Annotated in this window: 46 protein-coding genes, 9 pseudogenes and 1 other annotated feature (1 of these 56 running past the window's edge); of the genes and pseudogenes, 29 read left to right on the forward strand and 26 right to left on the reverse strand. The window is 58.6% G+C overall.

Translation table 11 applies throughout. The features are described 5' to 3' along the window. Window positions 1–253, reverse strand: a pseudogene (locus OKW41_RS00005) (glycosaminoglycan attachment site); the annotation flags it as partial. Between the two features lie 606 nt (window positions 254–859). Beyond that, window positions 860–1,684: a lipid A biosynthesis lauroyl acyltransferase gene (locus OKW41_RS00010; protein ID WP_429571115.1), complete on the reverse strand. Its 825-nt coding sequence runs from the start codon at window positions 1,682–1,684 to the stop codon at window positions 860–862. A 48-nt stretch (window positions 1,685–1,732) separates the two neighbouring features. Between OKW41_RS00010 and OKW41_RS00015 the strand changes: the two are divergent. The 5 genes and pseudogenes from OKW41_RS00015 to OKW41_RS00035 all read left to right on the forward strand — a co-directional run bounded on the left by OKW41_RS00015 (window position 1,733) and on the right by OKW41_RS00035 (window position 5,019). Beyond that, a pseudogene (locus OKW41_RS00015) lies at window positions 1,733–2,464 on the forward strand (IS6 family transposase). Between the two features lie 58 nt (window positions 2,465–2,522). Continuing rightward, window positions 2,523–2,918 (forward strand): annotated as a pseudogene (locus tag OKW41_RS00020) (transposase); the annotation flags it as partial. Window positions 2,919–2,984: 66 nt separating this feature from the next. Next, window positions 2,985–4,448: a 4-hydroxyphenylacetate 3-hydroxylase family protein gene (locus OKW41_RS00025; RefSeq protein WP_429571416.1), complete on the forward strand. Its 1,464-nt coding sequence runs from the start codon at window positions 2,985–2,987 to the stop codon at window positions 4,446–4,448. Between the two features lie 65 nt (window positions 4,449–4,513). Further along, window positions 4,514–4,708: a flavin reductase gene (locus tag OKW41_RS00030; RefSeq protein WP_429571116.1), complete on the forward strand. Its 195-nt coding sequence runs from the start codon at window positions 4,514–4,516 to the stop codon at window positions 4,706–4,708. Then, entirely contained in the window at window positions 4,705–5,019 is a 315-nt protein-coding gene (locus OKW41_RS00035) for a flavin reductase family protein (RefSeq protein ID WP_429571417.1), read from the forward strand. Before OKW41_RS00030 ends, OKW41_RS00035 begins: the two co-directional genes overlap by 4 nt. Here OKW41_RS00035 and OKW41_RS00040 read toward each other — a convergent pair whose 3' ends face one another. Next, the gene (locus tag OKW41_RS00040; protein ID WP_429571117.1) at window positions 5,020–5,616 is read right to left on the reverse strand and encodes a helix-turn-helix domain-containing protein; all 597 of its coding nucleotides are present in this window, start codon (window positions 5,614–5,616) and stop codon (window positions 5,020–5,022) included. It abuts the gene before it with no gap. 203 nt (window positions 5,617–5,819) lie between these two features. On the opposite strand from OKW41_RS00040, the gene OKW41_RS00045 reads away from it, so the two are divergent. The 8 genes from OKW41_RS00045 to OKW41_RS00080 all read left to right on the forward strand — a co-directional run bounded on the left by OKW41_RS00045 (window position 5,820) and on the right by OKW41_RS00080 (window position 14,942). Next, the gene (locus OKW41_RS00045) at window positions 5,820–7,877 is read left to right on the forward strand and encodes a hydantoinase/oxoprolinase family protein (RefSeq protein ID WP_429571118.1); all 2,058 of its coding nucleotides are present in this window, start codon (window positions 5,820–5,822) and stop codon (window positions 7,875–7,877) included. Window positions 7,878–7,891: 14 nt separating this feature from the next. Next, a complete protein-coding gene (locus tag OKW41_RS00050) occupies window positions 7,892–9,667 on the forward strand; it encodes a hydantoinase B/oxoprolinase family protein (protein WP_429571119.1) in 1,776 nt (591 codons plus the stop codon). Window positions 9,668–9,843: 176 nt separating this feature from the next. Beyond that, the gene (locus OKW41_RS00055) at window positions 9,844–10,833 is read left to right on the forward strand and encodes an acetamidase/formamidase family protein (RefSeq protein WP_429571120.1); all 990 of its coding nucleotides are present in this window, start codon (window positions 9,844–9,846) and stop codon (window positions 10,831–10,833) included. Between the two features lie 65 nt (window positions 10,834–10,898). Continuing rightward, window positions 10,899–11,765, forward strand: a complete 867-nt coding sequence (locus tag OKW41_RS00060) for an ABC transporter substrate-binding protein (protein ID WP_429571121.1) — start codon at window positions 10,899–10,901, stop codon at window positions 11,763–11,765. 39 nt (window positions 11,766–11,804) lie between these two features. Continuing rightward, window positions 11,805–12,233 carry an ABC transporter permease subunit gene (locus OKW41_RS00065; protein ID WP_429571122.1) on the forward strand — a complete coding sequence of 143 codons (429 nt, stop codon included), beginning with the start codon at window positions 11,805–11,807 and terminating at the stop codon, window positions 12,231–12,233. Further along, window positions 12,230–12,973, forward strand: coding sequence for an SDR family NAD(P)-dependent oxidoreductase (locus OKW41_RS00070; protein WP_429571123.1), 744 nt, complete (start codon window positions 12,230–12,232; stop codon window positions 12,971–12,973). Before OKW41_RS00065 ends, OKW41_RS00070 begins: the two co-directional genes overlap by 4 nt. A 35-nt stretch (window positions 12,974–13,008) precedes the next feature. After that, window positions 13,009–13,923 (forward strand): polysaccharide deacetylase family protein, encoded by a 915-nt coding sequence (locus OKW41_RS00075; protein WP_429571124.1) that lies wholly within the window; start codon window positions 13,009–13,011, stop codon window positions 13,921–13,923. Between the two features lie 2 nt (window positions 13,924–13,925). Further along, the gene (locus OKW41_RS00080) at window positions 13,926–14,942 is read left to right on the forward strand and encodes an NAD-dependent epimerase/dehydratase family protein (protein ID WP_429571125.1); all 1,017 of its coding nucleotides are present in this window, start codon (window positions 13,926–13,928) and stop codon (window positions 14,940–14,942) included. On the opposite strand, the pseudogene OKW41_RS00085 reads toward OKW41_RS00080, so the two are convergent. The 7 genes and pseudogenes from OKW41_RS00085 to OKW41_RS00115 form a co-directional block, all read right to left on the reverse strand. After that, window positions 14,838–15,137: pseudogene (locus OKW41_RS00085) on the reverse strand (IS110 family transposase); the annotation flags it as partial. The gene OKW41_RS00080 and the pseudogene OKW41_RS00085 overlap by 105 nt on opposite strands. Window positions 15,138–15,458: 321 nt before the next feature. Further along, window positions 15,459–16,475 carry an alpha/beta fold hydrolase gene (locus tag OKW41_RS00090; protein WP_429571126.1) on the reverse strand — a complete coding sequence of 339 codons (1,017 nt, stop codon included), beginning with the start codon at window positions 16,473–16,475 and terminating at the stop codon, window positions 15,459–15,461. A gap of 13 nt (window positions 16,476–16,488) precedes the next feature. Then, window positions 16,489–18,192: an amino acid ABC transporter permease/ATP-binding protein gene (locus OKW41_RS00095; protein WP_429571127.1), complete on the reverse strand. Its 1,704-nt coding sequence runs from the start codon at window positions 18,190–18,192 to the stop codon at window positions 16,489–16,491. Between the two features lie 59 nt (window positions 18,193–18,251). Then, window positions 18,252–19,103 (reverse strand): ABC transporter substrate-binding protein, encoded by an 852-nt coding sequence (locus OKW41_RS00100; RefSeq protein WP_429571128.1) that lies wholly within the window; start codon window positions 19,101–19,103, stop codon window positions 18,252–18,254. A 76-nt stretch (window positions 19,104–19,179) separates the two neighbouring features. Further along, window positions 19,180–20,082, reverse strand: a complete 903-nt coding sequence (locus OKW41_RS00105) for a polysaccharide deacetylase family protein (RefSeq protein ID WP_429571129.1) — start codon at window positions 20,080–20,082, stop codon at window positions 19,180–19,182. Between the two features lie 139 nt (window positions 20,083–20,221). Continuing rightward, on the reverse strand, window positions 20,222–22,594 hold the full coding sequence (locus tag OKW41_RS00110; protein ID WP_429571130.1) for an acetamidase/formamidase family protein: 2,373 nt from the start codon (window positions 22,592–22,594) through the stop codon (window positions 20,222–20,224). Between the two features lie 138 nt (window positions 22,595–22,732). Then, on the reverse strand, window positions 22,733–23,764 hold the full coding sequence (locus OKW41_RS00115) for an acetamidase/formamidase family protein (RefSeq protein ID WP_429571131.1): 1,032 nt from the start codon (window positions 23,762–23,764) through the stop codon (window positions 22,733–22,735). Between the two features lie 274 nt (window positions 23,765–24,038). On the opposite strand from OKW41_RS00115, the gene OKW41_RS00120 reads away from it, so the two are divergent. The 6 genes from OKW41_RS00120 (at window position 24,039) to OKW41_RS00145 (ending at window position 28,987) form a co-directional block, all read left to right on the forward strand. Then, the gene (locus tag OKW41_RS00120) at window positions 24,039–24,296 is read left to right on the forward strand and encodes a hypothetical protein (protein WP_429571132.1); all 258 of its coding nucleotides are present in this window, start codon (window positions 24,039–24,041) and stop codon (window positions 24,294–24,296) included. 1,379 nt (window positions 24,297–25,675) lie between these two features. Then, window positions 25,676–25,921, forward strand: a complete 246-nt coding sequence (locus OKW41_RS00125) for a helix-turn-helix domain-containing protein (protein ID WP_429571133.1) — start codon at window positions 25,676–25,678, stop codon at window positions 25,919–25,921. Window positions 25,922–26,147: 226 nt separating this feature from the next. Continuing rightward, window positions 26,148–27,176, forward strand: coding sequence for a tyrosine-type recombinase/integrase (locus tag OKW41_RS00130; RefSeq protein ID WP_429571134.1), 1,029 nt, complete (start codon window positions 26,148–26,150; stop codon window positions 27,174–27,176). A gap of 333 nt (window positions 27,177–27,509) precedes the next feature. After that, on the forward strand, window positions 27,510–27,779 hold the full coding sequence (locus tag OKW41_RS00135) for a type II toxin-antitoxin system Phd/YefM family antitoxin (RefSeq protein WP_090812518.1): 270 nt from the start codon (window positions 27,510–27,512) through the stop codon (window positions 27,777–27,779). Further along, on the forward strand, window positions 27,776–28,165 hold the full coding sequence (locus tag OKW41_RS00140; protein WP_429571135.1) for a type II toxin-antitoxin system VapC family toxin: 390 nt from the start codon (window positions 27,776–27,778) through the stop codon (window positions 28,163–28,165). The genes OKW41_RS00135 and OKW41_RS00140 overlap by 4 nt, the downstream gene beginning before the upstream one ends. A 351-nt stretch (window positions 28,166–28,516) precedes the next feature. After that, window positions 28,517–28,987 (forward strand): hypothetical protein, encoded by a 471-nt coding sequence (locus OKW41_RS00145; RefSeq protein ID WP_187638694.1) that lies wholly within the window; start codon window positions 28,517–28,519, stop codon window positions 28,985–28,987. 26 nt (window positions 28,988–29,013) lie between these two features. On the opposite strand, the pseudogene OKW41_RS00150 reads toward OKW41_RS00145, so the two are convergent. Both OKW41_RS00150 and OKW41_RS00155 read right to left on the reverse strand, forming a co-directional pair. Then, a pseudogene (locus tag OKW41_RS00150) lies at window positions 29,014–29,561 on the reverse strand (electron transfer flavoprotein subunit beta/FixA family protein); the annotation flags it as partial. A gap of 161 nt (window positions 29,562–29,722) precedes the next feature. After that, a pseudogene (locus OKW41_RS00155) lies at window positions 29,723–30,312 on the reverse strand (IS3 family transposase); the annotation flags it as partial. Then, window positions 30,014–30,130, reverse strand: a sequence feature (AL1L pseudoknot). It overlaps the preceding pseudogene by 117 nt. A gap of 264 nt (window positions 30,313–30,576) precedes the next feature. Here OKW41_RS00155 and istA (OKW41_RS00160) point away from each other — a divergent pair. Together istA (OKW41_RS00160) and istB are read left to right on the forward strand one after the other, a co-directional pair. Then, window positions 30,577–32,100: an IS21 family transposase gene (istA, locus tag OKW41_RS00160; RefSeq protein WP_312893031.1), complete on the forward strand. Its 1,524-nt coding sequence runs from the start codon at window positions 30,577–30,579 to the stop codon at window positions 32,098–32,100. 5 nt (window positions 32,101–32,105) lie between these two features. Further along, entirely contained in the window at window positions 32,106–32,894 is a 789-nt protein-coding gene (gene istB, locus OKW41_RS00165) for an IS21-like element helper ATPase IstB (RefSeq protein WP_429571136.1), read from the forward strand. A gap of 67 nt (window positions 32,895–32,961) precedes the next feature. Here istB and OKW41_RS00170 read toward each other — a convergent pair whose 3' ends face one another. Further along, the gene (locus tag OKW41_RS00170) at window positions 32,962–33,093 is read right to left on the reverse strand and encodes a hypothetical protein (RefSeq protein ID WP_429571433.1); all 132 of its coding nucleotides are present in this window, start codon (window positions 33,091–33,093) and stop codon (window positions 32,962–32,964) included. Window positions 33,094–33,112: 19 nt separating this feature from the next. Here OKW41_RS00170 and istA (OKW41_RS00175) point away from each other — a divergent pair, with 19 nt between their 5' ends. The 3 genes and pseudogenes from istA (OKW41_RS00175) to OKW41_RS00185 all read left to right on the forward strand — a co-directional run bounded on the left by istA (OKW41_RS00175) (window position 33,113) and on the right by OKW41_RS00185 (window position 36,190). Further along, on the forward strand, window positions 33,113–34,273 hold the full coding sequence (gene istA / locus OKW41_RS00175) for an IS21 family transposase (protein WP_429571418.1): 1,161 nt from the start codon (window positions 33,113–33,115) through the stop codon (window positions 34,271–34,273). 15 nt (window positions 34,274–34,288) lie between these two features. Beyond that, a pseudogene (locus tag OKW41_RS00180) lies at window positions 34,289–34,997 on the forward strand (ATP-binding protein). A gap of 227 nt (window positions 34,998–35,224) precedes the next feature. Continuing rightward, window positions 35,225–36,190: an IS110 family transposase gene (locus tag OKW41_RS00185; RefSeq protein ID WP_429571137.1), complete on the forward strand. Its 966-nt coding sequence runs from the start codon at window positions 35,225–35,227 to the stop codon at window positions 36,188–36,190. A gap of 468 nt (window positions 36,191–36,658) precedes the next feature. On the opposite strand, the gene OKW41_RS00190 is transcribed toward OKW41_RS00185, so the two are convergent. Genes OKW41_RS00190 through OKW41_RS00200 form a run of 3 tightly spaced genes read right to left on the reverse strand, consistent with a single transcriptional unit; the run spans window position 36,659 to window position 39,559 of the window. Continuing rightward, the gene (locus OKW41_RS00190; RefSeq protein ID WP_429571138.1) at window positions 36,659–38,080 is read right to left on the reverse strand and encodes an FAD-dependent oxidoreductase; all 1,422 of its coding nucleotides are present in this window, start codon (window positions 38,078–38,080) and stop codon (window positions 36,659–36,661) included. Then, window positions 38,080–38,436: a (2Fe-2S)-binding protein gene (locus OKW41_RS00195; protein WP_429571139.1), complete on the reverse strand. Its 357-nt coding sequence runs from the start codon at window positions 38,434–38,436 to the stop codon at window positions 38,080–38,082. The genes OKW41_RS00190 and OKW41_RS00195 overlap by 1 nt, the downstream gene beginning before the upstream one ends. Beyond that, window positions 38,417–39,559 (reverse strand): NAD(P)/FAD-dependent oxidoreductase, encoded by a 1,143-nt coding sequence (locus OKW41_RS00200; protein ID WP_429571140.1) that lies wholly within the window; start codon window positions 39,557–39,559, stop codon window positions 38,417–38,419. Before OKW41_RS00200 ends, OKW41_RS00195 begins: the two co-directional genes overlap by 20 nt. 1,213 nt (window positions 39,560–40,772) lie before the next feature. On the opposite strand from OKW41_RS00200, the gene OKW41_RS00205 reads away from it, so the two are divergent. Beyond that, window positions 40,773–40,964: a hypothetical protein gene (locus OKW41_RS00205; RefSeq protein ID WP_187639681.1), complete on the forward strand. Its 192-nt coding sequence runs from the start codon at window positions 40,773–40,775 to the stop codon at window positions 40,962–40,964. Further along, window positions 40,957–43,026 carry a recombinase family protein gene (locus OKW41_RS00210; protein ID WP_187639680.1) on the forward strand — a complete coding sequence of 690 codons (2,070 nt, stop codon included), beginning with the start codon at window positions 40,957–40,959 and terminating at the stop codon, window positions 43,024–43,026. Before OKW41_RS00205 ends, OKW41_RS00210 begins: the two co-directional genes overlap by 8 nt. A gap of 321 nt (window positions 43,027–43,347) precedes the next feature. Here OKW41_RS00210 and OKW41_RS00215 read toward each other — a convergent pair whose 3' ends face one another. From OKW41_RS00215 to OKW41_RS00255, 9 genes and pseudogenes are all read right to left on the reverse strand, one after another. After that, entirely contained in the window at window positions 43,348–44,280 is a 933-nt protein-coding gene (locus OKW41_RS00215; protein WP_429571141.1) for a LysR substrate-binding domain-containing protein, read from the reverse strand. Window positions 44,281–44,451: 171 nt separating this feature from the next. Next, window positions 44,452–44,784 (reverse strand): annotated as a pseudogene (locus tag OKW41_RS00220) (transposase); the annotation flags it as partial. Window positions 44,785–45,049: 265 nt separating this feature from the next. Then, entirely contained in the window at window positions 45,050–46,420 is a 1,371-nt protein-coding gene (locus tag OKW41_RS00225) for an MmgE/PrpD family protein (RefSeq protein ID WP_429571142.1), read from the reverse strand. A 307-nt stretch (window positions 46,421–46,727) separates the two neighbouring features. Continuing rightward, the gene (locus OKW41_RS00230) at window positions 46,728–47,453 is read right to left on the reverse strand and encodes an ABC transporter permease (protein ID WP_429571143.1); all 726 of its coding nucleotides are present in this window, start codon (window positions 47,451–47,453) and stop codon (window positions 46,728–46,730) included. After that, a complete protein-coding gene (locus OKW41_RS00235) occupies window positions 47,453–48,169 on the reverse strand; it encodes an ABC transporter permease (RefSeq protein WP_429571144.1) in 717 nt (238 codons plus the stop codon). Before OKW41_RS00235 ends, OKW41_RS00230 begins: the two co-directional genes overlap by 1 nt. A gap of 49 nt (window positions 48,170–48,218) precedes the next feature. Continuing rightward, complete coding sequence (locus OKW41_RS00240) at window positions 48,219–49,070, reverse strand: transporter substrate-binding domain-containing protein (protein WP_429571145.1); 852 nt, start codon at window positions 49,068–49,070, stop codon at window positions 48,219–48,221. Window positions 49,071–49,144: 74 nt separating this feature from the next. After that, entirely contained in the window at window positions 49,145–49,921 is a 777-nt protein-coding gene (locus OKW41_RS00245) for an ABC transporter ATP-binding protein (RefSeq protein ID WP_429571419.1), read from the reverse strand. Between the two features lie 743 nt (window positions 49,922–50,664). Further along, window positions 50,665–50,791: pseudogene (locus OKW41_RS00250) on the reverse strand (transposase domain-containing protein); the annotation flags it as partial. Between the two features lie 193 nt (window positions 50,792–50,984). Next, complete coding sequence (locus tag OKW41_RS00255) at window positions 50,985–52,433, reverse strand: MmgE/PrpD family protein (RefSeq protein ID WP_429571146.1); 1,449 nt, start codon at window positions 52,431–52,433, stop codon at window positions 50,985–50,987. Between the two features lie 1,163 nt (window positions 52,434–53,596). Here OKW41_RS00255 and OKW41_RS00260 point away from each other — a divergent pair. From OKW41_RS00260 to OKW41_RS00270, 3 genes are all read left to right on the forward strand, one after another. Further along, the gene (locus tag OKW41_RS00260; protein WP_429571147.1) at window positions 53,597–54,670 is read left to right on the forward strand and encodes an NAD/NADP octopine/nopaline dehydrogenase family protein; all 1,074 of its coding nucleotides are present in this window, start codon (window positions 53,597–53,599) and stop codon (window positions 54,668–54,670) included. Window positions 54,671–54,784: 114 nt separating this feature from the next. After that, on the forward strand, window positions 54,785–55,564 hold the full coding sequence (locus OKW41_RS00265) for a transporter substrate-binding domain-containing protein (RefSeq protein WP_429571148.1): 780 nt from the start codon (window positions 54,785–54,787) through the stop codon (window positions 55,562–55,564). Window positions 55,565–55,660: 96 nt separating this feature from the next. Then, entirely contained in the window at window positions 55,661–56,812 is a 1,152-nt protein-coding gene (locus OKW41_RS00270; protein ID WP_429571149.1) for a porin, read from the forward strand. A 390-nt stretch (window positions 56,813–57,202) separates the two neighbouring features. Here OKW41_RS00270 and OKW41_RS00275 read toward each other — a convergent pair whose 3' ends face one another. Further along, a protein-coding gene (locus OKW41_RS00275) for an NAD/NADP octopine/nopaline dehydrogenase family protein (protein WP_429571150.1) crosses the window boundary here: on the reverse strand, window positions 57,203–57,671 show its 3' portion. Its footprint extends 644 nt past the window's final position; only the last 469 of its 1,113 coding nucleotides appear in the window; its start codon lies off the right edge, out of view; the stop codon is at window positions 57,203–57,205.

Consider the following 57,671-nt stretch of genomic DNA (forward strand, 5'->3'; position numbering starts at 1 on the left):
GCTTGCCAAGAGCTGCATTCGCCGTCGTTGCTTCGACGATGAAATCTCCGAACTGGCTTTTCACGTGAAAGTCGGGCGACGCGTGAGCCCAGTCCAGTTCGAAACCGTAGGCGTTGAACAACGCGAACAGGTAGATCTCCCAGAACGAGGAGTTAAACGTCGTCTGGAACTCCTTCACGAACTTGCCGTCGCGGTCGGGGAACCCTTCGAGCCAGCGCTCAAGCTCCGCTCGCTCGACATGCATCGAAGGCAAGATGATGCTCCTGAAGTTCGCATGCAGCTGGTCGTCCGCAACAAGCGGCGAAAAAATATCCATGTTTGTCCCGATAATTACCATTCACTTGCTCACGTGGCCGCGCCCATGGTCTGAGGGCCGTCGCCGGAGCGTTTCCATTTTTTTTCTCTGCATGTAAGCACGCCGACCTTGCGAATCTGGACTCCGGTCGGCCAAGCAGTTTGCAACCGACGGTCCTATGAACAGACCCGGTTGGCTCTTGAGCCGTTTGCATTGAGTTGGGCGAGCGAGATCGAAAGGGAAAACGCATGGTTCGTAACCACAGCTGAGGAGCGATTGTCGGCATCCAGGCAGCCCTGTCCAATGTCTCAAATGTGCCGACTCTACTCTATTCACAGCTGCCGCCCTAAGCAGCCGTTGAAGATTTCCAGGGCAGGTCTTCGGACCCTTCATCGAACTGGTGCTATCGGCCATCAACGGTCGGTCGCACAAACTTTCACAAGGACATTCGAGCGGCGGCTTCGCCCCAGACAACGGACCGTCGCGCCTCCGCGGCGGTTGTCACCTCGTCGGCAAATAAGGTTGTTCACCGGTAGCGGAAGGACACGCCGGCCACGCAGTATTTTAGTAGACGGCTGGAACGCCGGGTGGGCGGTGTTTGAAGCGTCGATGCACCCAGTAATACTGTTCCGGAAATCGCAAAATCTGAGCCTCAAGAAACGCGTTCATTCTCCGCGCATCGTTGGTGTCGCTTCCGGATGGGAAATCGTTGAGCGGCTCGAAGATGGTCAACTTATACCCTCTGAAATCCGGCAGCACCTCCGTCACGAACGGCACCACTCGCGCATGGCCCAGTCTTGCAAGTCGCGAGACGGATGTCAGCGTGCAGGCGGGAACGCCGAAGAATGGGACAAAAACAGAGTTGTTGATACCGTGATCCATGTCCGCCGCGAGCATGACTGGTTTGCCAGAACGAAGTATTCCCAAGATCTTTCTGGCACTCGTCGAACGTTCGATCATATCCGCGCCAAACCTGCCGCGCTGTCGCCTTGCAAGGTCGCAGAGGCGCGTGTTCGACATGCGTGTGTACAGTGCTGCGACAGGCAGCTGCATCGAGTACAGCATGCATCCGATCTCGATGCCCACGAAGTGGAACCCCAGAAAGATGGTAGGTGGCGCATCCTTGTCTTCGAGATCAATCCTGCTTTCGATCTGGACAATATTCTTTATCGTCTTTGCGCTACCGAACCATTGAATGCCTCGTTCGAGATAGCTGCGGATAACCTGCCGGAAATGTTCTTTGGCAAGATCGTGGTGCTCGCGTTCGGTCTTTTCTGGAAAGCAAAGGCGCAGATTGACAAGTACAACATGTTTGCGGCGACCTGGAAGCGCATACGCCGCTGCACCGAGCGCGCTGCCAAGCCTCGCGACCAAAGGGTACGGAAGCACTGAGAAGGCGCTGTCAGGTTAGAGGACCTGCCGCGGTAAAATGAAGCAATGAAAAAGACGAAATCGCTTTATCACGGTCATCGGTTCCCCGCTGTCGTCATCAGCTGTGCTGTTCGCTGGTATTTCCGGTTCAGCCTGAGCCTGCGCGACATCGAGGAGTTGTTGCTCGAGCGTGGTGTCGTAGTCACATACGAAACGATCCGTTGCTGGTGCGACAAATTCGGCGCTGGATTTTCTCGGCGCGCCAGGGCGGTGCGGCGCAAGCCGGGCACTACGTGGCACCTCGACGAAATGTTCGTGACGCTGCAGGGGGAGCCGTATCTGTTGTAGCGTGCGGTCGACGAACATGGCGCCGAACTGGATGTGCTGGTGCAAAAGCGGCGCGACAAGGCTGCGGCAAAGCGCTTTTTCCTGCGGGTGCTGCATTCGAACCCGGTGCCGCGCAGGATTGTTACGGACCAGTTGCGCAGTTACCCGGCAGCAAAGGCTGATATTCCCGAACTCGCTCAGGTGAAGCACGTATTCGTCAAAGCGGCTGCACGCGTGAACAATCGCGCCGAGAACAGCCATCAGCCGACCCGCAGGCGCGAACGGCACATGTGCAGCTTTCGCGATGCACGTCGCACCCAGGCATTTCTCTCATGCTTTGGCCCGATCCGGCAGCACTTCGCCTTGCCCAGACATCAGATGAAGGCAGCATGTCATCGCGCCATACTCAAGAAACGCCTCGCCGTCTGGCATGGTTGGACCGTGGATGCTGAAATCGAGCATGCTATCTGATCAGGATACCTACGTTTAGCCAAAAACATAGCCTGTGCTCGTCAAGTTGACAAAGCCGGTTCATCGCATGCGCCAACGGCTCATCCAGGAGCGGACAGCGAAATCGAATCAGATCCGGAGCATGTTTGCTGAAGAGGGTGTGATCTTCCCGGTCGGGCTTCCGCAATTGAGAAAAGGAGTGGTTGAGCTCGTCAACAATCCCGATTCCTTCATTACCGCTTTGCTCAGACGGCTTGGCTCGATGTACCTCGAGCAACTAAAGGCACTGCAGCAATGGCTCGACGAACTTGCTGCTGAGATAGCGGAGATCTTCAAGAGCAATGAAGCTTGCCAACGGCTCGCTACCGTTCCAGGAATCGGACCGGTCATCGCGACTGCGCTCGTGGGTAGTGTGGGCGATCCATCGCAGTTCAGGAACAGCCGGCAATTTGCACCCTGGTTGGGGCTGACGCCTCGTCTGGCGCTGAACGCGCGTTTCATATATATTTCGTTGCACGCAAGTCACTTTCATGGAGTGCATATGGATTCACGGACAGGGGAGGATTACGTCGAAGCGTTGCGGGATGGCCGGAACGTCTATATCAATGGCGCGCGCGTCGACGACGTGACCACGCATCCCGCCTTTCGCCATACCGTCGCGTCGTTCGCGAAGCTGTACGACTTTCAGGCGCTACCCGAGAACCAGGCGTTGATGACGATCGCAAGCCCCGGCAACGGCAGACGCGTCAGCCGTGCGTGGGACTTGCCGACCGACTACGCGAGTCTGGTCATGCGCCGGCAGGCGCTCGAAGCGTCCCTACGGCTTCATCACGGATTTCTCGGGCGCTCGCCGGATCATCTGGCCACCACGTTGAGCGGCATGCTGATCGGCATCGAGGTGTTTCGGCGCCACGATGAAAAGCGCGCTCGCGCGCTTTCCGATTACTTCGCGTTCGCCCGGGACAACGATCTGTTCGTGAGCTATGCGATCCAGAACCCGCAGGCGGACAAGACCCGCAGCGCGTCCGCTCAGGCGGCGGATCTCGTTGCTCGCGTGATCCGCCAGGACGACGCAGGCATCGTCGTCAGCGGCGCAAAAATGCTCGGCACGAGTTCGATCATGGCCGACGAATTGCTGATCGCGAATATCCAGCCGCTCAAGCACGGCGAAGAGCGCTATGCGTTCAGTTGCGCCGTGCCGTCGGCGACGCGCGGCCTGCATTTCCTGTCGCGGCGCTCATACGAACAGGCGGCGATATCGCGCTTCGATCACCCACTGTCGTCGTGTCTCGACGAAAACGATGCGATCGTCTATTTCGACGAAGTGCACGTGCCGTGGAGCCGTGTCTTCCTGCTCGCCGACATCGAAGCCGCGCGGCAACAGTGGAGCGATACGCCCGCCCACGTCTACCAGAACTATCAGGCGCAGGTACGTCTTGCCGTCAAGCTGCAGTTTCTGGTCGGCATCGCGCACCGCATCGCCGAAACGACGGGCAGCATCGATATTCCGGCCATCAAGGGACAAATCGGCCGGCTTGCCGCGCAGGCAACGCTGGTCGATGGTCTAGTAAAAGGCATGGAGGCCGCCGCAGTGCGTATCGGTGACTATGTCGTCCCGAGCGCCCCAATGCTCTACGCAGCCCAGACGCTGACGCAGGAGCTCTACCCCGCCTTCGTGCAGACGATCCGCGAAATCGCCGGCGGAGGCCTGATCATGCTGCCGTCTTCCGCTGCCGATTTCGAAAATCCGGACATCGCCGCGATGATCGAAGCCACACAGGTATCGTCCGCGACCGACAGCCTCGGCCGCGTGCGCCTCTTCAAGCTCGCCTGGGATGCGCTCGGCTCGGAGTTCGCGTCGCGGCATCTGCAATACGAAATGTTCTATGCCGGTTCTTCGCACGTGAATCACGGCAACATGTACCGGCATTACGACTGGCCGGCCGCATTCGATCAGGTCGACACCGCGTTGAACGACATGGGCGCGCCCTCGATGAGTGCGTAGAGGAACCTTCGCGCGGCCGCGGACCGATCCGTGCAATGCCATGCAAACACCACCGGTTTATTTCTATGGCCCATACAGAAGCCGCTTGCGAGCGCGCAACCGCCGACGCCCGCGCCAATTTCCGCAAGGCGGTCGCACAGTTCGCAACCGGCATTGCGATCGTCACCGTCGAAGCGGAGCAATCGGACGAAGTGCATGGCATGACCATCAACAGCTTTACTTCGTTCAGCCTCGATCCGCCCACGGTGCTCGTTCGCTGAAGCGCGGGCGCACGCATGAACTTGTCAGCAGCAACGGGCGCTTCGGCGTGAGCATTTTGCGCGACGAGCACGCGGACTTTTCCGCTTTGTTCAGCGGACGCGCCGGGTCCGCACGCAAACCGGAATTCGTGGTGCCGTCGCAAGCGCCGGTGCTGCGCGCGGCGCTCGCATGGTTCGAATGCGAGCGCCTCGATCAGCACGACATTCACGACCATACGCTGTTCGTGGCGACAGTCACCGCGTGCGAAAGTCTGGACGGCGCGCCGCTCATTTTCTTCGCAAGCCGCTATCACGACCTGCGCGCGACGTAGTCAGAAGGTCGGCGGCGTATTGATCCATAGTACCCGGCAATTCACATCGCCCGACGCGCGGTAACTGTGCTCCCGGTCGGACATGAAAAAGAAGCTGTAGCCGGTCGGCACGAGATGACGCCCGCCCTCGATCACCAGTTCGAGCTCGCCCGAGAGCACGTAGCCGACTTCCTCGCCGGCATGCTGGAACGGCCCGCACATTGGGCCGCCCGCGGGCATCTCGAGCAGCAGGCCCTCGAGTTGGCGATGTTCGCTGAACGGCGTGAGGATTTCTGCCGTGCTGCCGTCGCCCCCGTCCGTCACGTGTGCCTGGCGCGGCCGGTCGTCAGGCCCATAGATGGTGCAGACCTCTTCGTCTTTCGGATCCATCAGCGCCGCGACGTTCACATTTAGCGCTTTTGCGATCCGGTGCAGCGTCGTCAGCGAAGGCATGACGACCGAATTTTCGATTCGCGAAAGCAGGCTTTCCGAGCAACCGGCCGCGGCGGCCACATCCTTCAAACGCAGCCGGTTGACGCGACGCAGATAGCGCACACGCGGGCCGACGTCGGGCGCATCTTCATCTCCCCTGCCGACTTCTGAATCCAGATTTTCCATCAAGTTTTCACACCTATAAATTTGTAGTGCGATCCTCAATATCGCCGGCGCACGGCGATGCTGCGGCGCCTTTGCCCGTTATACCGCAGAACCAGCAAGAGTTGTGCACAACGCAAGCCGCAAGTTTATTTTGAAACGTGTTGCTCCCTATGAAAGTGTGTTGCACACTGATCATTAACAGCCGAGGGAGTTGCACAGTGCGAATGTCAATTGATGTCGGGGGCACCTTTACCGATCTCGTGGTGAGCGAACCCGGCGGGACGGCGGCCATGTACAAGTCGCCTACCACCTATCCCCATCCGATCGGCGGAATTCTCGGCGCGCTGGAACTGGCAGCGAAAGCCCGCGGCATCGAAATCCGCGATCTGCTTGGCCAGACGGAAATGCTCTTTCATTCGACGACGCGCGCGATCAACGCGGTCGTCACCGGCAACGTCGCGCGCACGGCGCTTCTCGTGACCGAAGGTCATCCCGACATCCTTCTGATTCGCGAAGGCGGCCGCACTGACCCGTTCAACTACCGCGTACCGTATCCGGCGCCCTACATCCCGCGTTCGCTCACTTTCGAGGTGCCGGAGCGCGTGTGGGCGGACGGCCGGATTCATGCACCGCTCGACGAATCGGCATTGCTTCGCCTCATCGGCGAACTGAAGGAGCGAAAGGTCGAGGCAGTGGCCGTCTCGCTGCTCTGGTCGATCGTCAATCCGGCACACGAGGAGCGTATCGCGCAGCTTCTCGATGAACACCTTCCCGGCGTGCCTTATACATTGTCGCACCGGCTCAATCCGACCGTTCGCGAGTATCGGCGCACCTCGTCGTGTGCAATCGACGCATCGCTCAAGCCGATCATGAGCGACTATCTGCGCACGCTGAAATCCGAGTTGCAGGAACGCGGACTCGCGGGGCAAATCTTTGCGGTGACGTCGCAAGGCGGCCTAGTCGACGTTGCCGATCTGGCCGAGCGCCCGATTCTCGCACTCAACTCCGGCCCTGCCATGGCGCCGGTCGCGGGCCGGCATTTCGCCGAACTTGAAAACGTGCGCACCGCGATCGTCACCGATGCGGGCGGCACGACCTACGACGTTTCGCTCGTGCGCGACGGAACCCTGCCATGGACGCGCGAAAGCTGGCTCGGCCCGATCTACCAGGGACACCTGACGGGCTTCCCATCGGTCGACGTGAAAAGCGTCGGTGCGGGCGGCGGCAGCATCGCACGTGTCGATGCGGCGGGCCTCCTGCATGTCGGTCCGGAAAGCGCCGGCTCTACGCCGGGACCGGTCTGCTACGGCCGCGGCGGCAAACTGCCGACGGTCACCGATGCAGCGGTCGTACTCGGCTACATCGATCCGACGTTTTTCCTTGGCGGACAAATGGGCCTTGGCCGCGAAGCCGCACGCGACGCGATCGCCACGGAGATTGCCGGCCCGCTCAGCATCAGCGTCGAAGAGGCCGCCCTGTCGATTCTCGATCTCGCCACCGAAAGCATGGTGAACGCGATCGAGGACATCACCGTAAAGCAAGGCATCGATCCTGAGGAGACGGCCATGATCGGTGGCGGCGGCGCGGCTGGCATCAATGCCGTGCTGATCGCGCGCCGGCTGCGCTGCGGAACCGTCGTGTTTCCCGACGTCGGCGCAGCGCTCAGCGCAGCAGGCGCGATGATGTCGGAGCTGACGACCGAATTTTCGCGCACTGCGTTTATGAAAACTGCGTCGTTCGATCGGGAATGCGCGAATGCGCTGATCGCCGAACTGGTTGCGCAAGCCGAAGCGTTTTTCGCGAAGGCGGGGCCGCATGCGCGCAACAAGTGCATCGACTTGTCGGTCGAGGCACGCTATCCGAGCCAGGTGTGGGAAATCGACGTGCCGCTGCGCGGCGCCCGGTTCGACAGCGACGCCGATCTGGCTGCGCTGATCGCCGACTTTCATGCGCGCCACACCGAGCTGTTCTCTTTCCGCGACGACGGGGACGCCGTCGAGATCATGAGCTGGCGGGCACTTGCGCGTTGCCGCGTAGCGGAACCGTCGTCGATTCGCATTGCTGAAGAGCCGGTATCGCAGAACCACCGCTCTCGGCCGATGTATTTCCGCGAGACCGGGCTGATCGATGCGCCGACCTATCGGCTGGAAAGCATGGCGATCGACGCTGACGTCGCCGGCCCCGCCGTCGTCGACAGCAACTTCACGACCATCGTGGTCAATCCCGGTGCGCGCGCCGTGCGCCGGGCCGGCGGCCATCTGGTCATCCACAGCGCAACGTAGAAGAGGAAATGGACATGCAGGTTCGGAACCAGCCAGGTGCGCCCGTTGCAAACGGCGTCAAACTCGCGATCATGCAAAAGCGCTTCGAGGGCGTCACGCGCAAGATGGCGAACACGCTCCTGCGTACCGCGCGCTCGGGCGTCATCAATACGGCGCGCGACTTTTCATGCGCGATTGTGACCGCCGGATGCGACCTGCTTACCGCCGCCGATAGCTATCCGATTCACGTGATCGGCGGCGCCGATCTGATGGCTCGCGCGATGCTCGATATCCATCCGGACCTTCGCAGGGGTGATGCCTTCCTGCATAACTCGCCCTATCACGGAAATTCGCACGCCGCCGACCATACGATCCTCGTGCCGGTGTTCGACGACCGCGACGTCCATCGCTTCACGGTCGTCGCAAAAGCTCATCAGGCCGATTGCGGCAACTCGCTGCCGACGACCTACATGGGCGACGCACGCGACGTTTATGAGGAGGGTGCGCTGATCTTCCCGGCCGTCAAGGTGCAGTCCGATTACGAGGACAATCGCGACATCATTAACATGTGCATGATGCGCATCCGCGTGCCGGACCAGTGGCGCGGCGACTATCTGGCGATGATCGGCGCCGCGCGCATCGGCGAGCGCGAAATCGTGCGCATGGGCGAAGAGCTCGGCTGGGACGCAGTCACCGCGCATGCGGAACAGTGGTTCGACATGACAGAGCGCCGCATGGTCGAAGTCATTTCCTCGATCCGCTCCGGCAGCGCGCGCGGCACATGTACGCACGACCCGCTGCGCGGCTCTCCGGCCGAGGGTATTCCGGCGAATGCCGACGTCACCGTCGACGCAAAAAACGGCCGCATCGTGGTCGATCTGACCGACAACATCGACTGCCTGCCGGTGGGCGTCAACCTCAGCGAGGCTTGCGCCCGATCGGCTGCACTGGTCGGCGTGCTCAACAGCCTGCCTTCTCCGATCACGCCGAACGCGGGCAGTCTGCGGCGCATCGAGGTGAAGCTGCGCGAGAACTGCTGCGTCGGCATTCCGACGCACCCGTACTCGACCTCGGTCGCCACGACCAATCTCGGCGATCGCGTCTCCAATGCGGTGCAACTCGCAATGGCGAGCATCGATCCGGGCGTCGGCATGGCCGAAGGCGGCGCCGCGCTGCCGCCTTCCGCCGGCGTGATCTCGGGCCACGACCCGCGCAGCGGACATGCGTTCGTCAACGAGGTGATCCTCGCCGCCGGCGGAGGACCGGGCACGCCGTCCGAGGACGGCTGGCTCTCGCTGTTTTGCATGGGCAATGCGGGCATGCCGTTCTACGACAGCATCGAGATCGACGAAATGCTGCATCCGATGATGATCGAGATTCGCAAGATCATCGCCGACAGCGAGGGCGCGGGCATGTACCGTGGCGCGCCGGGAATCATGACCGCGTTTCGCCCGATCGACTGCCATTTCGAACTCGGCTTCTGCTCGGACGGCACAGTCAATCCGTCGCTCGGCACGCGAGGCGGCGGCAATGCGCGGCCCGCGCGGCAATACCTCGAAGCGGACAACGGCGAAATGCACGAGCTCAGTACCTCCGAACACGTTCATGTGCGCAGCGACCAGCGCGTCGTGTCGATGACCAACGGCGGCGGCGGTTACGGCGATCCCGCGGCGCGCGAAGCTGAGCGCGTCGCGCGCGACGTCGTCGAGGGCTGGATCGGCCGGGACCGCGCGCACGACGTCTATCGCGTCGCGCTGACGAGTACCGGCGCAGTCGACCTCGCCGCGACTTCCGCGCTCAGGGCGCAGTAGCGGCGGCGCGCCACGATACGCAACGCGACAGCGCCGCGACCAAATCCACTACCTCGCGGTCGGTACGCGCTTCGCGCCTACCGGTAGGCCAGGATCCGCAGTCCATTTGATGTTCAACCACACGTCGGGTGTCCCAAGTATTACGCGGCATCCTTAATGGTCTCGAAGGAGCGTGCATGAGCGAATCACACATATTAACGTCGTCGCCGGATACGGTGCACTGGGGTTTCTTCGATTCGGCGCTGGCGCCGGTACTGACGATTCGATCCGGCGACGAAGTCCGGATCGAAACAGTCAATGGGCAGCCTCGCGACCTGGTCGGATTGCCGTTTGAGATGCTGCCGGAGCATCAGGCGATTCATCGTGATTGCAAGCCGAAGCTCGGGCCGCATATTGTGACCGGTCCGGTCGCCGTAGACGGTGCACAGCCCGGCGATCTGCTGGAAGTGCGGGTAGTCGACATCGAACTTCGGCAGGACTGGGGCTGGAACGCTATCCGCCCGTTGCGCGGCACTCTGCCGGACGACTTTCCGATCACGCAGCTGCTTCACGTGCCGATTGACCGGTCGCGCAACGTGGCGACGCTGCCGTTCGGGCCGCGAATTCCGCTTCGGCCGTTCTTCGGGATCATGGCCGTCGCCCCGCCGCCCGCATATGGCGCGATCAGCTCCATCGAACCGCGCGAGCACGGCGGGAATATCGACAATAAGGAATTGGGTGTAGGCGCGATCGTCTACTTTCCGGTCCATGTGCCCGGCGCCCTGTTTTCTGTCGGCGACGGGCACGCAGTACAGGGAGACGGCGAGGTTGATCTAAGCGCGCTCGAAACGTCTTTGACCGGCGTTTTCCGTCTGACGGTCCATCCCGGAATCGAGGCCTCCCTCCCGTTCGCGATCACCCAGCGGCACGTCATTACGATGGGTTTCGACGAGAACCTCGACGAAGCCGCGCGCAAGGCATTGCGGGAAATGATTCAGCTAATCGGAAGAGCCACTGGATGGCCGCATGCGTCTGCCTATGCATTCTGCAGCATGGCGTGCGACCTGCGAATTACGCAGATGGTTGACGGCGAAAAGGGTGTTCATGCGATGGTCGAGCATTCGCTGCTCACGCCTCATCTGTCGAAACCGTATTTGGCGTTGAAGCCTCAGTCGCCAGATGCGTAGCTGACATCGTGTGCTACGCCACACAGGTTTTTCACTCCAATCGCATCTGATAAAGGGAACTAGCGATGAACGTCCGCTCTGTTTTGTTGTGCCTCCTTTCCTTGTGCTGGCTGGCAGTGGCGTCCCCCGCATTTGCCCAAACGGGTTCCGCTGCATGCGAACCGACCAAACTCGCACAGAAATATCCGTCGCTGGTCGACAAGGTCATCAAGATCGGCGCAGACCCGCAAACGCCACCGTATGTGGTCCGCGACAATGCCGATCTTAACGTGGTGCGGGGCATTTCTGCCGACATGGCGGCCGCTGCCATGAAGTGTGCGGGGATCAAGTACGAATGGTTCCTCGGTGCCTGGTCGGGCATGCTCCCAGCGCTGAACGGCGGTCAGATCGATCTTTTCTGGGACGACCTGTACTACACGCCCGAGCGGGCGAAGGCCGTGAACTACGTGGTCTATATGCGGGCCGCAAGCGGCGCGCTGATCAGCGCCAAAAGCGCGGGCGCGTTCAAGGACTTCGATTCGTTGTGCGGCCATCCAGTGGCCGTCGGCGTCGGGATGGTTGAGGTAGCGCTCGTCGACAAGCAGAGTCAAAAATGCGTGGATGAGAAGAAGCCCGGCATCACGAAGATCTTCTTTCCCGATCTCGCCTCCGGTACCCGCCTCATACAAAACAACCGCGCCGACGCGATGATGTACGACCTCGGTCTGGTCGGCTCCCTGGTAAAGGAATCGCCGCAAACCTATGCGCGAGGGTTCTCGATACTGTCGGGGCAAACGCTTGGTGTGGCGGTATCAAAGCATAATCCGGATCTGCAGAAGGCGGTTGCCGAAGCGCTGCGGATATTGCAGGCGAACGGCGAGCAAAAGGCGATCTTTGCGCGCTACGGCGTCGATCCCATGATGCAGATCCCCGTGGAAATCAGGGAGGAGTAAAGGCGCAATCCGACAACTTGCTTAACAGGAATTCCGGCCATGCAATCACTGACTGAACTGTGGTCATACACCATCTCCCCGTTTTTGTGGAACGGTGCTTGGCTTGCGGTTGAAATCACTGCATTGGGGATGACATTCGGTGTCCTGCTGGGCCTCGGGCTTGCGTTGGCCAAAACGTCGCGCCTGCGTGCGGTGTCAAATGGGGCTCACGCATATGTATGGTTCATGCGCGGTACGCCCCTTATGCTGCAGCTGGTTTTCATCTTCGATGCGCTACCGCTTGTCGGATGGAAACTCGATTCGTTCAGCACAGCGGTAACCGCGTTTGCGCTGAACGAGGCGGCATTTAGTTCCGAGATCATCCGCGGCGGCATCATTTCGGTTGCCACGTCGCAATGGAGCGCCGCCGCGTCGCTCGGTTCGTTCAGTGCCGGCAACCCTAACATTGTGCGGGGAGGTAACAATTGAATAATCGGGAACTCGAGCGGCAAGTGGTGCTGATCACCGGCGCCGGCTCCGGGATCGGCCGCTCGCATGCGCTTCATTTGCCGACGCTGGGCGCGTCGGTGATTGTCCACGACGTCGACGCCGCGAAGGTCCGGACGACTGTCGACGCGGTACGCAACGCAGGCGGCCGTGCGTTCGGCATCGTATGCGACGTCCGCGACTCGGCACGGTTTCGCCGTGAAATAGAAATGGCAGCGGCCGAGGCCGGACCGGTTGACGTCCTTGTGAACAACGTCGGGATTGCTTCAGACGGCCCGATCGAATCGCTGACGGTCGAGGAACTGGACACCGTTTTCCAGGTGAACGTCTACAGCTTTGTCGTTGCATTGCAAGCGGTATTGCCGGCAATGAAGCAGCGACGTGCAGGCCGGATCGTCAACACGTCGTCGAACTGGGCGTTGACGGGACAGGAGAACGCATGCGTCTATGCCGCGACAAAAGCGGCGCTTCTCGGGCTTACGAAGTCCTGGGCACGCGAGCTGGCGCCATGGAACATCACCGTCAACTGTATCGCGCCAGGCGGCATCCATACCGACTTGCTGCAAACCAGCGCCGAGCGGCTCGCCCGTATACCGCTCGGCCGACATGGCGATCCGCTTGACGTATCGCATATGGTTGCCTTTCTCGCTTCGCATCGATCGAATTATATGACCGGCTGTGTACTCAACCTGACCGGCGGCGAGCTGATTCCTGGCTGCTGATCGGCAATCGGGCCAACACCTTCAAAGGGGCAAGCATGAGCAGAACGAGGAATTTCATTGGCTATGGCGAAACGCCGCCCGATCCCTCATGGCCAGACGGCGCACGCATTGCGATTAACCTGAACCTCAACTTCGAGGGCGGCGGCGAGCGTTCGCTCGACAACGGCGACGATACGTCAGAGGGCATGCTGAACGATATCGGAATGCCGGCATATGCGGGATTGCGTAGCCCGCTGGCCGAATCCGTATTCGAATACGGATCGCGCACAGGCGTGTGGCGAATCCTGCGCGTCCTGCAATCTTTCGGCGTGAAGGCGAGCATCCTGGGTGTCGTCGCCGCACTGGAACGCAATCCGGAAGCGGCCCGCGCATTCGTACGGGACGGACACGAGCTGGTTTGCCATGGACACCGATGGCTGGACTATCAGGTGATGCCCGTGGACGAGGAGCGCAAGCACGTTGAGGCGGCCGTCCAGTGGTTTGCGTCGCAGTTCGGCATGACATCGCTGGGATGGATGACCGGGCGGCCGAGCGTCCATACGCGCGAGCTAATCGCCGCGACGGGACGCATCCTGTATGACCGCGACGAACTCAACGACGAACTGCCGTACTGGACGGCAGCCGCCGGGAAACCGCATTTGATCATCCCGTATTCGTTCGAAACGAACGATAACCGCTTTAACGAAAATTCCGGCTTCAGCGTCGCGCGGCATTTCGCCGAATACATGACGGACTGTTTCGACACGCTGTATGCGGAGGCCGTTCATCGGCCGACGATGATGTCGATCGGTCTGCATGATCGCCTGATTGGTCGTCCGGCGCGTATCAGGGGGCTGGTCGATTTCATGCGCCACGCGTGCGCGCACCGCGGCGTCTGGTTCTGCACCGGCGCACAGATCGCGCATCACTGGCGCAAAAACTTCGCGCCGACCAATATTTCGGGTTTGTAGCGATGAGCGACGACAACGGCTCCCGGGCCAATTTATCCCATGCACCACACTATCAAACCGTGCTTGTCACGGGTGCGAACGGCTTTGTCGGCCGGCTCGTCTGCGAGCAACTCCGCTCTGCGCATGGGCGCGTCGTTGCGCTGGATCGCGCGTTCGCGGTGTCCGACTCGAGCGGTCCTCCGGACGCCGATCGCCGGGTGGATGCCGACCTGACCGATCGCGCGATGATCGAGGCGCTGTTCGAAGGCGAGAAGATTACGGCAGTTGTTCATTGCGGTGGCATTTCGGGGCCGATGCTCGCACGTGACGATCCGGCACTGGTTCATCGCGTGAATGTAGTTGGGACGTTGAATCTGCTTGACTGCGCGTCTCGCCATCATGTGCAGCGCTTCGTTCACGCGTCGTCGATCGCCGTCTATGGCGACCATCCAGCCATCGCGGCAATCGATGAATCCGCGGCATTGCTGGCGCTCGATCCATATGGCACAAGCAAGATCGCGTCGGAATTGATTGCCCGCTCATATCGTGCCTGTTCGACGCTCGACGTCGTCGCAATGCGCTTCGGGTCGATCTATGGTCCGGGTAGGCGTACGGAGTGTGTCGTGGGTGCGTTATACGCGTCGACGCTTTCCGGGCAGCCGGCGGTAGTCAGCGCCGCGTCGACCAATCCGCGACAGCTGATCTATGTCGACGATTGCGTCGACGCGATCATCGCTGTGCTCGCCAAGCCACGGCTGCCGCGGTTTGCCTACAACATTGCGACGGGGCGGATCGTTTCGGAAGCGGCCGTCGCTGCACTCGCCACGGCGATCGACGCACGGGTGAAATATCGGATCGATACCGCCGAGCAGTTCAGCGACGGGCGGATCGGTCCACTATGTATCGACGCCGCGCAACGAGACTTCAGCTTTGTCGCGAAGGTCGACATCGTCGAAGGACTGAACCGGTATTGGCACCACCGCAGCGACGAACGGCGCGACGTATTGGGGGCTGATGAGCCGGACTTCTGTTCCCAGTGACTGGAAACGCCGGGCCCAGTGGTGAGCCGAGCTGCAGGCTTCCATGACGACCAGCCCCGGCTTGAGCGTACGCACGGATTCGAACAGCGAGCCGCGCGAGACCTTCGCTCGATGTACCACGCGTCCGTGGCGATCAGCCCCATGGAGCTGGAAGACCTGTTTGGCGAGATCGATGCCGAGAATATCGATTTCCATGATGAACCTCCACACGTCAGGTTGACGTCCGTCAGTGTCTCCCGAAGGGAGGCGTCGGGTCCATCTCATTACAACCTTCGGAAAGAGCTTCGGCGCGTTCGGTTTCTTGCTCCTCTTGGTCATGCTTGTCGGGTCGGTCATGGGACTTCCCTTTCGGTATCGTCTCATGACCTCCGGACACTATATATCTGAAGACTCTCTAGCATGCCGAAGCCGCCCATTTTGGGACACGCAGTGCTTTAATCCGCGCTTCCTTAACTTTCGCCAGACCATGCAAAAGCAATCTGGTGCAAGCAGAACCGGGCGAAAAAAACCGGACCACTACATAGCCAAAATTTCCCTCACCGCACTATCGATGAACTTAACATCGACAGGATTGGCCGCAGGACCGCCCGCAAAATGGCCCCAGACCGACTCGATAGGCCGCAACTGCGCATTAGGCATCTTCGACACCTCGTACTCACCATCTTCCGGCGGGAAATAGAGATCCGTGCGCCCGGGCATCACGATAGCCTTTGCAGTGATGCTGCCCAATGCTCGATCGAAGTCTCCGTTGTAAAGCGAGTTCGCGGAAATATCGCCGTACTGCCAGCTCCACATCATCGACAAGATATTATTCGCATCCTTCTTCAGGAAATCGCCCTCCCAGAACTGGGTAATGAAGTCTTCGAGCGATCCATAGCCCATCGCTTCCATGTCGAGTCGTTGACGCAAAAACGCCTGCGAAAATCCCCACCCGGCAAAGACACGCGCAGCAGCGCGCATTCCACGCGTCGGCGGTGCATCGTAGAATCCATCCTTGAATTCAGGGTCCAGCAGCAGCGGCGCCTTAAGCCCCTCGATAAATACAAAGTTGTGCCGCGAGCACCGCGCCGCCCCGCAAAACGGCAGAATGCGCTCGACCATCTCCGGATACATCGCCGCCCAATGGAAGGCCTGCATCGCGCCCATCGACCAGCCAGTGACGAGCCTGAGCGACTCGATGCCAAACTTCTCGGTCACAAGGCGATGCTGCATGGCGACGTTGTCGTAAAGCGTCACATGCGGAAAGCGGCCGCGGTCATAAGGCGACGGATTGTTGTTCGGCGAACTCGATACGCCGTTGCCAAACATATTCGGCACGATGATGAAGTACTCCCGCGGATCGAGCCCCATGTGCTCGCCGATCAACCATTCATTGTCGACATGGCTGCCGCTATAAAACGTCGGATACACAATCGCGTTGTCGCGCGCCGAATTCAACCGGCCGTACGTCTTGTAGCTGAGAAGCATGTTGGGCAGCGTCGCGCCGGACTGCAGCGCGACGCGGCCGAGATCGAAAGTTTCGAAGTCCGTCATTTGAGCCTCATATTTAATTTACGACGACGTTAAGGAATTTTCGGGTGCGCTCGTGGGTCGGATTATCGATGAGCTGCTGCGGCGTCCCTTGCTCGATCACTTCGCCGCCGTCCATGAAGACGACCCGGTCGGCGACATCGCGGGCAAAGCGGATTTCGTGCGTGACCACGATCATCGTCATGCCGGCATCGGCCAGCCCGCGCATCACGCCAAGCACTTCACCGACGAGTTCGGGGTCGAGCGCCGAAGTGGGTTCGTCGAAGAGCATCAGCTTGGGCTTGATCGCGAGCGCCCGTGCAATCGCCACGCGCTGCTGCTGTCCGCCCGACAACCGGTGCGGCAAAAAATCCGCATGCGCTGCCAGGCCCACGCTTTTCAGCAGTTCGCGGCCGAGCGCTTCAGCTTCGGCGCGCGGCACATCATAGACCTGCCGTTGCGCTTCAACGATGTTCTCCAGTGCACTCAAATGGCTGAACAGATTGAAATGCTGGAACACCATGCCCACCCGTGCTTCGGCGCGAGCGCGTGCGAGGTTATGCAGAGGCCGCACCGTGCCGCCGCCCCCCGGCACTTCGCGATAGCCCACGTACTGCGAATCGACCTTGATCGTTCCCCAGTCGAGCGGTTCGAGATGGTTGATGAGCTTGAGCAGCGTGCTTTTTCCAGAACCGCTCGGGCCCAAGATCACGACCACTTCGCCATGCGCGATCGACAGGTCGACGCCGCGTAAAATCTCGCGCTTACCATACGATTTCCAGACGTTCCTGCACGCGACAAACGGTTCACCGCTATGTCGCGGCGTGCGACTCTCGGCAGGCAGTAGCGTACCGATCCATGCATGATCGTTCGTGTCCGGCTCCTGGACGGCGACCGGTAAATCAACCGGCGCATCGACCGGTTTCATATCAGGCATCGATGCGCGCAGTCCGAACCACGAGAACGTGATCTTCCGGTCCCGCTCGTGATCGAAAAGGCGTTCGAGCCACACCTGTACCACCGAGATCCCGCTCGTCAGGAACAGATAGATCACTGCCGCCGCGCCGAACACGGTAAAGAACTTGAAATTTTGCCCGACGACCTGTTGCGAGCGAAATGTCAGCTCATTGACGAAGATCACCGACGCGATCGACGTCAGCTTCAACATGCCGATGGTGTCGTTGGCGAGACCCGGGATGACCGCGCGCATCGATTGCGGCAGAATGATGCGGCGTAACGTCAGCAATGGTCCCATGCCGAGCGCGGCGGCCGCGGTAGATTGCGAACGGTTCACCGACAAGATCCCGGCACGAAACAGTTCAGCGCTGAACGCCGCTTCGTTCAACGCAAAGCCGATAACCGCGGTCGTGATCTCATCGAAACGCAAACCGATCAGCGGCAGCGCGTCGAAGATGAACACGAGCTGCAGCAGTTGTGGCGTGCCGCGCACGAACCAGATATAACCCCACGCCGCTGAATTTAAGGCCTTGAACCGCGACAGCCGCATCAATGCGAGGCCGAGACCAAGCACCAGCCCGGTCGACATCGCAATCATCGTGATCTTCACCGCGATCCATGCGCCGCCGAGCAGGAACGGCGAGCTGACATAACCGACCAGCTCCTTGAAACCGTCGAGTACCTGAACGCCCGCGAGACCGGCGGCCATCGCCGGGTGCCATGCGAGCATGCCAAGCATGCCGAGGGTGGCGACAACTCTGTGTTTGACACGCAATGCATTCATTTTCGAACCTGATCCATGACGCTAGCGGCACACCGCGCTGTGTGCCGCGCAGGCAGCCTTTATTGAGTAAGCAGTGTGGTCGGCGTTTCCAGCGACGGATCGACGTCGTACTGCTGGAAGGTCTTCTTCTGCGTCTGATTAGCCTGCATGATCTTGAGTCCGTCGGATACGGCGGCGATCATATCGGCATTGCCTTTCTTCACGCCCACGCCGATCTTCATGCCGCTCGTCAGCATGAAGCCGCGCATATAGAGCTGCGGGTTCTGTTTCGCGAGACCATCGACTAGCGCCAGGTCGTACATCATCACATCGGCGCGATGGCTTGCAACGAGACGCGCGCCCGACGCGATATCGGCGGACGGCATGATGGTCACCTCAGGCTTGTTTTCCGCTTTGCATTTGGCCGCTTGCGCTTGCGCCATTGTCAGTTCGACGGTGCCGATGCCTGCAGTCACCGTGCGGCCGCAGAGCTTGGAAATGTCATCGATCTTCTTCGGGTTGCCGGCTGCCACCAGTCCGCCCGTGCCGGCCTGCATATACGTGACGAAGCTCGTCTCCTTCGCGCGTTCTGGCGTGTAGTACAGTAGGTCCCACATCACGTCGATCTGTCCGGCACGCAGCGCGGGCAGCAAGCCCGGCCAGCCGGCGGTGAAGAATTCCGTCTTCACGCCTGCGCAGGCGAACACGGCGCGGGCCATGTCGGCATCCGCGCCGATGATCTTGTTGAAATCCTTGCTATCACGAAACGCATACGGCGGCGACTCCGGGTCCACGCCGATCTTGATGGTCTTGCCCGCAAGCGACGGATATTTCTGCGCCACCTTGGACGGTTCGCACGATTGCGCTGACGCGCCTTGTGCGAGGAGGAGGCCGGTGACTGCGCATAGCAGCAGCTTGATTGTCTTTGACATGAACATGGCGAATCCTACTCAGGTTGAACGATATAGCAGGGAAAGAGGCGGGACAGCGAAGCGGGAATGAAGTGATCTAGCGGCCGAGGAAGTCCATGTGGCTTGCAATCGAACCCGGCGTAGTGATGCAGATGCGGCCTTCGTCGCGCGCGCGGGCAATATGTTCGAGCGCCCGCCGCAAGTGACACAGACGATGCGGCTGTCCCATCAGGTACGCATGCAACGCAATGCCCATCACCAGCGGCTGGCGCACGGATTGCCGCAGCATTTCCTCGAAGTGGTCGATCACCAGATCGGCGAACGACTTCGCGTCCATTTGGCGCGCAAGGATCATCGGGATATCGTTGACTTCTTCCGGATATGGAATCGCCCACAGCGGCTGACCGTTGCGCGTATGCAGACGCGTGGGCTGATCGTCGTGACACCAATTGAGCGTGTACTGGTAACCCGCTTCGGCTACCAGGTCGCTGGTGACATGACTCTCCGAGAGCCACGGCGATAACCAGCCCGCGGGCTGCTGTGCGCTCTCCGCCGCAATTCGCTCGCGGCACGCCACGATCAACGCGCGTTCGTCGGCTTCAGTCAGCGTTCCCTGTCGTTCAGAATTCGTATGGCCGTGCGCGACGAGCTCATCGCCGCGCTGAGCGAACGTGGCGACCAGCTCCGGGCAGTGATCGTAGAGCGCCGTGTTGATAATGGCCGCGGTCGGCAGCGCGAGTTCATCGAAGAGATCGAGACAGCGCCATGCGCCCACGCGCAATGCATACTCGCGCCACGCGTGATTCAGCACATCGGGTTCGGGCATCACCGGACCGATAGTCGGCCCCAGTCCTTCACCGAACGCAAAGTGCTCGATGTTAAAGCCGATATAGACCGCGAGCCGCGAACCGTCAGGCCAGCGATAGACAGGGCGGTTGTTGATCGGCGAATATTGAAAGCGCCCGTGGCCGGGCAGCGCGCGATGTGCGGGAGAATCCATGGTCCAGTGAGTCCTGTCGAGCGGCGCGTACGCCTGTGTTCACGTCAGAACCCATGGTAGGGACGCCAAAATAGCCGCACCGAGCGTGCTGCGAACAAACTCTTGTCCGCACGCGCACCGAAGGTCACCAGTCGCTACTTCACGCGTTGAAGAGCGCCTTTCGGATGATCGCGTGAACACCCCAGTTCCCGTCCACCACCTGTGTCACGCCGAAGTCGACCGCGACCGAGATCAGCGAGATCGCCTCATCTTCGGAGAGGCCCTTGGTCGTCATCAGGAAGCGCCGCGTCTTGATGAACGCATCGCGCATCGCAAGATCGAGGGTCGATTTTTCATACACGGCGCTTTGCGCGCTCGTGCCGAACTCGGCCAGATAGTTCGGATAGCTGAAGCCGTGAAGTACCCATTCGTCGGCAGTTTCGACCAGCGGATAGGTGAGGTCTGCAAACGGCTGGCCGCTGAGCGTCTCTTTTTTATGGACCACCAGTTGGAAGTCGCCGGTCAGCGAACACTCGATCGCGGTGCCGCACAGTTCCGAGTCTCCTTGCGATGCATGCGGGTCGCCAATGGAGAGCAGGGCGCCGGGCACCCCGACTGGCAAGAACACACTCGCGCCGCGCGTCACGCGCCAGTTGTCGAGATTGCCGCCGAAGGTGGACGGCGGAATCGAGTCGATCAGACCGTCCTGCTGTGGCGCGACGGTGATAACGCCGAAATGCGGACGCACCGGGATTTTGACGTTTTTCAGGATGTCGTGATTTTCGACGACCGTAGAATGATCGACCGGCACGCCGGGATAATCGATCGTCGGATGCATCACGCCAAAGGGATCGCGCTGAGGTGTCCAGCGGAAGTTATAGACGGCGCGCGCGCAGGCGGTTTCGCCGGCGTCGGCGTCGAGTTCATAGATGGTGACGACCTCGCGGGGTTTCGGCTCGGTCAATAACTCGCGATAGTGAAATCCCCACCACGCAGCGGCATTGCTGCCGAACACGCGGCCGGCGAATTTCGGATTGGCGCAAGCGCGCGGGTGAATATCGACGATACGCACTTCGAGCACATCGCCAGGTTCAGCCCCGCGCACGGCGACCGGTCCGGTGCAGATATGCACGCCGAAACCTTCTCCCGCGCCACGTCCATAGATGGACGCGTCCATGGGGCCCGCGCCGCGGCGATTGACGTTTTTGCGCCCGGCGGTCCAGTGGAACACGCTCTCGGCGCCAGGATCGCCTTGCACCATGCGCTCCCAGTCATCCGCTGCGTGTTGCGTGAGCGTTTCGATAGTCACCGTGTCGCCGCTGTTCACTTCGAGCACGGGCTTGAGATCGTGACTGAAGTAACCCCAGTGAATAGTATTGGCCGTTGCACGCAACAGATGATGACGTGGCTTGCCGGACTCGCGCGGCGGTTGTACAGAAGGCGCTTCAGGCTGCTCCGCAAAGCCGGTCTCGTCCACCGTAGCTTCATGAACCGCGCCATGCTCGGCGAGTTGTGCATGCACGAGCAAACCCCCGGCGTTGACTGGCAAGCCGCGCGAGATTCGCCGCACGAGATGGCGCGCTAATTCAAGACCCGCTTCATGCCGGAAGGTGCGCGGCGACGTGCCATATTGCTCGCGAAACACGCGGCTGAAATGCGCGGCATCGTTAAAACCCCAGCGAAAGCAGACGTCGGCAATCGAGACCTTTTCATACAGCGGATCGACCAGCTCCGCGCGGCAGCGTTCCAGCCTGCGCGAGCGCAAGTAGAGCGAGAAATTCTGCCCGACCGCTTCAAACAGTTTCTGCAGATAACGCGGCGAGACGCGCTCTTCTTTCGCTATCGATGCCAGCCCGAGTTCGGGGTCGGCGAGGTTGCCTTCTATGGTTCGACATACGCGCGAAAAGATCGCGGCCTGAGATGGCGTGAGGCCGCTGAAGTTGCCTTCCTTGTCGTGAGCGGCGAGACTCGCGATCAGGAATTCCGCGAGCGCGAGTTCGAGGGGACGCAACTCGTCGAGCGACAACGTCTCCACGCTTTCAGCAACCGAGCGCAGAAAGCCCGAGAACACGTGACCGATGCCGGCCTCGCCCGGCAAACGCCCGGCGCGCACCGAGAACGGCGTAAGAAGGCGTGCGTTGATGGCAGAGCGGGGCACGCGGATCACGAACGCGCGGAAGTCGGACGTGAACGACAGGCGGGCCTCCTCACGCGACGACGCGTAAATAATATCGCCGCTCGCAACCTGCGCGCGCGCGCCATCGGCGACGAGCGTCACGCCGCCGTCGAGATGCAACACGATCACGAGACTATCGGAGCCGTCGGCCTTGAGCTCGATGGTTTGCGCGAATGCGGCCAGCGCGATCAGGTCAAAACCGCTGGCTGACTTGCGCGACGTGATGGTTCCATGCAAGGGGCGCGCGGCTGCCTGAGGCGCGCCGCAGCGCAGGCCAAACCGGTCGAGCGCCTCGCCCCATGCGCGCAGGCGATCTACTTCGGCATACGACTCGGTGGTGAAACGCAATAACTCCAACCCTGGCTCCCGGATCCTGACGAACGTCAGTCGACGTGATTCAAACGCAATGTCCGTGCCATCGATAACAACACCGTCAGCGCTGCCGCGCTGCCTGACGGTGCGTGGATGCACCGTTGTAGCGCGCGCACGCACAACTCACGCGCGAGGCTTCTTCTTCGGAGGAAAAATGCTGCGAGGGATCTTGCAGTGAATGCCCTGACGGCCATCGACGACTTGGGTCACGGAGAAATCCGCGGCGACGCTCATCAGCGAATACGCGTCGTCACGCGAGAGGCCTTGCTGCTCGGTGAGCAACAACAACATATCGCGTGAAGCGTTTTTCGTTGCGATGTCGAGATCTTCATCGAAGCCATGGACGATCCAGAAGTCCGGCGTTTCCAGCAGCGGCGAGGGAAATGCGAAGTCGCGCCGCAGCACGATCTGAAACATCACATTGAGCGACGCCTCGATCGCGGTGCCGCTGATCTCGCCATCGCCTTGCGATACATGCGGGTCGCCGATCGAGAACAACCCGCCGTCCACGGCGACCGGGTAATACATGGTCGAGCCCGCGCCGATGCGCCAGTTATCGATATTGCCGCCATGCGCGCCCGGCGGAACGGTGCTCACACGGCCGGCGACATCGGGCGCGACGCCTGCTGTGCCCAGATGCGGGCGCACCGGCACGCGAATGCCTTCCAGCGCGAGTTCGCGGCAGCAGTCGCGAATCTCCGAGCGCTTGCCCGGCACGAGATATTTGCCGGGATAGTCATACGCATAGAGCGCGTGAGCCGTGTTCGAAGCCTGATCGAGTTCGTAGATAGTGACACGCTCTTTCTCGAAGTCGGTGAACAGATGACCCCAGTGCGCGGCGAGATTCGAGCCGTAGTTGAAGCGCGGAATCATTTGCAGATAACGCACTTCGAGCAGGTCGCCGGGCTTCGCGTCCTTCACGAAGATCGGTCCCGTCATCAGATGCACGCCGGGTTTGCGATCGGATTCGGGGATCGTGTCGTAGAGCGCGCGCACCTTGTCATCCATCATAAGGTCGGGGGCGTCGCCCGCATGATGCGTGATCGCTTCGGCACGAACGAAGTCGCCGCTCTCGACGATCAGCGCGGGCGCGAGCGCAGCGTCGAAGTATCCCCAATGAACATTTTTCTGGATGGCAGGCAAGTCGTGAAGCATGCTTTCTAAGCTCCGTAAGAGTGTGCGACCGGTGCAATCGACCGATGACTGATCGTACGAGCGACAGAATAAATACGCTTGGTTGCGTGCGTACAAAAGCTTGTGCTTGGGCGAATCTCGTTGCAGCTCCTCTCAGCTTACGAGGGTCTCTCGATGTCCGGGCTTAGGCGCATCCGGTCAATTTCCGCATGCGTTACAAGAAAGGTTAGTTCGCGTTTTAGTCGATCGCTCAGGCAGCAGGAAGTCGAGCAGCCGCCATTTACGAACATCCGGTTTGCAACACATATTGATTGCAAACATTGGCGAGTTTGGCGGTTCCACCGCTCAGGCGCCCTACGACAAAGAGCACCAGCGGCTCATTTCGCATTCCCACGGTGGTAATCAGCTGGCCATATCAGTCTTCGACGTACGCTTAGAAGATTTCGGCCCCGAACTTGAGGCCGCGCAGCCGGGGGTGAAGAAGTGGAAAGAGGTAAAGGAGCGCATCGGTAAAGCGCCGCCTGCGGGCTTGGACCGTGGTTACCGTGGTTAGGCTGGGGCACCGGGAGCACAGGCCGGATCTTTACTAACGCTGGCTACCGGCCTATCCAGTGTTCGCCGGCGATGTGCAAGCGTCGACCCATAAAGCGCTCGAAATCATCTTGCCCGGGTTCATGATGCCTCAAGGGCCGAGCGCAGTCTGACCTGACGCACGAGTGCAGCCGCTTCACTGTGTTCGTTCGCCAGTCGCTGGATGCGATGGAGGTCAACGACGTGCTCATCGGTGACCGACGCCGTTCACGGAGCCTATCCATTTCGTTTGCCGGAGTCTGCTTTGCGGCTAGCGTACGAGGGGCCATTTACAGCACGCGTTCGCCGATCTGAGAGTCACCGCTCCGAAAACGAGTCGGGCGAACGGCCGGTTAGCACCGTGCAGCCGCCCGATGAGGGTCGGTAACTGAGTGTCTGGAATGGCCGACTACCGCGCCTTCAAGATCGACGGTCCGCCAATGAGCAATCGGAAGGGTTGGAGAAACTGTAGCTTGCCGGTTAGGAAACTGTGTCGCCCCGGGGTAACTGCAACACCAGGCGGACGCGAACAATTGCAATTGCTCGCTGACGCATGCGGTGTGAAACGGGTGCAATTATGATCCGTCGACGGAAACCCTAGGGTAATTGTGGTCAGTTGGTTGCCGACACGACGTAAGCGGTTCAAACCGCGGCGGGATGCTATTCACGAGGGAGCAAAGTCGTTACAAAGTTGACGTTCGCGGGCAACGATGATCCGACGGTGACGAAACCGGCCGTGGGTTGTGCCTGAGTTGACGACTCCCAGGCAAGGTTTCTTTGGTGGGAATCGCCAATCCCAGGCTTCCTTCAGATCACCCAAAAAGTTTCAACTTTCGGTTCGCTCACGTGCATCTCCGGCCACGCAATCAGCGTCACAATTGCATGCCGCATAGCGGAAATATCCGCGAAATTCCGGTCGAATATCGGGTAACCAATTCCTACGCGAATTACGTGGAATATCTGATACAGATTGCGTGGAAGCGTTCGTGCGACGTCCCGGTAGCGGCGCGCCAGTGTAAGCAATAGTATGACTCGCTGACGCGCCAAGTCTGAACACTACAGCAATAGAGTTTCGTCAATAGCGAGCGCTGGCAATGCTCATTGACCGGCGGCAGGTGCGAGTAAAGACGGTGAATCGGAGACCACAGGGTAAAACAGTGTGAGCAATGCTGTTTGAAGGCTGACGGTCCCCCGCAACGATGATCAGATTGACGAGATGGGATTGTACGTAGCGCCTGAATCTACGATTGCTTCACAAACGCGATCGAGATTGCCGAGGCCAGCCAATCGTCGAGGGGTTGAAACTTCGAATGGGCCGTAAATGCCGTGGCCAAATACCGTTGATGCCCCGACCATCTGGAAATGCAAAGAATTTCCGGAAAAACCGACGATGCGGGTCATCTAGTGGCTATCGGCGCTGCGTTGCGCCAGTACCGAACCGATCACGGCTGGTCGCAGGAGGAGCTTGCCCATGCGACCGGGATTGATCGCAGTCATATGGGCCGCATTGAGCGAGGAGAGCGCAACCTAACGATCCTCAACCTTATTCGAATTGCCGCCGCGCTGAATTGCCCACCCTCCAAGTTGCTGCGGTTGGCTGGAATGTAGCAGGGCATGCAGATTTAATTCGAGCCGCGTTGACAACACTCAGCCGCGTGCGTGCGACCGGATCGGAATTACTATTCGGATGCCAAACTGATAGTCCAGTTCTAGGGACGCACCATGAAGTCCAATTGCGCGCGAGCAATTGGATGGAAACAACGGATCGTGAGAGCAGCAGAAGTACGCTTGAACTTGGCTAACGGGGCCTCATCCGCCTCTATAGGTGTGTTATATGCTGCGCGCAGCCCACCTTGATCGAGTTGAACTGGACCGATGGGTGTTTGCTCCTCATGTCGCGTTCGAGCGTGCAATCGAGGCCGGCTATATCAACAACAAAGGGCATCCCTATTCGCGCGTGTCACACGCACGCTACATCACGCATTTCGCCGACTTTTGCCAATACATTCTTGAACGGCAACTTTCTATCCTGGAGATAGACAACACGGAAATAGCCCAGTTTCTGGAGTTGCGCGGGGTGGCCGTTCTGTCCTCGGCAAATTCTAGGTCGCGAGTCCTGCATATTACCCCTGTCCCACTGCACAGAGCGCGATACCTTCGTTACCTGTCGGTACTCGATAGTGTGATGAGACTCCTCGTAGCGAAAGGATTGCGAGATAGCAACCCGGTCGACACCAGTTTATTTCTACCGAGCAGGAACCGCGCCGACATCCCCGACACAAAACCACGTCTCTCGCTCGAAGAGGACGCTGGAATACAGCAATTTTTGTTGTCTCGTCTACCCGCCGAGCGCTGGCAAACTCGCCGCGATGTTGCGATGATTCTTTTTATACTAGGTGCTGGCGCCACAGCGTCAGATGTCCACAACGCGCGTTTCGTTGACTTCGAGATATCTGATACTTGCATCACTTTTCATGGCTGCAACTCCGATGGGTCTCCTAAAATTCTCAAGCTCGATGAATTTTCAGTAGCGCCCGTCCAAAATTGGCTCGAGGAAGCTTACTCGGTGATCGGAGGGGAATTCGCGTTTCCGACACGCGGCTGGCGACAGTTCAGTTCCACGAACTCGATAGGCGAGATTGTTCGTGAGACGCTGAAAGGGAAAACGTTGGGCGGTCAGTCGGTAACTCCGACAAGGCTGCGCAAGGTTTGGTGTCAACGCCAGCTTTTAAAAGGTACAGATCCAAAAGTACTGCAGCGACGGTTGGGACTGAAGTCACGCGGGCTGATCGACCGAATTCGGCGAACGCTACCGAAAGGACATCGCCACAGACCGATCGGGCGTCCCGGACGTCACATGTAGAACCATTTCATTCGACAGAATTTTTCGTGTATCAGAACCGGCTAAAAATGACGTCAGAATAATTCGCTTAAAGGCGAAAAAACGCGCGTTTGCCGATTGGGAAAACTTCTTGTCGATGAAGCACCGGTTAGGAGGCACCTTTCTGTCGAGGCGTTCCAGAACACGACATTTCTATAAAGCTACTACATCGCTTCTGTTGATAATTTATATTATGTCAAATTAAGCCTACTGAACCATGCAATGCCGCGACCTGTCCGTAATGCTGGTGCTTGCCTTTGGCGGCCCATGCCTGCATACTAGCTAACATTCATTAGCTAATACGTAGGTGGTGCCATGCTCACGATCAACATGCACGACGCCAAGTCGAAACTATCAAGCCTGGTCGAGCGGCTGGAGGTCGGCCAGGAAAACGAGGTCATCATCGCCCGCAACGGCACGCCCGTCGCGCGGCTCCTGCCGTTCGCGGCGCCGCGGCGCATCGGCGCCGCGCGGCACCTGCTGGCCGGCCTGGCCGTGCCCGCCACCGTCGAGGCGTTCAACGCCGCTGATGACGCGATCGCCGCCGACTTCGAGGCAAGCGCGCAGCAGGGACTCACTCCGTGAAAGTGCTGCTCGATACGCATATCGCGCTGTGGGCCGCCGAAGGTGCGCCACAGCTGTCACCGCAGGCCGCCAGCCTGATCGAGGACCCGGCCAATACGTTGCTGGTCAGCGCAGCCGCGATCTGGGAGATTGCCATCAAGCATGCGAAAGGCAACCTGCCCGTGCATCCGCGCGATGCCCGCTCGGCGTTCCGCCTGTCCGGTTTCGTCGAACTGCCGATCACGGGTGAACATACGGAGGCAGTCTCGATGCTTCCTTTCCATGCGGATCACGCGGATCCGTTCGACCGCCTCATGATCGCCCAAGCGCTGCACGAGGGGATGCCCCTGCTGAGCGCCGACCCGAAGGTGTGGCGCTATCACCCCACCCTGATGCTGCAAGCCTGACTTCGCCTGTTTGCTTGACACCGGCTCGCTCTAACGGGTGTCGCCGCGCACTCGGGCGACGCTGCATCGGCTTCAGCCGTCGGCGCGCGAAGTCACTGACTTCGGGAAGATGCGCAGGGCACCGGTTGGGCAATCTCATGTTCCTTCAGGTACGCCCGGATGGCTTCGACCGGATACGGTTCAAACGGTAGAGGTACCAGGTGTCGCGAGCCGCTTCCACCGTCTGCAGGTCCGCTGCGCCGGTCATTCGAAGATTAGAGGCGCCTTTGGGAACTGAATTGCCAAGCGTCGGCCTCCAGTCGACCGTCCCGACGTTTGACGCGAAATCGTCAATTTGAGAACGGAGTAAATTTGGACATCTTCTACTACTGGAAAGACTTCGTATCGGATGTAAACGAAGGGCGGATAGGTACACTTGGCGCCGATACTCACAAGCTGGCTGAACTTCAGGAGCGGCTGCCGCGCAAGGTGTGGACGTTCATAACGCCTAAGGGGATGAAGGGGAAGCTTAAGCTTATCGGTTCCATGTGGATTACCGACGAGAGGCCCGCGAACTTTGTACCCAAGTGGCCGCACAACCTTTTCTATGACGCTGCTTCACCCAGGTCAGTTCTCTTCACGAACTCAGGGAGTCCCGAAAAGATTGAGGAAGTCAGTTCCTACTTGAACAACCGGTTCAATCAAGCCTTCAGATCCAACTTTCAAGGCGAAAAAGGTCTTCACGCGATGGAAGCCGACGTCGTCCGCGGTTTCGAAAAACTCGTGCGTGACTACGAGACCGTCCAATTTATGGATGGGATAAAACAGCCACCGTTGCGATGAAGTCAATATTATCGTCCGGACTGCGACATAACGGGCAACTTCAGCGACAACGTTTCCGCGTCGCCATCGACTTCACGCGACACCGTCGTCGCCTTGCCGTCAGCCACCACAACCTTCGACGCGAAAGTCGCCTGCGGCAGATTCGCCAGCGCAGCCGGCATCTGGCCCGTCTGCTTCGAATCGTCGTCGATGGCCTGCTTGCCGAGGTTCACCAGTTGCGGTTGCTCCTCGTCGACCAGCGCCTCAGCAGCTTCGCGACTGCAGGCCTTCATTCGATTCGATCAGAATCGCGCGGTACGCGCCGATCGCCAGCGCCGTGCGCAGCGTTTCCTGACATTGGGCGACCGCCCGCCGACACGGCGGCCACTTCCGTCGCCACGCAGGCTTCCCTCAGATGTACCGCCTCTTCAACGGCGATTTCGTCGAACGGGTTCATCGACACCTTCACACTCGCAATGTCGACACCCGTGTTGTCCGACTTCACGCGGACCTTCACGTTGTAGTCAACCACCCGTTGACTGCCCCAGGTATTTTCAACGCGCTCCTCCGATGACGGGCACCGCGCTGCAGCCATCGATCTTCATCGCGGTACCACTTATGTAGAAAAATCGCACCGCTAGGGTCTTCGTGCAGTCTCTATCTGATCCGCAGGTTGCAATCGACAAAAGGTGAGCTAGAATCAGGTGCATTCTTCACCAACGGATTGCTCACCGTGCAAATGGAAAGCTGGGTTGGGTTCACGAGATCCTTCGGGCACGGCGTCGAACCATCGCTCACTGTCGTGCGTACCGTCTTGCCCCGCACCACACCGCGCAGGCCCATCTGCTTCATCAGCCGCTCGACCGTGCAGCGCGCCGCGACAATGCCTTCCCGCTTCAATTGCGTCCAGACCTTGTCTGCGCCATACACCTGGAAATTTTCTTCCCACACGCGCCGGATCTCATCCTTGAGCATCCTGTCGCGCTGGGCCCGCGGCGGCACCAGGCCTGGATTGACGCGGCGGGCCACATGCGTGTAGTACGTCGACGGGGCAATTGGCAGCACCCTGCAGATCGGCTCGACCCCGTAGACGTGCCGGTGATCATCGATGAACGTGATCATCACTTCGGTCGGCGGTCGAGCTCCGCCTGTGCGAAATATGCTGACGCCTTGCGCAGGATTTCATTAACCTGGCGCAGCTCACGGTTCTCCCGCTCCAGTTCCTTGAGCCGATCCTGCTCCTGCGTGCTTGTGCCCGGGCGCAAACCCCGATCCCGCTCTTCCTTGCGCACCCAGCTACGCAGCGTTTCACCCGAGCAGCCAAATTTCGCTGCGATCGACGCGATGTCACGGATCGGCGTAATGAGGCCATTTCGGGATCGGCGTAATCGAGCCACCAGATGATCGCCGTAATCGAGCCAGTGCAGGATCGGCGTATTGGAGCCACTCGATGATCGGCGTATAGGAGCCACCTCAGGATCGGCGTAATCGGGCCACTTGACCGGCTCGTTGTTATGTCGGGCTGCAGCCCGAAACGCATTTCGAATTTCCGTAACCCGGTACCTTCGGATTCTTTGCCCGGAGGGCCGATGAGTAACAGGAGGTTCGAAGTGTTTGAGTATCGACAGGTTCTGGCGCGTATGCGTCAGGGCGATTCCGACCGCGACATTGCCGGCGCGCGCCTGATGGGGCGCAGCAAGCTGAAGACCGTACGGCAGGTCGCGCTCACCCACGGCTGGCTCGACCCGGGCAGGCCCTTGCCAGACGATGCCGAGCTCGCGGGCATCTTCGGCCGTGACCCGAAGGTGCCGCGTAGCCGCATCTCCACACTCGAGCCGTTTCGCGATCTGTTGCGCGGCTGGTTCGACGCCGACGTACAAGGCACTACGATCTTCAGTGCGCTGCAACGCAACCACGGTTACACCGGCAGCTATTCGGCAGTGCGCCGCTTCCTGCTGCACTTGAAGGCCGAGCGCGGCGTCACCGCAACGACGATTCTTGAGTGGGCGCCAGCTGACGCCGTGCAGGTGGACTTCGGCTCGGGGCCAGCGCTCACGCACGAGTCCGGCATCCCGCTCAAGACGTGGTTCTTCGTCATGACCCTGTGCTGGTCGCGGCATCAGTACGCCGAGATCGTACTGGACCAGACGGTCGAGACATGGCTGGCCTGCCACCGGCGTGCGTTCGAATGGTTCGGTGGTTGTCCAGGCCGCGTCATCATCGACAACGCGAAGTGCGCGATCATCAAGGCCTGCACGTACGATCCCGAGGTGCAGCGCTCGTATGCTTCGGCTGCCGAAGCATACGGTTTCCGGATCGACGCATGTCCGCCACGTGACCCGCAAAAAAAGGGAATCGTTGAATCGGGCGTCAAATACGTCAAACGATCCTTCGTGCCGCTGCGCGAGTTCCGCGATCTCGCCGATGCCAACCGGCAGTTGCGCGACTGGGTGATGCAGCAGGCCGGTGTGCGCGATCACGGCACGACACGTGAACAGCCATTGACGCGATTTACGATCGAGCGCCCGCTGCTCACGCCGCTGCCCGATGTGCCGCCGGTGCTCGCCGTGTGGAGCGAGGTCAAGGTGCATACGGACGGACACGTCGTCTACAGGAAGGTGTTGTACTCCGTGCCGTTCACGCTGGTGGGCAAGCAATTGTGGCTGAAGGCGACCGACACAGTGGTGCAGGTGTTCCACCGGCATGAACTCGTCGCAACACACGTGCGCAAGCGCAAGCCCGGCGATCGCTCGACGGTACGGGACCACCAGCCACCTGAAGCACAGGCCTGGCTTGAGCACGACCCGCAGTGGTGTCTGGCCCGGGCAAAGGAGATCGGGCCAGCCTGCCACGCGGTGATTCTCGCGCTGTTCAACGATACGGTGCTCGTGAACCTGCGCGGCGCGCAGGGCATCGTGCGTATGCGCGAGAAGTACGGCGATGCACGACTGAATGCCGCCTGCGAACGCGCGCTCACGTTCGCCAGCCCGAAGTACCGCACCATCAAGACCATTCTCGACAAGGGGCTGGACAGCCAGCCTGCGGCGGCCCCGGCGCAAACGCCGGCACCCGCCGACACCTATCTGAACGGCGGCCGCTTCGGCCGCGACCTCCAATCTATCCTGCTGCATTGAACATCATGAATCCGAGTCCAGAACTGAATTCCATCCTCAAGCAACTGCGCCTCTCGGGCATCCTCGACTCGCTCGAACAGCGCAACCGGCAGGCCATCGACGGGCAGCTTGCCTACACCGAATTCCTCGCCATGCTGTTGCACGACGAGGTTGCGCGGCGCGACCAGAAGAAACTCGGCGCGCGGCTCGCCCGCGCCGGCTTCGCGCTGGGCAAGACGCTCGAGAGCTTCAACTTTGACCTGCTGCCCAAGCTCAATCGGGCGCACATTCACGATCTGGCCACGGGCCGCTACATCGACGAGAAGGTCTGCATTCTGATGGTCGGCCAAACGGGCGTCGGCAAGTCGCATCTGGCTCAGGCCCTGGGCCACTGCGCGGCCCGCCAGGGGCGCGACGTGCTGTTCATCACGCAGACTGACCTGCTCAAGAAGTTGCACGCCGCGCGCGCTACCGGCCTGTACGAACGCAAGTTCCAGCAGTTCGTGCGCGTGCCGCTGCTGATCGTCGATGACTTCGCGCTCAAACCCCTGCATCCGCCCCACGACGAAGACTTCCACGATCTGATTGCCGCCAGGTACGAGCGCGCGGCGTCAGTCTTGACTTCAAATCTCGACTTCAGCGAATGGGGCGACGCGTTCCCCGACAACCGTATCCTCGGCGCCGCCACGCTTGACCGGCTACGCCACGGCGCCTATCGCGTGGTGATCGAAGGCGACAGCTTCCGCAAGCCCAAACCAATGCCTGAAAACAGCGAAAACGCCGTTGCAAAATCTGGCAAAAAACCGCATTCTTGAGTCCCTTCGAAATCGCGTTTCGGGGCCACTTCTGGTGGCCTCATTATGCCGATCATCACCGGCTCGATTACGCCGATCCGTGACACGCGATCACTTTCCATTGCGATTCGCGGTCGCCCTGGTGTTCCAGCACCATTCGCACAGCCCGCTCACGAACTTCCGGCGAGTACCTTGGGGACTTCTTCTTGGTGTTTTCCATAGCTCCATTTTCTCAAGAAGTGGAGCCTCCGGAAATCCCGGGCCGGTTCACTCCGGGCGAGAAGCTGTTTATCGACTACCCGGGTAACAGGCTGGGCATCGTTGATCCGCACACCGGCGAGATCCGCGAGGCGGAGCTGTTCGTCGCGACGCTCGGCGCATCGAACTACACATATGCCGAGGTCACCTGGACCCAGCAGCTTGAGGACTGGATCGGCTCGCATGTGCGCGCGTTGAACTACATCGGCGGTTGTGTCGAGATTCAGGTGCCCGACAACCTGAAGTCCGGCGTACACAAGGCCGACTTCTACGATCCGGTTCTGAACCGGACCTACGGCGAGATGGCTGCCCATTACTCGATGGCGATCATCCCGGCACGCAAACGTCGGCCCCGCGACAAGGCGAAGGTCGAGCAGTCGGTGCTCCTGGCACAGCGATGGATTCTGGCTCGGCTGCGCAACCAGCGGCTGTTCAGCCTGGACGAAGCCAACCGCGCAATCGCCGCGCTGCTCGTCGAACTGAACAACAGGCCATTCAAGAAGCTGCCCGGCTGCCGCCGCAGCGCCTTCGAGGAACTTGATCGCCCGGCACTCCGGCAACTGCCAGAAAGGCCCTATCAGTATGCACAGTGGAAGGTTGCGCGTGTGGGCATCGATTACCACGTCGAACTCGACGAACACTATTACTCGGTCTCCTACTGCCACGCGCGCGAACAGGTCGACGTGCGCCATACAAAGACAACTGTCGAAATCTTCCTGCGCGGTCAACGTATAGCCGCGCATGCGAAGAGCGAGCGCCGCGGCCATCACACCACGATCACTGCCCATATGCCGCCGAATCATCGGGCCGCCACCACGGAGTGGAATCCACAACGCCTGATCGACTGGGCCACCGACATCGGTCCGCACACCGCTGCGGTCATCGAACACCTGCTTGGCGGTCGCCAGCATCCTCAGCAGGCTTACCGCGCCTGCCTGGGCGTGCTGCGCATGGGCAAGGACTACGGCCGTGCGCGGCTGGAAGCCGCCTGCCAGCGCGCCATTGATCTGAAGGCGCCGAGCTACCGGTTCATCGCCTCAACGTTGAAGAATGGTCTGGAGAGCAAGGCCGATGAGCCCGTCGCCCAGACCGAACTGCCGCTCGTGCACGCCAACGTGCGCGGGCCGTCCTATTACCACTGAAAGGAGAGCATTGACATGCTGCATCACCCGACCGTTGAACGGCTGCACGAGCTGCGCCTGTTCGGCATGGCCGCAGCGCTGGCCGACCAGCAATCCCAGAACAGCATCGATCAGCTCGGCTTCGAGGAGCGCCTCGGACTGCTCGTCGAACGCGAAGCTGCGCTTCCCTGACGCTGTACCAGAAGACATCAACTACCGCGAGCCCCGCGGACTCGACCGCGCATTACTCGCCCGGCTGCTTGCCGGCGAATGGATACGGGCGCATCAGAACGTGATTCTGGTCGCGCCAACCGGGCTTGGTAAAAGCTGGCTTGCAGGCGCGATGGTCAATCAGGCATGCCGTCAGGGCTTCTCGGCCTGCTATCTGCGCATGCCGAAGTTCAACGAGGAGATGGCCATCGCGCACGATAGCGGCGGCTACGCGAAGCTGCTCGCGCAATGGGCAAAGACCGACATCCTCGTCATGGATGATCTCGCCATGGCGCCGCTGTCGGATCCGGCGCGGCGCGATCTGCTTGAGGTGCTCGACGACCGGCACGGCCGGCGTTCGACGATCGTCACCAGCCAGATCCCAGTCGATAGCTGGCACGCCGCCATCGGTGATCCAACGCTTGCTGACGCGATTCTCGACCGGCTGGTTTACAACGCGCATCGACTCACGCTATCGGGCGAATCGATGCGCAAGCGCCGAAATGGTTTGACCACCGAAGACGAGAAGGAGTAAAAGAACTCACACCGTGTCGCCACGCCCACAGCGCTCGCTTTGCTGTGGAATCTCCGCTCGGCTTCGCGTGGAATGCCTGCTCGCTTTGCCGTGGAACGGCTGCTCGATTTGCGTGGAATACGCATCTTTGCAGCAGCCGCTCACCCTCCGAAACAGATCGGACAGTATCTTTGGCCCGGCTTGGCCGGCAGCCCGCATTCGCAAGGTAGATCATCAGAGGATGTTGCATGCAATCGTTTCATTGCGGAATTGACGTCGCCAAAGCCAAGCTCGATTGCGCACTGCGCCTGGCGAATGGAAAGTACAAAAACAAGGTATTCGAGAATGATCAGAAAGGCTTCAATGCATTAGCCGAGTGGCTGGACAAGCATGGAGCCTCGGATGCACATATGTGCATGGAAGCAACTGGCGTTTATTGGGAAGCGGTCCCGGAGTATCTGAGCGCCAAAGACATGACGGTAAGTGTGATCAACCCTGCGCAAATCAAGGCGTTTGGCGCCTCCCGCCTAGCGCGCAGTAAGACGGATCGCGGCGATGCCCAATTGATTGCAGAATTTTGCTTCGAACGCCGCCCAACAACGTGGCAAGCTCCGTCACCTGCAGAACAGGCATTGCGGGCCCTGGTATTGCGCGTGGAGGCACTGCAAACGATGCGTACGCAAGAGAGCAACCGCCTTGAGGTGGCGCACGACGTTGTTGCAGTACACATTGTCGGCCATATTGAATGGCTCGATACCGAAATCAAGAGGTTGCTCAAAAAGATCGGTGAGCAGATTGACAGCGACCCGGATATGAAGGGCAAGCAAATGCTGCTCGATAGCGTTCCAGGCCTAGGCGAGCGCACTATCGCGGTGCTTCTGGCCTTTTGCATACACCCCGGACGCTTTGCGAACGCCCGGCAGGCAGCGGCCTTCGCCGGTCTTGATCCGCGACAGCACGAATCCGGCAGCAGTGTCAAAGGCAGACCCAGTATGTCAAAGCTCGGTCACGCATTTTTGCGTAAAGCGCTTTATATGCCTGCCATGACAACGCTTTACAAGACTCAGTGGGGAAAGCGCTTTCGTGACCGTCTGGCGGCTTCCGGCAAGCCTGCGAAACTCACCATCGGTGCGATGATGCGCAAGCTCGTTCACGTCGCATTCGGTGTTATCAGGTCAGGCAAGTGCTTCGATCCCGAACTACAAAATGCTTGACGGGGACCACAGTATCTATTCTGACGCCGGCGGGGCTCTCGCCGTAGTGCATACCGCGACTACGCCGTCGTCTTGCGTACGAGTGCGGCAGACGGCAACGTGGGTATTTTCTGCGGCAACTTGAACCGGACGTCCTGAGCCGCAGTCCGAGCGGTAAAGCAACTCCGTGTGCCATTCATCCGTGAGATCGATCGCGACTGACGGGTACCGGCTCCGACAAGCGTGCCAGATGTGATACGGATCGACGAACGCGCCGACGCCCGTCACGACTTCGACCTTGCGCGCCTTCGCAATCCCGGCGAACCCGCCCGTCAGCTTCTTATGGCGACTTCCAAGTTAGCGTCACGCGACATCTCGGCAACTTCGACGACGAGCGCCGTGTGCAGCGGCGCACGCTTCTCAGAAAGGGGGAAATCCGATTAGTCTCGCGACACGCTCCGCCTTTCAGGGAGGCATGCCCACACGCCCTCATGACGACTCTTCAAGTGCACTGAGCTCCGCGAGCGTTATCGGCTTTAGTGGGGGCCGCACGCGTTGGAAACCAACCGCAGCAACGGAGCGACATTGCGCAGATGCAAGCAGATTAGCAACGGTGTAGCCGCATTGACGACCCTGACACGGGCCCATGCCCGCGCGCGTGAACGCTTTTAGCTGGTTCGGCCCCGGCTGGCCGAGCTGCGCGGCCAGCCGTACATCGCCAGCGATTACCTCTTCGCAGCGACAGACAATCGTCTCATCGGGCGGCGTGAAAATCTCCGTACGCGGCCGATAGATCGAATCAAGCAGAGGCCGCATCGCCAGCTCATGTCCGAGCCGCCGATGCAGCGGCGCTGCAAGCTCGCTTGCGCGCTCGACTGAGAGTGCGCCCGAGGAAAGCGCGACGCCGGTAGCAGCAAGTTCACCGCGTGTGCACGCGGCTTTCGCGCCGCCGATGCCAGCGCCGTCGCCTGCGACATAGAGACCAGTCATGCTGGTTTCACCCCACGTATCAACTTCGGGCTCAAAGCAAAGTTGTGCTTCGTTCCATCGATGGCTGCATCCCATCGCCTGAGTGAAGTGGATAGACGGCACGACGCCTTCATGAACCAGAAGAATGTCGGCAGCCACATCGCCCGACAGCCCGTTCTCGGTGCGATAGACAATCTGTTCAAGACGGCCGATACCGAAACCGCGAAGGCTACTGACGTTTCGAACAATGGGGAACCCCCTCCCGCGCAATCTTGCCGACCACAGTAGCCCCTTAAGGAGATCATGCCAGCCGTCAACTGCGCCACGTAGAGTCGGAAGGCCCCGACGGAGGGCGCCGCGGGGAGTCGTGTCAAGCCAACCTGCAATCCTACCGCCGGCGTCGAGCAACTGGGTCATGTAGAGCAGTGGCAATGGACCACTCCCGGCTATCCAGACGGGTTGATCGGGTATCTGGTGAGCGTTTTTATGCAGAATCTGCGCGGCGCCGACTGTCATTACACCCGGAAGCGTCCAACCTGGGAAAGGCATGGGCCGTTCCTGTGCGCCCGTCGCTAGTAACACATGGCGCGCGCGAATACTTTCGGCGCCATCCGCGCGGCTCAAAAAGACAATCCACTCCCCGGAACCGGCCGGTTTCCCCGGGCTATGCGCTCGCTCGATCTGCCACACACGCGTCTCCGGCAGGTAGTGCGCACCGCATTCGCGAAAGTTCTGTACCACTGCCGCGCCTGCGCTGTACGCAGCGCCTAACCCTTGATGAACACCACGTCGGACGTTTTCTTCGACGGCGCGCCATATCTGACCGCCCGGTGCCGGCTGTTCGTCTACGAGGATCGTGGTCATTCCAAGACGAGCAGAACGTATTGCAGCACTCATGCCGGCAGGTCCTGCACCTACAATCAGAATATCGAACGTTCGCATCACAAATGCACCTCGCCACTACGAAGATCGTCACTACCGTCTTCTGACTCAGCGACCGCCTCGCTGAGATTGCGGCGACCGTGTTGGCGTTGGATGCGCATCCCGTCGCGCACGATTGTCAGACAGGTCTGCGTGGACGCTACACCATCGACGACAGCAAGGCATTCGAAGCACACACCCATCATGCAAAAAGGTCCGCGTGGACTGCCGCTTCGCGGCGTGGTGCGAGCGACGGGGTTGTCCTCGCGCACGAGGACTGCCGCCACGGATTCGCCTCGCTCGGCGTTCACACGCCTGCCGTCGATCGATACCGTGACCACGGCGTCCTCGGCGGGACTAGATAACTTGCGAAACATCAAAGCGCCTATGATGGAAGAACTCGAAGTTTTCTGGCAGTACGTTGCGCGCGAGAGCATCCGCAACTGGTCCAGCATGAACCGCCGCGAGGGTGATGCCGGAATGACAGAGCGCGATCCAAGCACCAGGATACGTTGAAGATTGTGCGTACACAGGATGCCCGTCCGGGGTGATGATGCGCAGACATGCCCAATGCCTAACAAGGCGAGCCATAGCAAGGTCCGGAAAAATTCGTAGGGCTCGCTTTGTCATCTTGGCAGCGATTAAGGTAGTAGTACCGAGATCCATACCGACTTCCTCATGACTTACACCTATCATTACTGTACCGTCGCGAGTCTGGCGAATGCCGCTAGCGGGGAGGCGCAGAATTGGGTCCAGCCGTTCAGTGACCAGCAGCTGGCCCCGCTGGGGACGCAACGGAACGTCGAGCGCCACCATTGCCCCCAAGGCGGTGGAACCAAGCCCGGCCGCAATGATCAACTGTCCCGTTTCGAAACAACGCGGACCTGTCGAGGTTTGCACATGAACACGAAAACTACCGTCAGGACATGGCTCAATCTTCGACACCGTGTGATTGCCAGCTAGAGTGCCGCCACGTAACTCAATGGCTTGCTGCAGCGCCCGCAACAGCTTAAGCGGATTGCAATGGCCATCGGCAACGCCAATTCCAGCCCCCACCACTTCCCGCCCGAGCCGTGTACCAGGCAGCAGCCTTTCTAATACCGATCGATCGATCATGCGCGAACACGGGTCAATTTTCGGGCTTTGCGCATTCCAGCTCGCGAGGAATTCGGCTTCCTCTTCAAAATCCGCTTCGCTTAGGCAAAAGCGCAAGCAGCCATCGTTTTCATACTCGACATCAATGCCAGTTTCATCGTGCAGCGCTGTTGCGAAAACGGACCAAAGTGCGACGCTCTCGCGTGACAACTGCTGGTAGCGGGGCGCGCCATATCCCTTCCCGTATGCGCCGACAAGACCGAAATTCGCTTTCGACGCGCGCGGGTCGCAATCACCCCCGTCGAGCACCAGCGCACGCTTCCCTCGCCCCAGCATCCCGTGCGCCAATGCGCAGCCGACAACACCGCCGCCAACTATGATGACGTCATGGTTTTCGCGTATCAAGCCCGCCTCTTTTCCTGAATGATTTGGTTAACTCTATGATCGTCGCAGCAAGGCGTCAAAGTCGAATTTCAAGTACGAGGTATTCTCAGCGGTTATGGTCCAAAACGCGGGCGGCCCCCGGTAGGCGATAGAGCTCCACGAAAGAACCGCGAGCGATTTCTCGAGCAACGCTCGCTCACCAGATTCTTCAACGAGGCGTTAGCCATCGCTGAGCGCACGGGCCGACTCTCAGGCAAACAAACCAGCGCGGACGACACGCTAAACCATGCGTGCCCATGGAATACGAGAATAGAGTGCGACGACCGCTTCCATCACGACAACAATCTCGGCAGCACGGGCGCTCACAAAAGCCCCAAACCCAGCAACGAGACGCCACACTCCATGATTGGTCCAAACGCATAACTTCATTGCCAAGGCGATACGATCAACGGACTGTGTTACGCGGCCGTAGCTGACCGCGAATTTAGTCAGCCAACGAAACTTCTGTGGCGGCGTTCGGCTGTGGTCGAGACAAACGCCCCAGTTGGGGTTACGCCATCTCGCAGAAAAAAAGGCAACTCAATCGAGCAAGGCTTTGGTTGGCGAGCATCGCGGGAGCATTCGGCAAGCAACGGTGCGCACGCTGAAGAAGGTGACGGGATGTTCGCGCGCTCAACGTAAGCCCCTACGATCTCGTGTTCATGCTATCCCAAACACAGGTCAGCATGTAGTAGTGGCAAATGACAACTGAAGCCGACGCGGAATCAAGGCCGTTCTGTAGTGGTCAAGTTATTTCGGACAGGCAGATAGGTTCTTTCACTGTCGGTTTCGCCTCGTAGGCAACGGGCGACAGATACCCCAAAGTCGAATGCAAGCGTACGGCGTTGTACAAGCCGTCAACACAACGCCCATATCGGCGAATCAAAGGAGGTTCTCTACCGCTGGCACCCGTGGTACGGGCACACGGTATGGATTTTCACCACGATAGAGAGGAAGAACGCCGAGTCAGTGCTGCGCTGTGGGCGAGAGCCGTTCGACACGGCGGGCTTGCTGGAGGTGCCGCAATGGATGTTCGATCCCGTTGCCTGCTGTCGCATTACCTCGGCAACGTCTCCCGCCGTCAGCTGTGAAGCATTGAGGGAACTGAAGTACCTGTTGGCGCAGGCGCCTGCTGCCACGCCGCGCGGTATGGTACAAGCCGAGCACCATCCTTTGCTCCGTACAGGAGGTGCTGATGCGACGCCAGACAAACCCCCAACCGGGCGGTCAACTCGACCTGTTCCGTCTCTTTCCGAAGACACCACAATGGGAGCACCTGCCGCAAGAGGTCCGGCAGCAGACGGTGCGTTTGCTGGCGCAGCTGCTGCGGCAACACCGTCGCGGGCTGCTCGCCGCCGTACACGAGCCGGAGGTGCGCGATGAGTGACAAGATTCGGGCGCAGCATCTGGCGCGCAAGGCCATGCTGTACGTGCGCCAGTCGTCGGCCTACCAGGTCAGCCACAATCTGGAGAGCCAGAAGCTGCAGTATGCGATGCAGGATCGTCTGCATCAGTTGGGCTGGAACGAGATCGAGGTGATCGACGAGGATCTGGGACGCTCTGCGGCCGGAACGCAAACGCGCACGGGCTTCGAACGGATGGTCGCAGAGGTCTGTCTTGGGCACGTCGGCGCAGTTGCCGCTCGCGAGGTTTCACGATTCGCGCGCAACAGTCGCGAGTGGCAGCAACTGGTTGAGGTGTGCCGCGTCGTCGACACGGTGCTCGTCGATCAGGAGACCGTCTACTCACCGCGGCAGAGCAACGATCGTTTGCTGCTCGGCTTGAAGGGCAGCCTGAACGAATACGAGCTGGATCTGTTGCGTCAGCGTTCGCTCGAAGCTCGTCGGGAGAAGGCCAAACGCGGCGAACTCATTGTCGCGGCGCCGGTGGGTTACTGCAAGACCGAAGACCAGCGCCTGGAGAAGGATCCGGATTTGCGCGTGCAGGACGCCATCCGCTCAGTATTCCGCCAGTTCGGCGCGATTGGTTCGGTGCGTCAGACGTTGTTATGGTTCCTGGAGCACGGCCTGCAGTTGCCGGCATGCATGCCGCGCGGCGAAATCCAATGGAAACGGCCGAGCTACGGCACGGTGTACCGGATCCTGACCAACCCGATCTACGGTGGCACGTATGCCTATGGCAAAACCGAATGCGCGATCCATTACGAGGCTGGGGAACCACGCAAACGTGATCGCCGCAAACCACGGGATCAGTGGCTTGCGCTCATTCCGAATGCCCACGAAGGGTACGTTGACTGGGACGAATTCGAACGGATCCAGTGTGCCATTAGCGGCAACCTGCGTCTGGCCGGACACGCTGGCGCCCCGAAGAACGGTGAGGCCCTGCTGGCGGGACTATTGCGCTGCAGGCGCTGCGCGAGCAAGCTGACGCTACACTACACGGGTAACAGGCACGACGCCTTGCGCTATAGCTGTCATCGCGGCTGGATGGACAAGGGGCAACCGCGTTGTATTGCGTTCGGTGGCACACGCGCGGACGCGGCCATCGCCGAGGCGGTCTTGCAGGTCGTTCAACCGGCGGCAATTGAGGCAGCAATCGTGGCGCGCGAAGAAGAGACCCTGAAGCAGGACGAAGTGCTGGCCGCGTTGCAGCGGGATCTTCAGGCTGCACGCTACGCCGCGCAACGCGCGCAGAAACAGTACGATGCTGCTGACCCCGAGAACCGGCTCGTCGCCGACGAACTGGAGCGGCGCTGGAATCATGCGCTACTACGCGTAGAGGAACTGGAATCGCGTATCGAGCAACAGTCGCGCACATCCGGCCAGATACCGCCTACCCAGCCAGAGGAGTTTGCCGATCTTGCCACTGCATTGGAATCGATCTGGCCGCAGGCCGACGCCCGCCTGAAGAAGCGCATAGTGCGCACCCTGATCCACGAAGTCGTCGTTGACGTTGACGACGCAACGAGCGAAATCGTGCTCGTCATTCACTGGAAGGGCGGAGTACATACCGAGATTCGCGTGCCGCGGCGGCGCCGCGGAGAGAACACTACGCATACGTCACGTGAAGCAATTGATGCCGTGCGCCAGCTTGTCCGTATCTGTCCGGATCTGGTGATCGCCGGCGTACTCAATCGCAATGACCTGCGAACCGGCCGGGGTAACTTCTGGACCCAGGAGCGAGTCACCGCGTTGCGCAGCCACCATCAGATCCCGGTCTATTCGAGCGAACGACGTGCTGCTGAAGGATGGATGACGTTGACCGAGGCATCGGCGTTCATCGGTGTGAGCCCCGGAACGCTCAGGCTCGCAGTTGAGCGCAACAAGATCCCAGCCGAACATCCGTTACCCAACGGGCCATGGATCTTCAATCGCAATTCGCTGACCGGGGACGCAGTTACCGAACTCGTCGGACGGGCTCGCGCACGGCGTGGACACCCCACAATACCAACGACACAACAGGGCTCTCTAGATTTATCAACAACATAGCGAGGTTGGGCAGTATGAAACGCACTTGTATAATTCGCGCCGACTACACTCGACGCTCGAGTACGTCAGCCGCATGACGTTCGAGAAAAACTGGGTTCGCCGCTCAACAGGGGCGAGCCGCATAAATCCCTCAGCTATGGGATTCGCCAAACAGGGGAAAGGTCATGATTCAATCAGCCACTGCCCGGCCGGCGGCCATGTTTTTCCAGGTCTGAGCGCCCTCAATCCGTCTTCTCGCGAACGCTTCGCCTTCATGCCCGTATAAGGCATCCCGCACTATTTAGTGCACTCATCAGTACGATGATCAATCTCAGCGTTCTGCTAGGTTTGCTTTGTCGCCGACTCACCGAATATCTCCGTCCACGCCTCTTCCGCAACCTGTTTAGCGCATCGTTCATACTCCTGAACACGCTCGATGTTTTTCGCCAATCTCGCATGACAGAAATGAAAATACTCAGGAATATCGGGCTTGAACCGCCTGATATCTAAGCGACATCTCATGTCGATGACAGATAGGGGATGCACCAAGGAAATCCCCAGTCCCGCCGAGACGAATTCACACAGAGTGGGCGTAGTTTCGCTTTCTAACACGACGTTGAGGTCGACGCCATAGGAACGGATAGCGTCATTGAAAGCACTGGTCGTCCGGTTATCTGCCGCATATCCGATAAAAGGGATCCCCTCAATGTGCTCGGGGGTGACAAATTCAAGTCGGCTCAGCGGGTGTCCTTTTGGCATGATGCAAACTAACGGGCTCTCCATGATAGGCGTCACGACCGAATTTGGGCTGCTCATCAAGCTCGTTGTGAATCCAACGTCCATCTGACGCGTGGCGACGCGATCCGACACAATGTTGGATGCTCGCATATGGATCGTCGGACGAACGTCTGGACACCGAGAGAGGAACATCATCGTCGCCCGCCTGATGAATGATCCGGATAATTCCGGAAGCACTCCGATAGCAAAGTGACTCATGTCCTTCCGCCGGATGATTGCGATCGCCTCTTCAATTTGTCTTAGACCCGCAAATACTCGATCGACTTCACCGTACAAGCGCATGCCTTGTGCCGTCGCAGTTAGTCGGCCTTTAACTCGTTCGAACAGTAGAAGACCTGTCTCCTCCTCAAGGTGGACTAGCAGTTTGCTCACGGCAGGTTGGGTCACGTGAAGAACCTCGGCCGCTCGACTGACCGTGCCTTGCTCGATGAGAGCTTTAAATGCCTCTATCTGCCGTAGTTGAAGTTGTCTTTTCATATGCCGCTGCTTCTTTTAATGTCATTCCTAGACTAGGAAAATGCTGATTAATGTGCGGCCCGTTCGGCATGCCGAAGAACAGGCGTCAAAATTTCCGGATAACGAATCGAATCGGCGCTCATTTCGGTGAATTTGGCTCGTAAATGAGCCTCTCTGGTCGCATCTTTCACCGCAAGACGGATTGCTCCCATAAACCGATCGCAACAGATTTCTCGAAATCACCAGATTCGCCAGAGCGAATAGGCTGAACAGTTGCGCCGTGTTCCTGGCCAAGCCCCTGTATCGGATCTTGCGATGGTAAAACAGGTTCTGGACGATATGGAACGGATGCTCGACCCGCGCTCGGATCTGCGCCTTGGTCCGCTCGGCCGCAATCACCAGGTCCTTCAGTGGGCCTTCCGACATCGCATTGATCTTTCCGCGCCTAGCCGCGACGTGCCACTTCACCGTCTTCTCCTTGGTTTCCTCGCGCTTGTCTACGCCGATGTAGCCCGCGTCGCCCGATCTGTCCTTTTGAAGCTGTGAAGAACGCTTGTTCTGACGGTCGCAGCGTTTACCCGGCACCGCTGAGCGTCCCAGCTAGCAGTCACTTCCATATGCAATCCATTTTTCAGCTCCTTGGATGCCGGGTAGACAATGCAACTCGCTCGCTGTATGCAACGGTAGCCACAGCTTGCGGACGATCCTCAACAAGCTGGGACAATTTTGTCATTTCTTACATCGATGACCGATGAGTTTCCGAACTACGCGGGCTACACAAATACCGTTCTTAAACGAACTGGATCTCCGACAAGCTTTCCGTCAAACCACGCATGTCGCCTCGTCTGGCATCCGAAATGGCCCCGATTACAATGTTCTGCTGCTCTGGAGTGGCAACGAAACGCGTGGCCTGTCGAAACTTATCCTCGAGTTTATCCCACGGAAGACCGTTATCCTTCGGGAAGGTTACAGGTGAAACAAAGCGCTGATCCCCGCATGTGACCGTGACACGGGCCGGCAGCATGCCGCTTTCCGCATAGATCTTGTCCAGTTCCGGACTTAGCGAAAGCTCCACCTTGTGTGAAAGCGCAGTGACAGAGGGATTGTTTAGGACATCGCCAGTCAGTGGCAACAGAGCCTCGTGACCGTAGTGCGCGACCAACGCGAGACAGTATGGATGACTATACTGAACATCCATTATATCCCGAGGTTCTATCCAGTTCGAAATGCGTAAGGCCGGCCCGTATGTTTCGACCTCAATCATGTCGATATTTCGACCCACTAACCGATGTTCTTTGATCAGCTCGATTAATGCATCAAGCGCACCGTGTAGATGCCTGCAACAGCAATATGGCTTAAAGCCCGTCGTGCGAATGTACTGGTAGGAACCGAGGTCTAGATCGTTCGGAAAATTGTAGTAACGCGTTGCGTCCAAGATATTGCGGGCGCCCTGAAATCCGTTCTGCGCTGATGCAAGCGACTCCAAGCCGGTCACGACAGCCCACGTGATGCCCTCCTTGACATGGTTTGGCTCGGGATGCGGCTTTCGGGGAGCGGGAGCGCTCGCCAACGACTGATTGGGTGCACTTTCCCCAGCAATCGCCAAAGCGTGTTCAATCACCTCGCGGGAGGACCGGCGAAGCGCCGCAGCCGTTGCGACGACCGCATAAGGAGCCCACGTACCACTACTTCCGTAGGCGCGCGCAGCGCTAATCGCTGTACCAACTTCATAACCGATGACAATCGCATTTAATAGCTCTCCAAAGGTGGCTTTCGTCTCTTTGGCAACGGCAATGGCTGTTGGAATGACGGCGGCTCCAGGATGGCCCCGAGATGCCGGCGTGTCATCGTCGAGGTCTAGCGCAGAACCGGCGGCACTGTTTGCCCAAGCAGCTCCAATGACGGAACTGGTCTCTCCCGTGAACCAAATAGGAATGTCCCCAGGAGGTCGCGTTTCGTGAGCCGTCTTTCGGATCGCAAGGGCCCCCGCCTGCCCAACTCCAGCGCCAACAGCACTGAGCAGATCCAGGATACATTTGAGCGCGAATTCCAGCGACTCTTCTGGAGCTCGATTTTCCCGCGCCTCCACGATATAAGCGGAAAATTTTTGGACGATCCCGCCTTGGGGATAACGCTCGTCCTCGATTACATTACTCGTCATGGTACCTCGATAACATCAATTGAACATTTCGAACTTGATAGTTGGCTGCAAGTGACACTTTAATGCGCAACACCGCAATGTCCGCCCACGATCCAGTTTTGCTGTCGACCTGCCACAATCGACGCAGCCGGAGACTCTTCATCAAGCTGTCGGCCATGAGAAAAAAGCTGTACACAAGGGCCAATTACCCTCGTGTACCCGAACGGAGCCGCCCGTAACGGGACAATGTTGGCTCGTGCCGCCAGGCCACTTCTACGTCGTCGAACTGTGGATGCGTTCATGGGCGACGGACACCGTGCCGAAGTGCTTAATGCATGGCCGCTGCAGCAGAAGACCCGAACGTGCGGCGATCGCGTCTCTTCGGACTAATCCGCCTTTCGATCATGAATATAACTCTGCTAACAAGAAAGTTCATGCTGAGATAGATGCAGCCGGCTATCAGAAATACCTCTACGGGGCGGTAGCTGTTGGAGATGATTTGCTTAGCCACTCCTGTCACTTCGACTATGGTGATTGTCGACGCAAGTGACGTTGACTTGATCATAATCATAAGTTCGCTTCCATAAGCTGGGAGTGCTTGCCGCATTGCAATCGGGAAGACAATTCTGCGGAATAAAAGGACGCTTGACATGCCAATTGACCGCGCCGCTTCAATTTGTCCCCATGGTACTGACTGAACACCACCACGAATGATTTCGCTGGTGTATGCCGCAGTGTTCAGCGACAGAGCTAAAATCGCACAAAACCACGCATCGCGAAATAGCGCCCACAGGCCGAGGTGTTCCAAGACAATTCTAAACTGCCCCGATCCATAATAAATCAGGAACATTTGCACCAAAAGCGGCGTGGACCGCACCACATATACGTAACCATAACCGAGAGAAGCCAAAAGCCTACTGTTCGAAAGCCGAGCCAATGCAACTGGGACCGCAAGCAGGAAACCGACAAAAAGCGACACGGAAGCCAATGCGACGGTCGCAGGAACCGCCGCAAGAAGCTTGGGAAACGACTCATATATCAGCTGAAAATCCATCACCGACTCCTTACGCCGCGGTTAGCCCACTTCTCTGCTCTCAGAAATCCTTGGTTTGAAATCGAAGAAAGCAAAAGGAAAATCACGAAGGCGGCCAGATAAAACGTGAACGGTTCTTTGAAAGATCCAGCTCCGATGGCAGCTGTGCGCATGATTTCAACCAACCCAACGACGGAAATGAGTGATGTATCCTTTAACGCCAGTTGCCAGACATTCCCCAAACCGGGCAAGGCGAATCTCGCCGCCTGTGGAATAAGAATCCGACGAAGTAGCACTGCCCGCTCCATTCCCATTGCCACTGCCGCTTCAATTTGTCCTGTTGGAATGGCTATGACCGCTGCCCGTACGACCTCTGTCGCATAGGCTCCGGAACTGATGCCGATGCAGAGCACACCGACTGCGAACACAGGCAGTTCTATATAACCTTCGAATCCGAAAACAGCGTTCGCGACATACCGGAGCAACGTACCCCCACCAAAGAACACCAGAAAAATTATCAGCAGCTCGGGAATTCCGCGTACGACCGTCGTATAGACGTCAGCTAGAAAACGCAGCAAACTGAAGCGAGAGAGTTTTGCCGCGGCAAAAACCGAGCCGAGCAAAATGCCGACGAGAAATGAACACACCGCGACGGCAACGGTCATAAGGGTGCCACGCGCAAATTCGTCAACCCACGCTGTGCTTCCCCATGCGAGCACTGAAATATCCATTTTCATTCCCCCTCAAATTGAGTTCGGCTATGCATAAACGACCGTATTCACTTATCTATTCCTTCGGCGAATTGTCGAAGCCGAACCACTTGATGGCAAGTCTGCGCAGGCTGCCATCTGAAATTGCTTCCCCGATCGCCTTGTCGAACATCGCACGTAGTTGATCGTCATTTTTGCGAAATCCAGCGGCCACTCGGCTGCCGAACGGCCCGTTCGTCATACTAGGGCCAAATATCCGCAAGTTCTTGCCGTCGGGCTTGTCCATCAACGGCTTGAGGAAATTGAAGGAAACTATTCCTGCATCGATTCTCCCCGCCGTCAGGTCGAGCATCATGTTATCGGTGGTGTCATATGTAGAAAGTCTCACGGTCGGCATGAACTTCTTCATGAATGTCTCGAAGTTACTGCCCACCTGTACCCCAACGGTTTTTCCCTTCAGAGCGGAGGTGATTTTTTTAATCGCTGACTCCTCATCAGCATCAAATTTGTCCAAATTCAGATTTGATGGCGATATTTTGAGAGCGGTTAGATCGCTCGCCGATGTGGTGACGAAAACCATCGGAGTGGTTACGTACGGCCTCGAAAATGAGATAACTTTTTCTCGGGCGGGTGTGATCCCAATTGCAGCCATAATTGAATCGAATCGACCGGACAAGAGAGAGGGAATTAGGCTGTCATAGGCCTGATCGACGATTTCGCACTGCAATCCCATCCGTCGGCACAAGTCGCTAGCTACATCGATCTCAAAGCCAACCATCTTGCCGCTCGTGTCCTTGAAGGCATACGGAGCATACGAAGCTTCGGTACCAATCGTGATTCTCTTGTACTCCTTGGACATAACAGGGTCGCAGAGCATCAATGCAGCTGACAGCATTCCAATAAGCGCGCCGATTTTTAGGGACTTCATGAACGTCTCCTGGACTATGTCCTATCTTCTTCGTTTTACGATTCTCTTTATTTCAATATCGCGTTTGAAGTCAGCTAAAGTACACGCGAGAGAAATTCACGACATCTCGGCGATGCTGCATTTTTGAAAACCTCTTCTGGCGTCCCTTCTTCCTCAATGCGTCCTTTTTCAAGAAAGATCATCTTGTTGGAGACATCACGAGCAAAACCCATCTCATGAGTAACAACTATCATAGTGCGCCCCTCTTCCGCCAATTTCCTGATGACTTTCAGCACTTCTCCCACTAATTCGGGATCGAGTGCGGAGGTCGGCTCGTCGAAAAGGAGCGCAGCCGGTTGCATCGCGAGCGCACGCGCGATGCTTACTCGTTGCTGCTGCCCACCAGACAACTCGGATGGGTAACACGCGTGCTTGTCCGCAACGCCAACTTTCCCAAGGAAATCCATTGCCCTATCGCGCACTTCGTTATTTGGCAGCTTCAGCACATGGACTGGCCCTTCCATCACATTTTGCAGCACGGTCATATGGGACCACAAATTGAAGCCCTGGAAGACCATACCGAGTTGCATGCGCATCTGGTCAACTTTCTTGCGATCCATCCCGACGACGCAACCCGTTGCGTCGGTTTCCACGCTGATCTCGCGCTGCCCCACCGCGATGCGGCCTTTGGTAGGGACCTCAAGGAGATTCATGCATCGCAAAAACGTACTTTTCCCCGACCCAGAACTACCAATTAACGAGATCACGTCGCCCCGCTCAGCCTGAAGCGAGACCCCTTTGAGCACTTCGTGAACGCCGTAACTTTTGTATATGCCATCGGCGACGAGAGCCGGTGTTTTATGGCCCACCATGCCGATCGTGGTCCCGCCTGCCTCTGGGGTCATTGACAACGCGTGACTCGCAGATTGGTACGCCGATCGAAGTGCATTAACCACCTTCATCTCATCTCCTCATGACTGAACATCTCAGGTTTGACATTTACGTCAACCTCAGAAGGATTATCGTTATAGATATTCATTAAACGTTGTACTGCCTTGCGCTGTCGGACCTGCAATGAACGCGATGGAAGCGCCAAGCACACTCGACGGACAAAAAAAGGCGGTTGGCCGGTCGTTCGCTCGAATTTACGCCCCGTCTCACTGCCCAGCGATTGCGGGTAAGCTCAGAATACGTATGCCCAAATTGGGTGTCAAAGTCGAGTTGAGACACGACGGTATTCCTCCGGGTTATACTTACCTCGCGTCACATCGGGCGCAGTTGCGGGTCGCACGAGCGCATGTTGAGGTTGCGCCCCAAGACTTCGGTCGCGTGCCCGTTCTGGACTTGGCACAATTTGCACCGCATACGCAATGCGAGCATTCTGATGTCAAGAAGACCGCCGCACACCTCGGAAAATGGCCGGCTCCAGCGCCAACACGTCACAGAACCTTCCGTGATCGAGCCCCTTTTACTCTTCGATCCAATTTAACGATCGCTTGAGGGTCGAAATTGTTCCAAGGTTTCGTTTGCGTTCGGCCGATCGGCAGGGAGCCCGCAATTTGACTACCAATGTCATAAGCGACCAATGATCTCTTGACGGGCGAGGTAGGCGCTGGCTTGCCGCGGGCTGCCAGCGATGCGGCAATAATGCGGCGATGGGCTGGCCCTCGTGGGCAGGCGCGTGAGGATGTCTTTGAGATTGCGTGCGGGTCTTGCCTATTGAGTTGCGCGAAGCGTAGTAAGCCACCGGCCGATACGTGCGTCTTCGCCGGCGGTAAAGCGTACGAAGCTCGCACGGCTGTAGCCGAGGCGGCATACCAATTGCCCCCGATATGTCCCTCTAACGTAAATGCACCCGGTGCGTAGTCGAGCTTCTTCCGGATGTCCTCGCCGATTCGCACGCATTTCATCACCAAAACGATGATGAGGTTAACCTCAATCCTTGAAGTTATCCCACCCAAAAATCATATTATTAGAGCTTCTTAGGCATTCGGCACGCGCAATACTATTTTCGAACGAAGTACTCATACAGGCCTTTAACGGCTCCAAGTCAGCTTTTGAGCGCAGTTCTTCAACCGCGGCGAGCAGTTGCTCCTGCTGCGCACCAGTGGCGTGAAACCGCGTCGCCGCAACGTACTTTGCCTTGAGTTCTTCCCAAGAGAGGGGGTCACCGGCTTCGCCGCGTGGCTCGGTAACCTCCGATACATACCGACGTCCCCCGCACACGATTGTGACTCGCGCGAGTGTTCTGGCAGGGAATTGTTTATCAAATTCAGCGTCGACCGTTAGCGAAACCTTGTTGGCGAGTGCGCTCACTCCCTCGTAAGTTAAGCAGTCTGTCGTGAGGGGCAAAAGCGACTCTCGTCCCGCGAGGGCGGCGAGGGCCACGCAATAAGGGATGCTGTACTGAACGTCAACGAGGGTAGCTGGGCAGGTCTGATTCGCGATGCGCAGCGCCCCGCCGTACGTCTCGATGTCGATCGCCTCAATCGCCTTCGCGTCGAGTCGATATTGCTCGATCAGCCTCAGGGTGGCCTCCAAGGGCGGGTGAACGTGCCGACAGCAGCAATAGAGCTTGTAGTAGGCGTCGCAGATATGCAGAGACTCCCCGAGGGGCGATACGTCGACAAACCTATAGAGCAGACCACTGTCAAGTATGTTCCGGGGACCGGTGAACCCGCCTTCTGCGAGATCGAGCGCGAGCATCCCGGTCACTACGGACCATGGTATGCCCTCCTTAATGTCACTGCTCTCCGGTGTTGGGAAGGAGAGCGGTGGCGCGCTCATGAACAACGAATTGGGCCCGCTTTCGCCTGCGATAGCCAACGCATGCTCGACTACGCTACACGAGGCACACCTCAAGGCCGCGGCTGTTGCGACAACTGCGTAGGATGACCACGTACCTGTCGTACCGTATGTTGTACGGGCCGCAGCGATCAATACGCCGACTTCATAACCGATGACGATTGACGCAATCAAATCTTCCAGCCCGGCTCCCATTTCAGCCGCAACCGCAAAGGCCACCGGAATGACCGCCGCGCCTGGGTGCCCGCGCGCGCGTCGATGCCCGTCGTCGAGATCTAGCATCGACGCAGCCGCGCTATTCGCCCACGCAGCACCGACGACCGAACTGCCCGTTCCCGTGAACCACATCGGTATATCGCCCGATCCCAGATATTTACATGCTGTCGCGCGAATCGCGACAGCACCTGGCTCGCTAGCCCCTGCCCCCACCGCGCATAAGAGGTCGAGGATGCGTTTTAGCGCAGATTCCCTGGCAACCCCGGACACCCGCCTACCGCGAGCTTCGACGACATAAGATGCAATACGATGAATCGTGCTTTGCTGCAGAGAAAGCTCGTCATCAGGCGGAGGATTGTTCATGACGTTCCAGAATTATGTGACCGACCAAACGTGCGTAACGCACAAATCTATGTTCAAAATGATTGCACCGCGTGCGACCGCCCAGGGATCCGATGGAAGCCCTTGGTCGTCGCCACGGATACGACGGACGGGTCGTAACGTCTCCAAGGGGACTCGAAGCTTTGTCAATGAGCATGCGAGTACTCGCCGTGAAAAATCGGAATGCCGCTTTTCGCAAGTAACCCGAACCCGACCACCTCCGGCAACATCTACGCCGATCTGCGACGCCCGACCGTCCTTAATAACAATTGTGCACTGATGCTACTGCCAACCCTGCCGACGCTCACTCGAGTGACGAGACATGTTAGGCGCGTCTCGTCGAAAAATCAAAGTCCGATTTTCAAACGTCAACATTCCAGAAGGTTATAGCGGTGCATTGTTTTCTCCCGAGCATTTAACAAAATGCAGGGTCTATTGGCGAGTACATCGTCTCTGCATAAACGCCAGAAACAGACGGGGATATGTCGTTGCACAATGACCGGGTCTGGGCGCGAAAGGAAGGGAGCTGGACCATACGCGGAACATCGCACTACGGGCAGGATCCGCTTTTGTCCGGGACCGAAGCCCCTATCCACGCGCCGCGTACCGAACGATGCACTGCGCTCAACGTCCAGCGCGGGAGATCACGAAGCTGCAGACGTTGCCGAAACGATAAGGACAAGTGGCTTGGAGCAAAGGTGCGAGGTGAACTGCCTGAGTTGCTCGCTTTCCTAAAGGCAACTCCGCACCCATAACCTTCCAGAATACATCCACGATCAAACCGGACTTTGACACGAGATATTTGCCTCTCTATTCTGAGCCACATTAGCTTTGCTTCTCACTGGATAAGACGGAACGTGCCTTTTCTGCCGCAGTTTGATGCAGCCAATAAAAGCATTTACAAGAACAAACGCTTGTCTTGCAACCGATAGTGTTTTCTCACGTAAGAGCATCGCATTGAGCACCAAAACCCACCACACTCAATGTAGTTTTGCAGATCGATACTATCTCATATGCGAATAACGTGTAGGTGACGTTTCGTTTTCCCTCTCCAAAAAGCGATGGGTTTTGGCTTGGCTGAGAAACTTAGTACATAACCGCCTAGGTCGTGCACGGCCAGTAAACTATTTCAAGGTATAAGGCACATGCAAGTGACAATCGTGGGAGCCGGCGCAATCGCTTTGGGTTATGCGGCGTATCTCATACAGAATGGACATAAACCGAAAGTTTGGTCTCCATCGGGAGCCCGGACTACAGACTTCGTTGCTGGACTCCCCCTTCACGTGAAGGGAGCGGTCGAGGGAGAGTTCTACTTAGAAGTCTGCGGGAAAGCGGAAGATGTTGGCGATGCCGATGTCATTATTTTGGCATTGCCGGCCTACGGATACCGATTCGTCCTCGACAGCATCATCCCTCATATCCGCGCACACCATAGCGTAATCATCAGCGCTCATCTTTCATTTGCCGCTCTCTACATTTCCCAGCGCCTTGCGGCGCGGGGGCTCGTCATCCCCATAGCAGCTTGGAGCACCACGGTGCTAACGTGCAAGACTCAGTCTGCGAGAGCTATCACGGTAGGCACGATCCGCGCCAAGGTCGACATGGCCGCATTTCCAACCCGCCACATCCACCGGATTCATACCACTTGCGTTTCACTCTTCGGAGATCGGTTCGCACTGAAGGACGACATGCTGACGCTGACGCTCAGCAACATTAATCCGCAAGATCACATGGGTATTGCGCTAGCCAACTTGACCCGTATTGAGAAGGGCGAAAGCTGGAGCCAAAACTCCAATCTGACACCAACAGTCGGGAGGCTCCTTGAGGCTCTAGACCAAGAGAGACTTACCATCGCAGCAGCATTCGGAAAGTCAGTGAGAACGACCTTTGATCATTGCAGGCTGTCTTTTGGCGTGGTTGGTGACTCACTTTCGGCAATATCGGAGCAACTGGTCCGGCAAGGGAGTGATCCGCTCGGCCCGAGAGACATCGCCACACGCTACGTGCTCGAAGACGTGCCGTTCGGGTTGGTACCGACGCTTCGACTCGCCGAGCTGGCTGGGGTGAGAGCACCCTTGCACGAGGGCGGCGTGGTAATTCTCGGCGCTTGTTACGGTCGGGACTTTGTGGCGGACAACGACATTCTTCCCGAGATTGGACCGCTTCAAATCGACACCCTCAAGAGGCTTGTGGTCGACGGCTATGCCGTTCCAATCTAGATGCCGTTACATCCGGCGCGGCGCTCGATGGGCGTCCGAGTCCGACGCCACCGACGCAATAAAAGCAGAAGTACTATGCCGCAAATCCAGACTTGGAGTTTATAAGAAACCAAAATGAAGATTAGAACGCTACCGGTCGCCCTGTGCGCAACGTCCATTCCATTTGCGGCATTCGCGTACGATGGAAAGGAACTTAAGTTCGGAGTCGACAGCGCTTACCCGCCATTTGAGTCGAAAACCCCGAGTGGCGAGCTCGTTGGATTTGACATCGATCTGGGTCATGCAATTTGCGCGAAGCTCAAGGCGAAGTGCGTCTGGGTTGAAAACTCGTTCGACGGCATGATTCCCGCGTTGCAGGCCCGCAAGTTCGACGCGATCAATTCGTCAATGTCGCAGACCGGGAAGCGCGCGAAGGCAATCGGTTTCAGCCACAAGATATACGCCAACTTCGAAGCGCTGGTTGTAAGGGGCGGCTCGGCTCTGGTGGCAATGCTCGAATCGCTCAACGAAAAGCATATCGGAGTCTTGCAGGGAAGCACACAGGAAGCCTATGCACGGAAGCATTGGACGAATGGAGTTGACATTGTGCCCTACCCTTCGCAAGACCAGGTGTGGAATGACCTCGCGGGTGGGCGGCTCGATGCGGCACTGGTTTCGGGGCCGACGGCTGAGTCGGGATTCCTGAATACTGCGCAGGGTCGTGATTTCGGTTACGCGCGAGGTCCGGCCGTGCACGACGCCGCCATCTTCGGTCCCGGCGTCAGCATCGGTGTGAGAAAGGGTGACAGAGCCCTGCTCGAAGCAATCAACGGTGCGATCGACAGTCTCCGCAAGGACGGGACGTATGACCGAATTGCAAAGAAGTACTCCACGTTCGAGATTTACGGCGGTTAATCGACGTCAACTGCCCAGCAAAACAGACCGCGTGCCCGACCCAGGGTTGCGCATAAAAAAGCATCGAGACCCACAATATAAGGTTTGGAGACCTCAATGAAAATCAAACTTCTTGCAGCTTTCGTGATGTCAGCCGCCGCAGCTCCCGCAATGGCCCAAAGTACGGTGACGCTCTACGGTCTGATCGATGAAGGAATCAACTATACGAATAACGTCGGTGGCAACAAGCTGTTCGAGCTCCAGAGCGGTACGGTCCAAGGGAGTCGTTGGGGCTTGAAGGGAGCGGAGGATCTCGGCGGCGGTCTCAAGGCAGTTTTCCAGTTGGAGAGCGGCTTTAATGTCAATAATGGCAAGCTCGGTCAGGGTGGCCTGATGTTTGGGCGACAGGCGTGGGTCGGCGTCGCATCCAACCAATACGGGACGGTTACTCTCGGTCGACAGTACGACTCCGTCGTCAACTATCTGGCTCAAACGACGGCGAATGGCACATGGGGCGGGGGCATGTTCTCCCATCCGTACGACAACGACAACACGGACAACACCTTCCGTGTCAACAATACTGTCAAGTACACAAGCCCCGAGATTGCTGGCTTTAAATTTGGCGGCACGTACAGCTTTAGCAACGACACCAACTTCGCCAACAATCGCGCATACAGCATGGGCGTCCAATACGTCATAGGCGGCCTGCTGCTGGAAGCCGCCTATCTGCAGGCGAACAACCAGTCGTCCACCGCCGGTGGTGCAATCGGGAACAATCCCGCTGCGGATGAAAATTTTCTGGGGAACAAGCTGCGCATCTTCGGCGCGGGGGCAACCTACACGTTTGGTTCGGCCAACGTGGGCATCTCGTATTCGAATACCTTCGTCGCCAATCCGGTGTCTTCGGGATACGTCGGCAAGATTACGCCAGCCTCGGGCACGCTTTCCAACCTGCGTTACCAGAATTTCGAAATCAACGGCAAGTACCAGTTCACGTCAGCCTTCTTCGTCGGGGCGATGTATACGTACACCCTGAGCGGTTTCAACGCCACCACTGGAAAGCTAAAGCCGAATTACGAAACTGCGGGGCTGATGGCTGATTACTCACTGTCAAAGCGCACGGACGTCTATGTACAGAGTGCGTATCAGCACGTCGGTGGTGACCGTACTGGCAGCGTCCTCGACTTCGCCTTTGTGCCGGTGGCCGATGACGTATCGTCGAATCGCAATCAGGTGGTTGCACGCGTCGGCCTGCGTCATAAATTCTAAACCGGCCAGATATCGCTCGATTGACGTTCGTCCACGTTCCGAGCGAACCTAGTGGGCGGCGCCTTGCGCCAGCCCAGTTCCTACAGAAGCGGAGAGCGTCCTCACAAGCGCACCCACATGCCGGCCCTCCGCGGTGATCTCCTGCGAGTGATGTTTGCGCTTGCACATGTAGGCGCGCGTTCGTCGCATCAGCGCGTGCCTGCGTCGGCCCTTTCTTCGGCGCCCAACTGCCATAGGGTGATGGAACTGCTCAACCATATCCCGCCCCGCCTGACGATGCTGAAGCAAACTACTACCCGCAATTCAACAATACTGTTGCAGCCGGTATCGACTTAAAATCAAGCGGCCTCCAGGATTCCGAAGGCGATTCAATTTACCCGATGGATGCGGTCACTTCTTAGTAGCCGAAGCTAACGGCAATCGGAAAGTCGCGCTATCTACGAATTGCAATAGCTCCGCCTTCGACATGTGGTCTACACCGAGGCGCTTCAGATTACGGCCAGTTTGAAAATAGTTAACGCCGTTGATGGAGGAAGCGATTTCGATCACGGCTTTGATTGCCCGAGACTCTATGCCCACTCTGGCGCCGAGTTCGTACCAAGGGACCAAGATATATGGAATATCCTCACATATATATCTATGTTGCATACGATCAGGCGTTTTGACCTTCGTGGAGTTATGAGTTTTGGATTGGAAAGCGAAATCGGAGAAGTTGACACTATCTCCGCCGTAAAAGCCGATCATTTCCTCCAGGACTGTCGGCAGTCGAAAACCGAAAGCCTCTCCGATTTTCAATCGCTCATTGTCCACCGCCTCTACGACCCTTCCGACCGAGGGTGAGATCCCGTCACGATAGAAG

It is taken from the genome of Paraburkholderia sp. UCT70 (assembly GCF_050434085.1).
Taxonomy (GTDB): Bacteria; Pseudomonadota; Gammaproteobacteria; order Burkholderiales; family Burkholderiaceae; genus Paraburkholderia; species Paraburkholderia tuberum.

Excerpts from the sequence above, each read along its gene's own strand:
- OKW41_RS00095 (WP_429571127.1), bottom strand. The coding sequence starts at position 18,192 with ATGAATGCATTGCGTGTCAAACACAGAGTTGTCGCCACCCTCGGCATG.
- istB (WP_429571136.1), top strand. The coding sequence starts at position 32,106 with ATGAATCCGAGTCCAGAACTGAATTCCATCCTCAAGCAACTGCGCCTC.
- OKW41_RS00205 (WP_187639681.1), top strand. The coding sequence starts at position 40,773 with ATGCGACGCCAGACAAACCCCCAACCGGGCGGTCAACTCGACCTGTTC.
- OKW41_RS00190 (WP_429571138.1), bottom strand. The coding sequence starts at position 38,080 with ATGCGAACGTTCGATATTCTGATTGTAGGTGCAGGACCTGCCGGCATG.
- OKW41_RS00080 (WP_429571125.1), top strand. The coding sequence starts at position 13,926 with ATGAGCGACGACAACGGCTCCCGGGCCAATTTATCCCATGCACCACAC.
- OKW41_RS00075 (WP_429571124.1), top strand. The coding sequence starts at position 13,009 with ATGAGCAGAACGAGGAATTTCATTGGCTATGGCGAAACGCCGCCCGAT.
- OKW41_RS00105 (WP_429571129.1), bottom strand. The coding sequence starts at position 20,082 with ATGGATTCTCCCGCACATCGCGCGCTGCCCGGCCACGGGCGCTTTCAA.
- OKW41_RS00130 (WP_429571134.1), top strand. The coding sequence starts at position 26,148 with ATGCTGCGCGCAGCCCACCTTGATCGAGTTGAACTGGACCGATGGGTG.
- OKW41_RS00055 (WP_429571120.1), top strand. The coding sequence starts at position 9,844 with ATGAGCGAATCACACATATTAACGTCGTCGCCGGATACGGTGCACTGG.
- OKW41_RS00225 (WP_429571142.1), bottom strand. The coding sequence starts at position 46,420 with ATGACGAGTAATGTAATCGAGGACGAGCGTTATCCCCAAGGCGGGATC.
- OKW41_RS00235 (WP_429571144.1), bottom strand. The coding sequence starts at position 48,169 with ATGAAAATGGATATTTCAGTGCTCGCATGGGGAAGCACAGCGTGGGTT.
- OKW41_RS00195 (WP_429571139.1), bottom strand. The coding sequence starts at position 38,436 with ATGTTTCGCAAGTTATCTAGTCCCGCCGAGGACGCCGTGGTCACGGTA.
- OKW41_RS00185 (WP_429571137.1), top strand. The coding sequence starts at position 35,225 with ATGCAATCGTTTCATTGCGGAATTGACGTCGCCAAAGCCAAGCTCGAT.
- OKW41_RS00240 (WP_429571145.1), bottom strand. The coding sequence starts at position 49,070 with ATGAAGTCCCTAAAAATCGGCGCGCTTATTGGAATGCTGTCAGCTGCA.
- OKW41_RS00125 (WP_429571133.1), top strand. The coding sequence starts at position 25,676 with ATGCAAAGAATTTCCGGAAAAACCGACGATGCGGGTCATCTAGTGGCT.
- OKW41_RS00050 (WP_429571119.1), top strand. The coding sequence starts at position 7,892 with ATGCAGGTTCGGAACCAGCCAGGTGCGCCCGTTGCAAACGGCGTCAAA.
- OKW41_RS00060 (WP_429571121.1), top strand. The coding sequence starts at position 10,899 with ATGAACGTCCGCTCTGTTTTGTTGTGCCTCCTTTCCTTGTGCTGGCTG.
- OKW41_RS00025 (WP_429571416.1), top strand. The coding sequence starts at position 2,985 with ATGGATTCACGGACAGGGGAGGATTACGTCGAAGCGTTGCGGGATGGC.
- OKW41_RS00135 (WP_090812518.1), top strand. The coding sequence starts at position 27,510 with ATGCTCACGATCAACATGCACGACGCCAAGTCGAAACTATCAAGCCTG.
- OKW41_RS00170 (WP_429571433.1), bottom strand. The coding sequence starts at position 33,093 with ATGGAAAACACCAAGAAGAAGTCCCCAAGGTACTCGCCGGAAGTTCGT.
- OKW41_RS00230 (WP_429571143.1), bottom strand. The coding sequence starts at position 47,453 with ATGGATTTTCAGCTGATATATGAGTCGTTTCCCAAGCTTCTTGCGGCG.
- OKW41_RS00245 (WP_429571419.1), bottom strand. The coding sequence starts at position 49,921 with ATGGTGGGCCATAAAACACCGGCTCTCGTCGCCGATGGCATATACAAA.
- OKW41_RS00045 (WP_429571118.1), top strand. The coding sequence starts at position 5,820 with ATGTCAATTGATGTCGGGGGCACCTTTACCGATCTCGTGGTGAGCGAA.
- OKW41_RS00030 (WP_429571116.1), top strand. The coding sequence starts at position 4,514 with ATGGCCCATACAGAAGCCGCTTGCGAGCGCGCAACCGCCGACGCCCGC.
- OKW41_RS00090 (WP_429571126.1), bottom strand. The coding sequence starts at position 16,475 with ATGACGGACTTCGAAACTTTCGATCTCGGCCGCGTCGCGCTGCAGTCC.
- OKW41_RS00040 (WP_429571117.1), bottom strand. The coding sequence starts at position 5,616 with ATGGAAAATCTGGATTCAGAAGTCGGCAGGGGAGATGAAGATGCGCCC.
- OKW41_RS00100 (WP_429571128.1), bottom strand. The coding sequence starts at position 19,103 with ATGTCAAAGACAATCAAGCTGCTGCTATGCGCAGTCACCGGCCTCCTC.
- OKW41_RS00265 (WP_429571148.1), top strand. The coding sequence starts at position 54,785 with ATGAAGATTAGAACGCTACCGGTCGCCCTGTGCGCAACGTCCATTCCA.
- OKW41_RS00260 (WP_429571147.1), top strand. The coding sequence starts at position 53,597 with ATGCAAGTGACAATCGTGGGAGCCGGCGCAATCGCTTTGGGTTATGCG.
- OKW41_RS00115 (WP_429571131.1), bottom strand. The coding sequence starts at position 23,764 with ATGCTTCACGACTTGCCTGCCATCCAGAAAAATGTTCATTGGGGATAC.
- OKW41_RS00270 (WP_429571149.1), top strand. The coding sequence starts at position 55,661 with ATGAAAATCAAACTTCTTGCAGCTTTCGTGATGTCAGCCGCCGCAGCT.
- OKW41_RS00215 (WP_429571141.1), bottom strand. The coding sequence starts at position 44,280 with ATGAAAAGACAACTTCAACTACGGCAGATAGAGGCATTTAAAGCTCTC.
- OKW41_RS00065 (WP_429571122.1), top strand. The coding sequence starts at position 11,805 with ATGCAATCACTGACTGAACTGTGGTCATACACCATCTCCCCGTTTTTG.
- OKW41_RS00210 (WP_187639680.1), top strand. The coding sequence starts at position 40,957 with ATGAGTGACAAGATTCGGGCGCAGCATCTGGCGCGCAAGGCCATGCTG.
- OKW41_RS00255 (WP_429571146.1), bottom strand. The coding sequence starts at position 52,433 with ATGAACAATCCTCCGCCTGATGACGAGCTTTCTCTGCAGCAAAGCACG.